The following is a 56,417-nucleotide window of genomic DNA, read 5'->3' as shown; positions in this document are numbered from 1 at the left end:
ATCGAGCCGCGAACGGCGTACGGGTGCCGCAGCGGGTCGGGGGGGGCGTCGGCGAGGCCGACGGGGAGGACGGGCGAGCATGACAGGCGGGTACGGAACCGGCGACGACGTGCCGGGGCAGGGCGGCGAACCGGCAGCCGACCGGCCGGGACCGCTGCCGCCGCGTTTCGCCCCGCCCGCCGGTCCGGCACCGGTGCCGGGATCGTTCCCCGGTGGATCCGAGTGGGCCGGCAGCCCCGGCTACCCGGCGCGGGCCGCCGTCCCGCCGCCCGCCGGTTACCCGGGCCGCCCGGACCAGGCCGGGACGCCGCAGGCGACGCCCTACGCGGCCTCGTCCGGCGTCGCGACCCCGCCCGCCACGACCCCGCCGGGCCAGCCGACCTACGGCACCGCGCCGGCCGAGCCGGGCCGGTCGTCCTACGGCACCGCGCCTGGTCAGCCGCCCTACGGCAGCCCGCCGGCCCAGCCGTCGTCCTTCGGCTCCGTACCGGCGCAGACCTCCCGGTCCGCCGCCCCGGCGTACCCGGGACAGCCGGCCGCGTCACCGTCGTATCCGGGCCGGCCGGTCTCCGCGTCACCGTCCTATCCGGGCGGGCCGGGCTCGTCGTCGTACCCGGACCGGACGCCCGCCGCACCGGCCTACCCGGGCCCGTCCGGCAGCGGCCCGTCGTACCCCGGTCAGCCCGTGTCCGCGCCCGCCTACCCGGGGCAGCCGGTGTCGGCGCCGTCCCAGCCCGGCTCCGCGTACCCCGGTCAGGCGGCCCCCGTCGACGGCCCGGCCGGCTTCGGCGCGCAGCCGGCGCGGCGCAGCCGGGTGGCGGTGGTGGCGCTGGCCCTGGCCGCGGTGCTGGCGGTGGTCACCGGCGTGCAGGCGTACCAGATCTACCGGCTCGACGACCGGCTCGCCGCCGCCGACAAGCGGATGGCCGAGGGGCAGGGCGCGGACGCCGACCGGTTCGACGGTCTGGAGCAGCGCGCCGGCAGCCTGGAGAAGCAGGCCGACGCGGCCTTCAACCCGGAGGCGGTGGCCAGCGCGGTCCTGCCGAGCGTGTTCCGGGTACGGGCCGGGCAGTTCACCGGCACCGCGTTCGCCGTCGGCAAGGCCCCGTCCGGCGGCGGCACCACGCTGCTGACGAACTTCCACGTGGTCGAGTCGGTCTTCACCGCCGGTGAGCGCAAGGTGTTCCTGGAGCGCAAGGACCAGCGGTTCGAGGCGACGATCATCGCCACCGACAAGGACAAGGACCTGGCGCAGTTGCAGACCAGCGCCAAGTTCACCGGGCTGGTCGCGGCCCGCGCCCCGGTGCGGTCCGGCCAGCAGATCATCGTGGTCGGCGCGCCGCTCGGGTTGCAGGACAGCGTCACCACGGGCGTGGTCAGCGCGTTCCGCGAGGACGAGCGCGGCGGCGGCCCGGTGATCCAGTTCGACGCGCCGATCAACCCGGGCAACTCCGGCGGCCCGGTGATCAACGGCTCGAAGGAGGTCGTCGGCATCGCCACGGCCAAGGCCCGCAACGCCGAGGGCATCGGGCTGGCGGTCCCGATCAAGACCGCCTGCGACCGGTTCCGGCTCTGCTGACGGCGGCCACACCGGCCCGGCCGCACCGCATCGACCCCGGCCCATCGGGCCACCCCGCGGGGGACCAGCACATCTGGAGGAACGACATGTCCTACCCACCGGCCGGGGGCGACAACCCGCCCCCGGCGCCGGGGGGCACGGTCTACGGCAACGTGTACGGCAGCCGGCCCGCGCCCCAGCAGTACGACCCGAACCAGCCCGCGCCGACCCTGCACCAGCCCGCCGCGCCCGACGGCGCACCCGGGTACGGCGGATACCAGCCCACCGCGCCGGGACAGCCGGGCTACGCGCCCGGCGCCGCCCCGGTGCCCCCGCCGGCGCAGCCGATGTCGGCACCGCCGGTCTCCGTCCCGCCGGTCTCCGGGCCGGGCTACGCGCAGCCGATGTCGGTCCCGCCGGCGTCCGCACCGCCGGTGTCCGGCCCCGGCTTCGCGCCGCCGCCGATGTCCGGGCCGCCCGGGCCGCCCGGCCCGTACGGCCCGGTGGGCGCCGCGCCGGCCGGCGGCCGGAGGTGGGCGCCGCTGGTGCTCGGCCTGGTGGCCGCGTTGCTGTTCGTCTTCGGCGGCGTGATGACCTTCCTGTACGTCTCGACGAACGGCGACCTGGACGAGTCCCGGCAGACGGTCAGCCAGCGGGACGGCACGATCTCGGCGAACCAGCAGGAGATGGAGAAGCTCAAGGGTGAGCTGAAGGCGGTCCAGGAGCGGCTGTCGGACACCCAGCAGGACCTGACCGGCACCAAGAACGACAGGGACGAGCAGGCCCGGCAGAAGAAGGTCATCGCGAACTGCCTGGACAAACTGACCACGGCCATGGCGGCGGCGTCGCGCGGCGACCGGGCCGCCTTCGAGGCGGCCAGCAAGGGCCTGGACAAGATCTGCGACGAGGCCGAGAACTACCTCTGACCGGTGTCCACCGAAGGCCGTCCCGGTTCGTCCGGGGCGGCCTTTCGCGTGTCCCGGGGCGAGGTGCGGTCAGGCGGCGCCGGCGGAGCGGCGGGTGGGCAGCGCGGTGACACCGGGCGGCGGCAGGCCGGCCGTGGAGGCCAGCAGTGTGCACCAGCCGAGCAGGTGCGGGCCCAGGTCGGCGCGCAGCGGCGTCCACGAGGCACGGATCTCGATGTCACCGGCGGCGGGCGGCCCGGCCAGCTCCCCGAACCGGGTGGAGAGCGTCTGGGTGACGGTGCCGCCGATCGCCCGGTGCCCGGCGCCCTGCGCGTCGAGCGCGTCTGTCAGCCAGGTCCAGCCGACACCTGGTAGCAGCGGGTCGCTGGCCAGGTCGACCTCCAGTTCGGCGGTGACGTACGTGACCAGGCGCAGCGTGCCCTGCCACGCCTCGTGCCCGGCCGGGTCGTGCAGCAGGATCAGCCGGCCGGTGGCCACCTCGTCGTCGTCGCGCATCACGGCGGCGGAGAGCGCGAACGCGTACGGGGCCAGCCGCTGCGGCGCGCCGACCTCCTCCAGGACGATCTCCGGGCGGGGTGTCACCGATCGCAGCCCCGCGACCGCGCGAGCGAACGTTTCCGGGAGCGCGATCGGGGGGGCCATGCGGGCAGCCTATGCCGCGCTCACCGCACGGCGCGCGACGGCACGCCGGGTGATCGACGGTTAAGAAGGGGCCCTTCCGCTACCGGAGGCGTTAAGCGGGGGCCCTTCCTTCTACGTCACAAATGCGGACGGTGAGCGCGGGCGCGCGCCGGGGGCGTGGCACGATGGCCGCGATGACCACCGACACCACGGGCACTGCCGCCCGAGACGGAGAACCCCGCCGCGGCGGGCCGGCCGACTCGCCCTTCGTCCGCGCCTGCCGGCGCGAGCCGGGCCCGCACACCCCGGTCTGGTTCATGCGCCAGGCCGGCCGGTCGCTGCCGGAGTACCGGGAGATCCGGGCCAACGTGCCGATGTTGGAGTCCTGCCGCCGGCCCGAGCTGGTCACCGAGATCACGCTGCAGCCGGTGCGCCGGCACGGCGTGGACGCGGCGATCCTGTTCAGCGACATCGTGGTGCCGGTCGCCGCGGCCGGCGTCGACCTGGACATCGTGCCCGGCACCGGGCCGGTGGTGGCCGAGCCGGTCCGTACCGCCGCCGACGTCGAGCGGATCTCCCCGATCGGCCGCGACGACGTGTCGTACGTGGACGAGGCGGTCCGCCGGCTCGTCGTCGAGCTGGGCGACACCCCGCTGATCGGCTTCGCCGGGGCGCCGTTCACGCTCGCCAGCTACCTGGTCGAGGGCGGCCCGTCGCGGACCCACGCCAAGACCAAGGCGCTCATGTACGGCGACCCGGACCTGTGGCACGCGCTGTGCGCGCGGCTGGCCGAGGTGACGCTGGCGTTCCTCCAGGTGCAGATCGACGCCGGGGTCTCCGCGGTGCAGCTGTTCGACTCGTGGGCCGGCGCGCTCTCCGAGGCCGACTACCGCCGCTTCGTGCTGCCGCACTCGACGTACGTGCTGGGCGGGCTCGCCGACGCGGGCGTGCCCCGGATCCACTTCGGGGTGGGCACCGGCGAGCTGCTCGGCGCGATGGGCGAAGCCGGCGCCGACGTGGTGGGCGTGGACTGGCGGACCCCGCTGGACGTCGCCACCGGCCGGATCGGGCCGGACAAGGCGGTGCAGGGCAACCTCGACCCGACGGTGCTGCTCGCCCCCTGGCCGGCGGTGGAGACCGAGGTGCGGCGCATCGTCGAGCAGGGCCGGGCCGCTCCCGGCCACGTGTTCAACCTCGGTCACGGCGTCCTGCCGGAGACCGACCCCGAGGTGCTGACCCGGGTGGTCGCGCTGGTGCACGAGCTGACCGCGCGACCGGAGCGCTAGGAGGAGCAGTGGTGCGACCGTGGCGGGTGGCGATCGTCGGTGGCGGGATCACCGGGCTGGCCGCCGCCGTCCGGTTGCGCGACCGGGCCGGTGAGGGCACCGAGATCACCGTGTACGAGCAGTCCGGCCGCCTCGGCGGCAAGCTGTTCACCGGTGAGCTCGCAGGCGGGCCGGTCGAGTTCGGCGCGGAGTCGTTCCTGATGCGCGACCCGGCCGGTGGCGAGTCGGCGGCGGTGACGCTGGCCCGGCGCCTCGGCCTGGACGCCTCGATCGTGCACCCCACAGTCGGGCAGGCCGCCCTGCTGGTCGACGGCACGTTGCGCCAGGTGCCCGGCGGGACGCTCGTCGGCGTACCCGGGGATCTGGACAAGGTGGCGACCGTCGCGCCGCCGGCCGCGGACGCCGACCGCGACGCGGGCCACCCGCTGCTGGCCGACGGCGAGGACACCTCGGTCGGTGAGCTGGTCCGCAAGCGCCTCGGTGACGCGGTGGTGGACCGGCTCGTCGACCCGATGCTCGGCGGTGTGTACGCGGGGCGGGCCGACGACCTGTCACTCGTCACCACGATGCCGGCGCTGGCCCGCGCGGCTCGCACCGAGCACACGCTGGTCGGTGCGGTACGCGCCGCGCAGGCCGCCGCGCCGCGCGCGCCCGGCGCACCGGTCTTCGGCACCCTGGCGGGCGGGCTGAGCACGCTGGTCGAGGCGGCGGCGACGGCGAGCGGGGCGACGATCCGCCGGGGCGCCGCGGTACGCGAGCTGCGCCGCACCCCGTCCGGCTGGCGGCTCACCGTCGGGCCGACCCGCGACGCCGAGCACGTCGAGGCCGACGCGGTGCTGCTCGCGGTGCCGGCCCGACCGGCCTCCCGCCTGCTCGCCGCCGCCGCACCCGAGGTGGCCGAGACGGTCGGCGCGCTCGACTACGCCAGCGTCGCCCTGATCACCCTCGCGCTGCCCGGCCCGGCCCTGCCGGAGCTGTCCGGCTTCCTGGTCCCGGCCGGCGAGGGGCTGACGATCAAGGCGTCCACGTTCTTCACCACCAAGTGGGGGCACCTGCGTCGGCCGGACGGGCTGGCGCTGGTGCGCGCCTCGGTGGGCCGGTACGGCGACGAGAGATCGTTGCAGCTCACCGACGACGACCTGGCCGACACGGTGCACCGGGAGCTGTCGGCGGTGCTCGGCGCGCCGCTGCCGGCCCCGGTGGCCCGGCACGTGCAGCGGTGGGGTGGCGCGCTGCCCCAGTACACGCCCGGGCACACCGCCCGGGTGGCGGCGGTCCGGAAGGCGCTGCGCGCCGCCTGCCCGACGCTTGCGGTGGCCGGGGCCGGCTACGACGGCGTCGGCATCCCGGTGTGCGTCCGCTCCGGCGAGACGGCGGCCGAAGAGATCATCACGGCACTGGAAGGATCGGCAGCATGACCGAGCAGACCAACGCGGCGCGGCTGCGCGAGCTCAACGAGACCATCCGCTACACCATGTGGTCGGTGTACCGGGCCACCAGCCCGCTGCCGTCGCTGCGGGAGAACGTCGTCGACGAGGTCGAGTCGCTCTTCACCGAGCTGGCCGGCAAGGACGTCACGGTCCGGGGCACGTACGACGTGGCCGGGCTGCGCGCCGACGCCGACCTGATGATCTGGTGGCACTCGTCGTCCAGCGACGCGCTGCAGGACGCGTACCTGCGGTTCCGCCGCACCACGCTGGGCCGGGCGCTGACCCCGGTCTGGTCGCAGATGGCGCTGCACCGCCCGGCCGAGTTCAACAAGAGCCACATCCCGGCGTTCCTGGCCGACGAGCAGCCGCGCGCCTACCTGTGCGTCTACCCGTTCGTGCGCTCGTACGAGTGGTACCTGCTGCCCGACGCCGAGCGGCGAGAGTTGCTGGCCGAGCACGGCAAGATGGCCCGGGGCTACCCGGACGTGCGGGCCAACACGGTCGCCTCGTTCGCGCTCGGCGACTACGAGTGGATGCTGGCGTTCGAGGCCGACGAGTTGCACCGGATCGTCGACCTGATGCGTGACCTGCGCGCTTCGGGCGCCCGGCGGCACGTACGGGAGGAGATCCCGTTCTACACCGGCCGCCGCCGCCCGGTCGCCGACATCGTCACCTGCCTGGTGTGAAAGGAAGGGCCCCTTCTTAACGCCTGCGGTAGAGGAAGGGGCCCCGCTTAACACCACGACGGTGTCGAGCAGGGCCCCGACCGGGACGGCAGCCGTCAGGCGGTCGTCGTGCAGGACAGGATGCCGGGCACCGGGTTCGTCGCCCCGGCCGAGCCGGTGAAGCCGAACGAGGTGCTCGCACCCGGCGCGAGCGAGCCGTTGTACGCCACATTGCGTGCCGTGACGAGCGTTCCGCTCGTGGTGACGGTGGCGTTCCACGCCGAGTTGACCTGCTGGCCGTTCTGGTAGTTCCAGCTCACCGACCAGCCGCGGATCGGCGAACCGCTGTTGTTCGTCACCTTCACGTCGGCCTGGAAGCCGCCGCCCCACGAACCGGTGATCGCGTACGTCGCGGTGCAGCCACCGGCCGGGTTCGGCGTGGTCGGCGGCGGGCTGGTGGGCGGCGTACTCGTCGGCGGGGTGCTGGTCGGCGGCGTGCTGGTGGGCGGCGTGCTCGTGGGCGGGGTGGTCGGGCCGGACCCGCCGAAGTCCACGTCGCTGCACAGGTAGTAGGACTGGTCCAGGTGGCTGGCCTGCCAGATGGTGTAGACGATGTGCCGGCCGGTGCGGCCGGGCGCGTTCGCCGGGATCTGGATGGACACGCCGTCCACCTCACGCGTCCACTGGCTGGCCGGGGTGTTGCCGATCTGGCCGGCCAGTTCCAGGTCGCTCCAGCGCAGCGGCGAGGTGAGCGCGTTGAAACCCTGCTTGGTCACGTACACCCGGATGTAGTCGGCGCCGTGGCTGGCCTGGTCGAAGAACTTGACCCGGAAGTTGTTGGTGACCGGCACGGTCTTCCAGGCGCCGACCGTGTCGAGCGCGTTGTACCTGCCGCTCTGGGTGCGGCCGCCGCTGCACAGCTGCCCGTCCGGGATGGCGCCCTGGTGGTTGCCGGCCACGCCCTCGCGGAACAGGCCGTTCCAGTTCCACATGGCGTTCGGGTCGGCCTGCCACGCCTGCCAGCACATCGGGTCCTGGGTGGCCATGGCCGGGTTCTGGAAGTCGCCGCCCCAGCGCTGCCAGCAGCTGTAGGCGCGCGAGGCCGGGTCGACCACCGACCCGTGCGCCGAGGCCGGGCCGGAGAACGCGGTGGTGAGCAGCGCCGCGACGACCGCGCAGACGGCGAGGATCGCCGCCGCGAGCGGTAACGGGCGGCGGTACGGAGTGGACATGGGAAGCCTCCGGGATGGGGTGTCGGTGCACGACGCCCGGACTGTCGGGAGTTGCCCTCTCCCGCGTGGCGGCTCCGCCCGCACGCTGCCATAAAAATCGACAAACGTCAATCGGTGGGGTCGCGGCGCATCGGGGTGTGCGGGATGCCGTCCTCGACGTACCCGGGGCCGCTGACCTCGAAGCCGAACCCGGCGTAGAAGCCGACCAGGTGCGTCTGCGCGTCGAGTACGCACGGCCGGTCACCCACCACGGCGAGCGCCTCGGTCATCAGCGCGCCGGCCAGGCCCGCGCCGCGGGCCGCCGGCGCCACCACCACCCGCCCGATCCGTGCCACGCCGCCGGGGTCGGCCAGGATCCGCAGATACGCGACCACGGCGCCGTCGCTGCTCAGCCACAGGTGGCGGGTGCCGGGTTCGACGTCCCGGCCGTCCAGTTCCGGGTACGGGCAGGACTGCTCGACCACGAACACGTCGATGCGCAGCCGGAGCAGGTCGTGGAAGGTGCTGGCGTCCAGGTCGGCGAAGCTTGCCAGGTGGGACTCGACGGGCATCGGCCCAGGGTAGGCGGCGCGTCTCTGCCCGGCCGTGCGTACCCTGGGCGCGCGGCGGTTCGGCGCGCCGGGGCCGGCCCGGTCCGGCGTGCCGGTTCCGCGGGGTCCGGCGTGCCGATTCAGGGCGCCGGCACGCCGGCTCAGCCCTTCGCCGCGCGCAGCCCGGTTGCGGTGGCGGTCACGGCGCGTTCGAACCACGTGCCGGTGCCGGCCGCCGAGCGGGTCCACACCCAGACGCACTGGGTCACCCGGCCCTGCTGGAGGCAGCCGAAACGGTGCGGGAAACGGGTGCCGTCGGACAGGGTCATGGTGGCCGACAGCATCCGGCCCGGCACGCCCAGCCCGGCGGGCAGCTTCCCGGCGGTGTGGCCGGTGGTGACCTGGCCGGCCTCCTCGTCGCGCTCGCACGCCTCCAGCACGCCGAAGATCTGCCGGACCGCGTCCGCGGCGGTCGCCTCGTCCGGGTAGACCACCGTCTCCTGGGCCACCTCGACGAACTCGCCGACCGGTGTTCCCTCCGGCGTGCCGAAGACCCGGGTCGACACGACGAGCCGCCGGTCGAGCAGGGGCAGCGGGCGACCACAGGCGACGCCGTCGGAGTCGAGTTGCTCGCTGGCGTTCTCGGGCTTCTCGGCCAGGCCGGCCAGGTCGCCGGTCGCCGCGTACCGGTCGCGCAGCGCCGCGGCGGCGCCGCCGTCGGTGGGTGAGGGCGCGACGAGGGCCGGGTCGGTGGCGGCGGCGGGCTCGGTGGCGGGAGAGCAGCCGGCGAGGGCGGCGGTCAGAGCCGCCGCGATGATCATCCGTCGGGACACCGGAGGGATGCTAGACGGAGATCGACGCCGGTGGGCGCCCCGGGAGCGCCCGCGTCAGGCGGGGCGGGCGCCGACCGCGTCGCGTACCTCGGCGCCCTGCTCGCCCTCGACGGCGCGGGCGCAGTGGGCGCAGCAGAAGAAGCGGCCGGAGACCTCGACGCCGTGCCCGACGATCTTGATCTGGCAGTGCTCGCAGATCGGCGCCATCTTGTGCACCGCGCACTCGAAGCAGTCGAACGTGTGCCGCGACCCGTCGACGGTGCGCACCTCGAACGCCATCCAGTAGTCGTTACCGCAAACCTCGCAGGTTGCCATGCGAAACCCCCCGAAAACGGACCTGTCATCCGAGAGTCGCGCAGACGACACCATCGAGCAACCGGAACCGGCGAACCTGATCCGGCCCCACGGCGAGTCGCTCCCGGCGTGTCGCGCGTTGACCCCGGTGACCGCCGAACATCCCCGGAGGATTCGTGATCAAGCGCAACAAGCTCTTCGGCAACCAGACCCGGGTGACGTTCTCGCTGCCCCGGGACACCCCGGCCGGCACGGTGAGCGTGGTCGGCTGCTTCAACGGCTGGGAGCCCGGCCGGCACGAGCTGGTGCCGCGCCGCGACGGCACCCGTACCGTGACGGTCCGGCTGAAGCCGGGGGAGTACCGCTTCCGCTACCTCGCCACCGGCGGGGTGTGGCTGGACGACGAGGCCGCCGACCAGGTGGACGAGGCCGGCGGCCTGCTACGGCTGTGACGCCGCCGTCAGCCGGCGCTGGGCTCCAGCCGCACCGAGATCGAGTTGACGCAGTGCCGGGTGTCCTTCGGGGTGAAGCCCTCACCCTCGAAGACGTGCCCGAGGTGGCTGTCGCAGCGCGCGCAGCGGATCTCCACGCGCCGCATGCCGAGCGTGTTGTCCGGGATCTCCTTGACCGCGCCCGGGATGGCGTCGTCGAAGCTCGGCCAGCCGCAGTGCGAGTCGAACTTGTCCTGGCTGCGGAACAGTTCCAGCCCGCAGGCCCGGCAGTGGTAGACGCCGGGGGTCTTGGTGTCGACGTACTCACCGGTCCAGGGCGCCTCGGTGCCGGCCTCGCGGAGCACCCGGAACTCCTCGGGGCTCAGCCGGACGCGCCATTCGTCCTCGGTACGGGGCAGTTCGTTGTCGGAAAGACTCACCCCTCAACGGTACGTCGGGTGTCGGTGGCATCGCATATGGTCGCGTGATGGCGGGCAACGGTGCGGTCGAGGAGATCGAGGTAGCCGGGCACACGGTGCGGCTGAGCAGCCCCGATCGGGTGATCTTCCCGCAGCGGGGCTTCACCAAGGCCGACGTCTTCCGCTACTACCTGGCAGTCGGCGACGGGATCATGCGCGCCCTGCGCGACCGGCCGACGACGCTCCAGCGCTTCCCCGACGGCATCGAGGGGGAGATGTTCTTCCAGAAGCGGGTGCCGCAGCGGGGCGTGCCCCCGTGGGTCAGCACCGCGCAGATCGCGTTCCCGAGCGGGCGCAAGGCCGACGAGCTGTGCCCGGCCGACCTGGCCCACGTGGCCTGGGCGGCGCAGATGGGCACCGTGGTGTTCCACCCGTGGCCGGTGCGCGCCGCCGACACCGACCGCCCCGACGAGCTGCGCGTCGACCTCGACCCGCAGCCCGGCACCGACTTCGCCGACGCGGTGACCGCCGCCGGTGAGCTGCGCGGTCTGCTCGACGAGCTGGGCGTGCCCGGCTGGCCGAAGACCTCCGGCGGCCGGGGCGTGCACGTCTACCTGCGCATCCAGCCGCGCTGGACGTTCGTGGAGGTCCGCCGGGCGACCATCGCGCTGGCCCGGGAGCTGGAACGCCGCCGCCCCGAGCTGGTCACCACCGCCTGGTGGAAGGAGGAGCGCGGCGAGCGCGTCTTCGTCGACTTCAACCAGATGGCGCGGGACCGCACCATCGCCTGCGCGTACTCGCTGCGTGCCAACGCCCACGCCACCGTCTCCACCCCGGTCGACTGGGACGAGCTGCCCGAGGTCGACCCGGACGACTTCCACCTGGGCACGGTGTCGGCCCGGTTCGCCGAGCGCGGCGACCCGCATGCCGGCATCGACGACGCCCCGTGGGACATCACGCCGCTGCTGGAGTGGGCCGAGCGGGACGCCGCCGACGGGCTGGGCGACATGCCTTATCCACCTGAATATCCGAAGATGCCCGGCGAGCCGAAGCGGGTCCAGCCGTCGAAGGACCGCGACCGCCCCCGCCCCTGACGCGGTCCCTGCTCGGTGCCGCCGGTTCAGGCCGGGGCGGTGAGCATGCTCCGCACCGAGGCGACGATGTGCCGGGGGCGGTAGAGGTCGGTGGCGGTGTAGACCCGCATGCGCCAGCCGTGCTCGGCCAGCCAGTTGAGCCGGGAACGGTCGTGGTGCAGCCGGCCGGGGTCGAGGTGGGAGGCGCCGTCGTACTCCAGGCCGATGCGCCGGTCACGATAGCCCAGGTCGAGGCGGTAGATCGGGATCCCGTCCCGGTCGGGAACCCACAGTTGCGGCTCCGGCGGCGGCAGCCCGCCGTCGATCAGCAACAGACGCAGTTGGCTCTCCTGCCGGCACTCCGGGCGCGGGTCGGCGAGCGCGATCAGTTCCCCTGCCTGCCGTACTCCCCGCAGACCGGCGTGCCATGCCACCTCGGTGAGCAGGTCGTCGCGGCGGCAGGCCCCGGCGCGGAGGCAGAGGTCGAGCACCGGCAGCGCGTCCGCCCGCCGGAGCACCCGGGCCAGATCCACGGCGCAGCGGGTGGCGGGTGCGCAGGGGATGCCGGCGATCTCCACCGCGTCCGGCACCGGCAGCACCGTCTGATGCGTCACCACGCCCCGGATGCGCCGGGCGCTCACGCCGGGCGGCACGATCACGTGCACCCGGTCGCCTGGAATCGCCCCGAACCGGTGCAGTCTCGCGCCGGTGTGGAACCCCGCGACGGTTCCCGGCGGCAGTCGCCGGAACAGCGCGCACAACCGGCTCTTCTCGTCGTCGGTGCAGCCGTACACACCCCGGGACAGCCGGCCCAGCCGTCCCGCCCTCACCTGGTGCCGTACCGCCCCGCGGCTCATCCCACCCGCCAGCAACTCCCCGTACCGCCACACCCGCCCACCTTCCCGCCCCATCGTCCTTCCCGTCCGCCCCTGTGGACAGCGCTCGTCCTCGCGCCGGTGGCCGTCGATCTTGGAGTTGTGGTCGTTCCCAAAAGCCGCATAGCGCGCATTCGAGGTGCCACAACTCCAAGATCGACGGGGAGGGGCTGCGGCGGGGGCGGCGGCGGGGTGGGAGAGGGTGCGGGGGGACCGATAACGATCATGTAACGGGCGCGAACCTTTTCCGGGGCGTCACTGCTCTCTCTCGGCATCGGCCCGCCGGGGCCAGGGAGAGGACGTCGGATGAAGCTGGTGTGGAGGCGGGCGACAGAGGCCCGTGGGCTGCTGCTCGCCGCCGCTGTCGCGGCACTCGTCGCGGTCGCGCTTGTCACCGGGCTCTCCGACTACAACCGCCGGGCGGTCGAGGCCGGCGCGCGGGCGGTGCTCGACGCCGCCCCGGCCGAGGAGCGCAGCCTGCTGATCAGCGGCTCCGGTGGCGCCGACGCCGCCGCGTTCGCCGAGCGGGACCGGGCGGTACGGGAACAGTTCGCCGACGGGCTCGGCGGCGCTCCGGTCACCGTGGCCGCGACCCGCTCCGGGACCGGGCGGGAGCTGACCGGTGACGTGGGTGCCGCCCGTACCGACGACGACCCGATGTTCGCCAACCTCGCCACGCTCGACGACCTGCCGGCGCACGCCGAACTGGCCGCCGGGGCGTGGCCGGTGCCCGGCAGCAACCCGTTGCAGGTGACGTTGCCGGAGAAGGTGGCCGCGCAACTGAGCCTGGAGGTCGGGGAGCGGGTGCCGCTGTACGACAGGGGCGCCGAACGCGCCGGCACCGTGGTGGTCGTCGGCACGTGGCGTCCACGGGACGCGTCCGAGGCGTACTGGCGTCTCGCCCCGGGAGTGGGGGAGAGCCAGGGCGACGCGGAGATCACCTCGTACGGGCCGTTCGCGCTCGACCCGGCCGACTTCACGCGTACCTTCCCGGGGGCCACCTCGGCGGCCTGGGTGGTCGACCCCGACCTGGTGGCGGTCGAGCCGGCCCGGCTGCCCGCCGTGACCACGGCGCTGGACGAGATCACCGGGAAGCTGCCCGAGGTCACCGGCCTGGGTTCCTCGTCGCAGCAGGTCAGCTACCTGGACCGGCTCGTCGACCGGCTCAGCCGGGCCGACCTGGTGGGCCGGTCCGCGCTGCTCACCCCGCTGCTGCTGATCGTGGTGCTCGGCGGGTACGCGCTGGTGCTGGTGGCCGCGCTGCTCAACGAGGACCGGCGGGCGCAGACCGCGCTGCTGCGGGCCCGGGGCGCCGCCCGGGGGCAGATCGCCGGGCTGGCCGTACGCGAGGCGACGCTCGTGGTGGCGCCGGCGCTGCTGCTGGCCCCGGCGCTGACCGGGCAGGCGATCCACTACCTGGGCGCGGACCTGGGGCTGGCCGACGGCGACCTGGCCCGGGTGTGGGTGGTGGCGGTCGGCGCGGCGGTGGGCTGCCTGCTCGCCATGGTGCTGCCGGCGATGCGCCGGGCCGGCACGTACGTCGCCGACATGGCGTCCCGGTCCCGGCCCACCCGGGGGGCGGCAGTGCAGCGGGCGAGCGTGGACATCGCGCTGGTGGCCCTCGCCGTGCTCGCCTGGACCCAGTTGCGGCAGTACTCCTCGCCGCTCGCCGGCGCGAACGGCAGCCTCGGCATCGACCCGCTGCTGGCCGCTGCGCCCACCATCGGCGTGCTGGCCGGCGCGGTGATCGCGCTGCGGCTGCTGCCGCCGACCACCCGGCTCGCGGAACGCCTCGTCGACCGGCGCACGTGGAACGCCACCATGTTCGGCATGTGGCAGGCGGGCCGGCGCCCGCACGCCGGGCCGGTGCTGCTGCTCGCGCTCGCCGTCGGCGGCAGCACCCTCGCCTGGTCGCTCGTGGCCTCGTGGGAACGCTCGCAGCGCGACCAGGCGCAGCACACGGTCGGCGCGGACCTGCGGCTGACCGAGCGGGACGGCACCGCCCCGGTGGACCGGGCCGCCCAGCTGGCCGCCGTACCGGGCGTGGACCGGGTGCTGCCCGCCTGGCGCGACGACGTACGGGTGGGTCGTGAGGCGCGGCCGGCCACTGTGGTGGCGCTGGACGCCGCCGCCGCGAAGGGGCTGATCCGGCTCGACGACGCCGGCGGCGACGCGTCCACCGGCGCCCTGCTGGACCGGCTCGCGAACGGCCGGACCGCGCCGGCCGGCGGCGTCCTGCCCGAGGGGGCGAAGACGCTGTCCGGCACCGTGCGCACCCCGGTGGAGAGCATGTTCGGCCGGCCGCGGGTGGCGGTGACCGCGTTGTTCACCACCGACGCCGGGGCCACCTGGCGGGTCCGGCTGGCCGAGGCCGGCGGCGACGGGAAGCCGGTGCGCTTCTCGGTGCCGCTGCCCGACAGCGGCGGCGCCCCGCTGCGCCTGGCCGGCGTCGAGGCCGACGGCGGCGACGCCACCGGCAGTTCCTATCGGCTGCTGCTGGACGAGCTGCGGCTCACCGACGCCGCCGGGGCGGCCCTGCCGGTGCCGGTGGAGGGGGCGTGGCGGGTGATCGACCCGGGCGCCGGGCCCCGCGACACCGCCGAGGCGAGCCCGACCCGGATCGACGGGACGCAGGGCTTCGACGTACCCGCCGGGCTGTTGCAGTTCGCCCGGATCCCCTCGTCCCGGTTCGCGCTGGTGCCGCAGGTGCCGGACCGTCCGGTACCGGTGCTCGTCACCCCCGGCGTGGCCGCCGCGATGAGCGTCAAGACAGGCGACACGGTCAAGCTGTCGGTCGCCGAGGTGACGCTCGAGGTCACAGTGGTCGGCCAGGTCGCCGCCATCCCCGGCACCGAGGGCGACGGGGTGCTGGTGGACCTGCCCACCGCCACCACGCAGCTCCTGGAACGCAGTGGCGGCGTCCGGCCGGTGGCCGAGTGGTGGCTGGGCACCACGCCCGGCGGGCACACCGCCGCCGCTGATGCGCTCGCCCCGACCGGCGGCACGGTGCTGCTGGACCGGCGGGCGGTGGCCGCCGAGGCCGCCGAGGATCCGTACTGGCAGGGTGCGCGCACCGGCCTGCTGGCCGCCGCGCTCGGCTCGGTGCTGCTCGCGCTGGTCGGCCTGGCGGTCGACGTCTGGGCCACCACCCGGCGCCGGCTCACCGAGTTCGCCGTGTTCAACACGCTCGGCGCGAACACCCGGCTGCTGGCCCGCGCGTACCTCGCCGAACAGACGTTCCTGGCCGCGATCGGCGTCGGCGTCGGCATGCTCGTCGGCGCCCTCGTCGCGGCCACCATGGTGCCGCTGGTGATCCTCACCCCGGCCGCCGGCCGGCCGGTGCCCGAGGCGGTCTTCACAGTGCCCTGGCTGCCGATCGGGGCGACGGCCGCCGGGCTGCTGCTCGCCGCGCTCGCCTTCGCCGCCCTCATCACCACAGGCATCCGCCAGCGGGTCGCCGCCGCGCAGCTCCGGATCGGAGGAGAACGATGAGCCTTCCTGGTGCCGCGCGCCGGGTCCGCGCATACGGGGGGCAGTTCCTGCTGCTCGCCGTCCTGACCCTGGTGACCGCCCTGCTGATCACGGGCGTGCCCCGGGTCGCCGACCGGCTGACCGGGCAGGGGCTCACCGAATACGTCGCCGGGCAGCCGGTGGCCCGCCGCGACCTCACGTACAGCACCGCGCCGGACGTCGTGCCGGCCTCGGCCCAGCCCGTCGCCGCCAGCCGGGGAGCCCTGCTCGCGGCGATCGAGGAGAAGATGCCCCCCGAGGTGCGCGACACGATCGGCGAGCGCTGGTTCGCGGCACAGACCATCCCCGGGCGACTGCGCGGTCCGACGCTGAGCGACGACAAAGGGCTGATCGACCTGCACCTGCGCGCCGGCACCGGCATCCGGGAGGCGGCCACCCTTGTCGACGGGCGGTGGCCGGAACGCGGCGTCACCCCGGCCGGCGCGATCGAGGTGACGCTCGCCGAGGCGATCGCCACCACGCTGGGCGTCGTGGCCGGTGACCGGTTCCGCCTCTCACTGCTGGACGCCGACAACAACGTGCTCAACTCCCGCCCGGTCGAGCTGGTCGGCGTGTGGCGGCCGAACGACCCGGCCGGCGGCGTCTGGGACACGCTGCCGTCGATGCTGAAGCTCAGCCCGCCGGAAGGCGACGGCGACCCGTTCGTGGGCGTCGCGTACACGGCCGACGCGGGCCTGAACTCGATCACCGCCCGCGAATGGCCGGTGAGCTTCGGCTGGCGGTACCGGATCGCCCCGGACCGGCTCGAACCGGGCCGCCTCGACGCGTTGATCGCCGGCGTCGACGGGCTGGACCGGGCCATGCCCACCGAGACCGAGATGACCCTCAGCCAGGGCGTGGACATCCCGCTGCGGCGCTTCGCCGACTCGCTGGCCGCCGCGCGTACCCTGCTCGCGGTCATCGCGGCCGGGCTGCTCGCCACGCTGGCCGGGCTGACGCTGCTGGCCGCCCGGCTGGCCGCGCGCCGCCGCCGCGCCGAGTTCCACCTGATCCGGGCCCGCGGCGGCTCGACCGGCGCGGTGCTGCGCCGCGGCCTGGCCGAGTCGCTGCTGGTGCTGCCGGCCGCGGCCGGGATCGGCTGGCTGCTCGGCGGGCTGCTGCCCGGCACCGGCGCGTCGTGGCGCTGGGTGGTGATCGCCGCGCTCCTGGCCACGCTGCTGCCGCCGCTCGCCGCGCTCGCCGTCGGCCGCCGGGCCGGTGGCCGCGCCGACCTGGGCGGCCGGTCGCCCGCCATCCGGCTCACCGTCGAGGTCGTCGTGCTCGGGCTCGCCGTGCTCGGCGCGTTCCTGCTGCGCCGGCGCGGGCTCACCGCCGGTGCGGTGGACCCGCTGCTGGTCTCCGTACCGGTGCTGCTGGCGATCGCGGCGGCGCTGCTGGCGCTGCGCGCGTACCCCTGGCCGTTGCGGCTGGTCAGCCGCGTCGCCGCCCGGGCGCGCGGCAGCGTCGCGTTCCTCGGCACCGCCCGGGCGGGCCGGGCCGCGAGCACCGGGCCGCTGGTCGTGGTGGTGCTCGCCGTCGCCACCGCCGCGTTCTGCGGCGTGGTGGCGACCGGCATCGAGACCGGCCGGGACACCGCCGCCGCCCAGGCCGTGCCCGGTGACCTGCTGGTACGCGGCGAGCGCTTCACGCCCGACACCGCGGAGAAGCTGGCCGGGCTGCCCGGGGTACGCGCCGTCGCGCCGCTGCTCACCGTGCCGGCCGAACGCCCGTACTCCGACCGTGCCGGACGCCCCGCCCCGATCACCGAGCTGCGCGTGGTGCTCGTGGACGGGGAGCGGTTCGCCGACGTGGCACGGCAGGCCGGCGTACCGGTGGACGTGCCCGACCCGGTGCGGGCCCGCACCGACGGGAGCACGCCGCTGCCGGCGCTGGTGTCCCCGGCGGTGGCCGAGGAACTGGCCGACGCCGGGCTCGCCGACGCCCGGGGCGAGCGGCCCGCCTGGCTGGACGTGCAGGGCAACCGCCTGCCGGTGCGGACCGCCGCCACAGTCGACGGGTTCGCGCTCGTCGGCGAGGGCGTACGCCGGTTCGTGGTGCTGCCGTGGCCGGCGTTGCCGGCCGACGCGCCGCACCAGCTCGCACCCACCGGTTTCGTGCTCGCCGGGTCCGGTGTGGACGCGGCCGAGGTGGACCGGGTGGCACGGGACGGGCAGCGGCGCTACCTGCGCATCGGCGGGGTCGACGCCGGGGACAAGGCCCGCGCGCCGGAGGTGACGACCCGTGCGGCCGTGCGCGCCGACCTGGGCGGCACCGGCGTGAACGGCCTGCTGGTGTTCGGCTTCGTGCTCGGCGCCGGAGGCGGCGCCGCGCTGGGGCTGCTGGGGCTCGCGCTCGCGGTGCTCGCCGGGGCCCGCTCGCGCGGGCAGGTGCTGTCCCGGCTGCGCACGATGGGCCTGTCCCGCCGGCAGTGGCGCGGACTGCTGATGGTGGAGCTGACGCCGCTGGTGCTGGTGTCGGTGCTCACCGGAGCGGTGGTCGGCGCGTTGCTGCCGCTGCTGCTCACACCGGTGCTCGGGCTGCCCGCCTTCACCGGGGGCGTGGAGGTGCGCCCGAGTTTCGAACCCGGCCTGGTGGCCGGGGTGTCGGTCCTGGCCATGCTGGCCCTCGGCTTCGCGATCACCGTGGAAGCCGTGAACAACCGCCGGTTGCGCCTCGGCGAGGTGCTGCGGCTCGGAGAGGAGAGCTGACATGACCGCGACCGCTTCCGGCCACCCGGGCCCGGCGCGTCTCACGCCGCGTGACGAACCGTCGTCTGCCGTACCGGATCTGGCGTCGCTGCAACAGCGCGCCGCCCAGCGGGCCGCCGAACGGGCCGGCGGGCGCGACCGGCTGCGCGGGCACATCGTCTGCGACGGCCTGGTGCGCATCTTCAAGACCGAGGGCGTCGAGGTCGTCGCGCTCCAGGGCCTCGACCTGGTCATCGACCGGGGCGAGCTGGTCGCGATCGTCGGCGCGTCCGGCTCCGGCAAGTCGACGCTGCTGAACATCCTGTCCGGGCTGGACACCCCCACCGCGGGCATCGCCCGGGTCGCCGACTACGACCTGCTGTCGCTGTCGAACAAGCGGCGGCTCGCGTACCGGCGCGACGTGGTCGGGTTCATCTGGCAGCAGACCGGCCGCAACCTGCTGCCGTACCTGACCGCGCTGGAGAACGTGGAACTGCCGATGAAGCTGGCCGGGCGGGCCGGCGGGGGCCGCAAGCGGCGGGAACGGGCCCGCGAGCTGCTGGACATGGTGGGCGTCGGCTACTGCGCGGACCGCCGGCCGGGCCAGATGTCCGGCGGCGAGCAGCAGCGCTGCGCGGTCGCCGTGGCGGTCGCCAACGACCCGGAGATCCTCTTCGCCGACGAGCCGACAGGTGAGCTGGACGAGGCGACCGGCGCCGAGGTCTTCGCCGCGCTGCGCACCATCAACGCCGAACTGGGGGTCACCATCGTGGTGGTCACCCACGACCACGCCGTGGCCGGCCAGGTCCGCCGTACCGTCGCGATCCGCGACGGCCGGACCGCCTCCGAGGTACGCCGGACCGCGCGCGCCACCGCCGACGGCGGCACCGAGATGGTCAGCGAGGAGTACGCGGTGCTCGACCGCACCGGCCGGATGCAACTGCCGGCGCAGTTCGTGGAGGCGCTGTCCCTGCGCGACCGGGTCCGGCTCAACCTGGAACCCGACCACGTCGAGGTGCGCCCCGGCGACCGGGCACACGCCGAGGAGAGTGAGTGATGACCGACCAGACAGTGGTGCTGCCGGCGGAGCCGGGGACGGCCGTCGACGACGTGGTCCGGGTCGAGGGGGTGAGCCGCACCTTCGGCAGGGGGGAGCACGCCGTGCACGCCGTACGGGACGTCTCGTTCACCGCGGGACGCGGCGAGCTGGTCGCCGTCCGGGGCCGCTCCGGCGCCGGCAAGACCACGCTGCTGAACCTCGTCGGCGGCCTGGACCGGCCGGACGCCGGGCGGATCCGGGTGGCCGGGCACGACGTCACCGCCGCGGGTGAGCGGGAGCTGCTGTCGCTGCGCCGGGGCACCATCGGGTTCGTGTTCCAGACGTTCGGCCTGGTGCCGATCCTGTCCGCGGCGGAGAACGTCGGGGTGCCGCTGCGGCTGGCGAAGGTGCCGGCGGCCGAGCGGGAGCAGCGGGTCGCGGTGCTGCTGGAACTCGTCGGGCTCGGTGGGCACGCGGCGCAGCGCCCGTACGAGCTGTCCGGCGGGCAGCAGCAGCGGGTGGCGGTGGCCCGGGCGCTGGCGAACGAGCCGGACCTGCTGATCGCCGACGAGCCGACCGGTCAGCTCGACTCCGAGACCGGCCGGTCGATCATGGACCTGCTGCGCGCGGTGGTGCACGCCCGGGGCATGACCGCGCTCGTCGCCACGCACGACCCGGCGCTGATCGAGCTGGCCGACCGTACGCTCACACTGCGCGACGGCCGGCTGGTGTCGGAGGACTGATCCGGGTGCCGGGCCGCGCGCCTGCGGGCGGCGGCCCGGTGCCGGGTTGCGGCGGGTCGCGGCCGGGTCAGAGCGCCAGCTTCATGCCCTCGTGGCTGGCCACGAAGCCCAGGTCGCGGTAGAACCGGTGCGCGTCGGCGCGCTGCTTGTCGGTGGTGAGCTGCACCAGCGCGCAGCCGTGCTCCCGGGCCCGGTCGATCGCCCAGCGCATCATCGTCCGGCCCAGCCCTCGGCCGCGCCGGTCGGAGCGGACGCGCACCGACTCGATCAGGCAGCGTTCGGCGCCGTGCCGGCCCAGCCCCGGGATGTACGTGAGCTGGAAACAGCCCACCAGCTCCCCGCCGTCGTCGGCCACGATCAGATGGTTACGCGGGTCCGCGTCGAGGTCGGTGAAGGCCCGCTCGTACGCCTCGTCCACCTCGGGCAGGTCGCGGGTGCGGCCCAGCACGTCGTCGGCGAGCAGCGCGAGCACGGCGGGCAGGTCGGCGCGAACCGCCTCCCGGAAGATCACCTCGGTCACCGGGCCAGCGTGGCACAGCGCCGCGCGCCGGTGTCGCCCGGGCGGCGTCCCGACGGGTCGCCCGGTCGTGCCGCTCGTCCGGCCGCGTCGCCGGGGCGCGGCGTCCGGTTGCGCCGTCCGTGGTCAGCGGTCGTCCAGCCAGCTCCGCAGCGCCCACCACCAGTGCACGGTCTCCGGCACCGTGCACCGCGCCCCCTCCTCCACCGGCGGCCCGCCGGTCAGCTCCCGCAGCCGCCGCAGCCGGTAGCGCACCGTGTTCGGGTGGACGTGCAGCTCGGTGGCCGTCTGGTCCAGCCGCTGGCCGTGGTGCAGCCAGGCGAGCGCGGTGCCGGCCAGCTCCCGGTGGAACTCGTCGGCCGGATCGAGCGCGCCGAGCAGCGTGCCGCGCAGCAGCTCGGCGAGCAGCGGCTGGGCGGCGAGCGCGGTCTCCCCGGCCAGGTCGGTGACCTGACGCAGCCCGCGTAGCCGCCGGTTCGCCGCCGTGGCGAGTGCCGCCAGGCAGAGCGCGTACATGGCCGGGGCCCGCGCCAGCGGCTGCGCGGGCGCCACCAGCGTCAGCAGGTCGGCCGGTACCGCGTCGGGCGGTCGCGGCAGCAGCCCGGCCAGCCGGTCCCCGACCGTGCCGAGCAGGCCGCCGCGCGCGGTGAGCTGCCGGTGCAGCGCGTACGCCCGGACCGGGTCCGGTGGCGCGGCGACCAGGCAGTGGTAGCGCCCGTCCGGCCGCAGCCCGAACCGGGTCAGCTCGGCCGGGGGCAGGCCCGCCGGGCCGTCGCGCAGCAGCCGCCGCAGCAGGTGGGCCCGGGCCGCCGCGCCGGTACGAGCCAGTTCCCGTTCGGCGCCCCGGTGCCCGTCGACCACCGCCCGCTCCACCGCCGCGGCGTACCGGCCGATGGTGAGCAGCCCCTCCAGCAGCACCTCGTCCGGGATGCCGGCGGCCCGCCCGTGCCGGACCACCAGCTCCACCGCGCGGTCCCGCCCGGCCTGCACCCCGCGCAGCAGACCGGCCACCGAGACGCCCTGCGCGGCCCGGTCCGCGCCCAGCCGGCGCGCCTCGGCGAAGTCACGTCCGGCCGGGTCCTCACGGCGTTCCAGCGCGCCCAGACCGCTTGTCAGCAGCAGCACGACCTGGCGGCGTACCTCGTCGGCCGGCAGCCGGGCCACCTCGGGGGAGTCCGCGCGGGCCGCCCGCGCCACCTCGTCGACGGCGGCCGGATCGGCGGAGAGGTCGCGCAGCAGCGCGCCGAACGTCGGGGCCTGTCCGATCCGGGTCATCGGCGTCCGCCGCCCTCCGGTTGTCGACGCGGCACAACCGGGCCGCGCGGGCGTTGGCGTCGGATCCCTAGCCCGAGCGGGCGGCCGGTTGCTCTCCTGGTTGTTACCGCAAGGTAACACCGCTCGTGCCACTGAGAAACGTCGATGTCGTACCGCTGCCAGGAGGCGTCCATGACACCCGTGCCACAGCACCCGTCCCGTGTCCGCCGCCGTCGCGCCGGCCTTGCCGTGCTGGCCGCGCTCGCCCTGGTCGCGCCGGCGCCGCTGGTGACCGCGCCCGCGCCGGCCGCCGCCGCGGCAGCGCTCCAGGAGGTGATGTTCGTCGGCAACAACTGGGACGGCACCGCCGACGTGATCCGGTCCCGCGGCGACTACGCCAAGCTCGGCCGGATCAACGTGATCCCGGACCGCGCCGCGCGGCTGCGCGAGATCTACCTCAACCCGATCAAGCTGGCGTTCTTCCTCGGCATCCGGCAGGGCCCGGGGGAGGGCCACGACCAGCTCATCGACGACATGTACACCACGCCGGACGGCACCGCGCTCGTGGTGTCCCGGCCCAGCTTCGCCGACGTCGTCTCGATCGACCTGGCCACCGGCGCGCTGCGCTGGCGGTTCCCGGTCTCCGGCTACCGCGCCGACCACATGGCCGTCTCGCCGGACGGCACCCGCGTCGCGGTCTCCGCCTCCACCTCCAACACGGTGCACGTGCTGGACATCCGCTCCGGCGCGCAACTCGGCTCGTTCGGCGCCGGTGACAAGCCGCACGAGAACATCTACACCGACGGCGGCACCCGGCTGTGGAACATGTCCATCGGCGAGGTCAACACCGACCTGGACGCGCCGTGGCTCGACTGGACCAAGGGCGACCGCCGGATCACCGTCGCCGACACCGGCACGTACCAGGTGGTCAAGGTGATCGACATGCGGGACCGGCTGGACGCCGCCGGCCGCCGGGACCTCTCCGACGCGGTCCGTCCCGCCGTGTTCACCCCCGACGGCAGCCGGCTCTACTTCCAGGTGTCCTTCTTCAACGGCGTCGTCGAGTACGACGTGGCCACCGACCGGGTCACCCGCGTCGCCACGCTGCCGAAGAACCCGGCCACCAGCGAGGACCGCACCACCTGGGTCAACGACTCCCGGCACCACGGCCTGTCGATGAGCCCCGACGGCACCCGGATCTGCGTCGCCGGCACCATGGACGACTACGCCACCGTGCTGGACCGGGCCACGCTGCGTGAGGGACCGCTGGTGCCCGCGAGCAAGCCGTACTGGGCCACGGTCAGCGGGGACGGCCGGGACTGCGTGATCTCCGAATCCGGTGCCGACCAGGTCACCGCGATCAACTTCGCGACCGGGCAGAAGGTCGCGAGCGTCCCGGTCGGCGACCACCCCCAGCGGGTACGCATCGGGCACATCGCGGAGGGCTGGACGCCTCCGGCCGCCGGCTGACGCCCGGCCGCACCGTCACCGGGCGGGGCAGCGCAGCCCCTCCCGGGGGACGGTGAGCGAGATCAGGTACGCGTCGACGGCAGACGTGACGCACGACGTCTGCGGGTACGCGGTGTGCCCCTCGCCCTCCCAGGTCAGCACCCGTCCCACGCCGAGCATCGACGCGAGCGCCGGTGTCTGCTCGTACGGCGTGGCCGGGTCGCCGGTGGTGCCGACCACAAGGATCGGCGGGGCACCGTTCGCCCGGCCGGTCGGGTACGGATCCCGTTCGCCGGGCCACTCCACGCAGCCGAGCATCCCCACCGCCAGGGCGGGACCGAACAGCGGGTACTTCTGCCGCCACTGCGACTGCAACGAGCGGACCTGCTCACGGGACGGCTTCTCGGTCTCGTCGGCGCAGTTGACAGCCAGGTTGGCGTCGAACAGGTTGGAGTAGTGGCCGTCCGGCTCGCGGCCCGCGTACGAGTCGGCCAGCTTGAACACGCCGTCGGGGTCGCCGCCCTGCAGGTCGTCGATCGACCGGGCCAGCTCCTGCCAGCCCTGCTCGGTGTAGAGCGAGGAGATCACCGCGTAGAAGACCCAGCCGGCGGTGGCCTTGCGGCCGTCCTGCGCGCGGACCGGGGAGACCTTCGCCTTGGCGATCGCGTCGGTGACCGCGCCCCGGGCGTCCGGGGCGATCGGGCAGCGGCCGGCGTTCGCCGCGCACCAGTCGGCGAAGTTGTCGAACGCCCGCTCGAAGCCCTTCGCCTGGCTCTCCGACCCGGCGATCAGCTTCTGCTGCGGGTCGACCGCGCCGTCGAGCACCAGGGCGCGCACGCGTTGCGGGTAGAGCTGCGCGTAGGTGGCGCCGAGCAGCGTGCCGTACGAGTAGCCGAGATAGGTCAGCTTGTCGTCACCGACCGCCGCGCGGACCGCGTCCATGTCCCGCGCGGCCTGCTCGGTGCCGTAGAGCGGGAGCTGGTCGCCGTACTTCGCGCCGCACCGCTCGCCGATGCGCCGGTTGAGGCCGACGAACCCGTCGAACGACGACTGGCTCTCCGGGTCGGGGTCGTAGCCGAAGCTGGCGTCCAGGTCGGCGTCGGAGATGCACTTGACCGGGCTGGACCGGGCCACGCCGCGCGGGTCGAAGCCGACGATGTCGAACCGGTCGGTGATCGCCGTCGGCAGGCCGCCGAACGCCGGGCCGAAGGACAGGTAGACGGCGGTGTCGACACCTGACGCGCCGGGACCGCCCGGGTTGATGACAAGCGAGCCGATCCGGTCGCGCTGCTTGGTCGAGCGGGCCCGGATCAGCGCGATCTCGAACGTCTCGCCGGCGCCCGGACCGGCGGTCGCGCCGGTGGTGGCCCCGGTGCCCCAGTTGCGCGGCACCGCGATCCGGGCGCAGTCGTAGCGCATGTCCGCCGCGCCCCGGCCGACCAGCTCGTCGGGCACCTCCGGGCAGGCCCGCCACTCCGGAGCGGTACCAGGCGGCGCTGCCTCGCCCTCGCTCTCGGCGCGCGGGGCGAACGCCGGCAGCGTGCAGCCGGCGGTGAGCACCACCGCCGCGACGAACGCGGCCAGGACGGGCCGGAACCGGCGGGTACGGTCGGGGAAGCGGGTCACGTGGGCGCCCTCCATGATCGTGTCGACCGTCAGGCTACGCCCGGCCGCGGGTGTCACCGACCGTCGCCGCCGGATCGCCGCGCAGCACCTCGTCGACGTCGTAACGGATCGGGCGGTCGAGCTGGCCGTAGTCGCAGGAGCGGGGATCACGGTCGGGACGCCAGCGCACGAACCGGGCGGTGTGCCGTAGCCGGTCGCCCTCCATCGCGTCGTACGCCACCTCGACCACCAGCGCCGGGCGCAGCGGCTCCCACTCCAGGTTCTTGCCGCCGGTCCACCGGCTCACCCCGCCCGGGATGCGCTGACCCCGCTCGTGGTCGCCGTGCACCCACGGGTGCTCGCCGCCGACGTCGCGGTACGGCTCCAGCTCGTCGAGCAGCTCCTTGCGGCGGGCCATCGTGAACGAGGAGCTGACGCCGATGTGGTGCAGCACGCCGTCGTCGTCGTAGAGGCCGAGCAGCAGCGAGCCGACCACCGGACCGGACTTGTGCCAGCGGAAACCGGCCACCACCGCGTCCATGGTGCGGGCGTGCTTGACCTTGGACATGAGCCGCTTGCCCGGCTCGTACGGCAGGTCGGCCGGCTTGACGATCAGCCCGTCCAGCCCGGCGCCCTCGAACACGTCGAACCAGCGGCGGGCCGTCTCCGGGTCGGTGGTCACCTGGGTCACGTGCACCGGCGGGCGAACCCCGGACAACGCCTGCTCCAGCCGCTTCCGCCGCTGGGGATAGGGCTGGTCGATGAGCAACTCGTCGTCGATCGCCAGCAGGTCGAACGCGACGAAGTCGGCCGGGGTGGTCTCGGCCAGCAGCTTCACCCGGGAGGCGGCCGGATGGATGCGCTGGGCCAGCAACTCGAAGTCGAGCCGGGGCTGCCCACCCGGGCCGTCCCGCCGGATCACGATCAGCTCGCCGTCGACCGCGCACCGGGCCGGGAGCTGCCGGCGGGCCTGCTCGACCACCTCGGGGAAGTAACGCGTCATCGACTTGCCGCCCCGGCTGGCCAGCTCGACCTCGTCGCCGTCGCGGAACACGATGCAGCGGAAGCCGTCCCACTTCGGCTCGTAGGTCAGTCCGGCATCGGTGGGCAACTCGGCCACGCTCTTGGCGAGCATCGGTTCGACCGGAGGGTTGATCGGCAGGTCCACGGCGACCAGTCAACCAGACCCCACCGACAGTGGTGGCGCAGATCACCGCCGGTGGCCGGGCGGCGTGTCCCGTACCGGCCGCGTTCGTCACCGCCGCCCGAATGGTGAAGCCGCAGGTCAGAGCTACCGTCGCGGCGTGCCGGAGTGGAGTTGCGGATGCTGCGGGCGCTGGCGGGTCAGCGTCGAGTTGATCCGTGGCCGCTACCGCTACCGGCTGGCGCACCGCTACCCGCCGGAGCGCGGCGGCGGCGTGAACGTCCTCGGCGAGGTCGGCTCGGTCACCGAGCTGGAACGCCTGCTGAGGCGGTACGCCCCGGTCACCCTGGCCGACCTCCACGAAGCCGCCTGACCCCCGCGCGTCTCGACTCCCCGCTCCCCGCCACCCGTCGCCACCCCGCCGATCTTGGAGTTGTGGCGCCTCGCAAAGGTGGCGAGCGGGACATCCTGGGCGCCACAACTCCAAGATCGCGGGCGACGGGCGACGGGCGACGGGCGACGGGCGGCGGGCGGCGGGCGGCGGGCGACGGGTGACGGGTGACGGGTGACGGGCGACGGGCGGCGGGCGGCGGGCGGCGGCGGGGTGGGACTCGGGCATAGGCTGAGTGGACCGTCCACGGGGGAGGGAAGAAGCCCATGCGGTTCACCGAGTCCGTCGACATCGCCGCCGACGTCGACCGGGTCTGGGAGGTGCAGAGCGACGTCGAGCGCTGGCCCGAGTGGACGCCGTCGGTCACCGCCGCCCGTCGGCTGGAGCCCGGTCCGCTGCTCCTCGGCTCGACGGCCCGGCTGGAGCAGCCCCGGCTGCGCCCGGCCGTGTGGCGGGTTGTGGAGATCTATCCGCCGTACTCGTTCGCCTGGGAGTCGGCGAGCCCCGGCGTGCGCACCCGGGGTGAGCACCGGCTGATCCCGCTGGAGGACGGGCGCACCCGGGCCGAGCTGATCCTGGTGCAGACCGGTCCGCTGGCCTGGCTGGTCGGACTGCTCGGCGGCTCCACCATGCGCCGCTACCTGCGGCAGGAGGCGGACGGGCTCAGGCGCCGCTGCGAGCGGGACTGACCGTCTTCTCCAGCACGGCCAGGCGGTTGCCGTTCTCGTCCGGCCGGTGCGCCACCACCCGGTACCCGCGGCCCGCGTACAGGGACAGGTTCGCCGCGCTGTCCGCGCCGGTGAACAGCGCGAACCGGGTCACCCGGCCGGCACACGCCCGTTCGACGGCGTCCAGCAGCCGCCCGCCGACACCCCGGCCCTGCTGGTCGGGGGCGACCGAGAGGCGGCCCACGTGTGCGGTGCCGCGGTCGACGCGGGCGCGGACCGAGCCGACCAGGCGGGTGCCGCGCCGGGCGGCGAGCACCACGTCCGGCCCGGTCAGGGCGGCCCGTACCTCGTCCAGCGTCTCGGTCAGCGGCGGCAGGAACACGTCGCGGTAGCGCTGCGCCTCCACCAGGTACGCGGCACGCTGCACGGTGAGGATCTCCCCGGCGTCGTCGAGGCCGGCGGGGGCGATGGTCACGTCGGTCACCGGCTCAGCTCACCACAGCGCTCCCGGGCGGCCGTACGCTGGCGGGGGTGTTCCCATGAGCGTGGAGGTGACAGGCGTGCCGGAGCTGACGTACCCGGAGGTGGGCGCGACCCGCGACGGCGCCCTGCCGGCCGGTTACCACCACCTGCGCCACCGGGTCCGGCTGCCGGACGGCGGTTTCCCGCTGGCGGCGGACGCGGTGCTGGGCTGGCGGCTGCACCGTGCCGCAGGCGTCGTGATGCGCGCGGACGCGCCGCGCGCCGCCCCCGGGGTACGGGTCACGCCGGGGCTCGGTGTCGGCCCGGTGCGGTTGTGGGGCCCGACCGAGGTGGTGTGGGCGGTGGACGAGCCGGACCGGGCCGGGTTCGGCTACGGCACGCTGCCCGGGCACCCGGAGGTCGGTGAGGAGGCGTTCCTGGTGACCCGGGGCGCCGACGGCGTCTGGTTCGAGGTGACCGCGTTCAGCCGCCCGGCCCAGTGGTACGTGCGGGCCGGCGGGCCGGTCGTGACGGGTTTCCAGCGGGCGTACGCCTGGTGGCTGGGGCGGACGCTGCGGCGGCTGTGCCGGCGGCGCTGAGCGGTCAGTAGCGGGCGAAGGAGCGGATCGGGGCGCGCGGGCCGTACTTCGGCGCCTGGATACCGGCCGCCTCCAGCAGCACGCACACCCGGCCGCGGTGCCCCCGGAACGGCTCCAGCAGCGCCAGCATCCGGGCGTCGTCGCCGCGCGGCTCCCCGGCCAGCGCCCACGCCACGGTGTTCGGCACGTGGTAGTCGCCGACGCTCACCGCGTCCGGATCCCCGTACGCGATGCGCACCACCTCGGCGGCGGTCCACGGCCCGATGCCGGGGATCGCGGTGAGCCGCCGGGTGGCCTCGGCCGAGTCGGCGCAGCGTTCCAGCCGGTCCGCGACGGCCGCCGCGCGGCGCAGCGTGTCGGCGCGCCGCTGCTCGACCCCGAACGGGTGGAACACCCAGTACGGCGTGGCCGCCACCGCGGCGGGCTCCGGCGGCAGCAGCAGGGGTTGCAGCGGGCCGGGGGCGGGTTCGCGGAAGTGCCGCACTGTGGCGGCGTACGCCCGGTACGCCTCCTTGCCGGTGACCTTCTGCTCGAAGACGGCCCGCAGCAGCCGGGGAAAGATCTGGCCGGTGGCCGGCATCCGCAGCCCGTGGTGCGTGTGCGCGAGGCGGGCCACCAGCGGATGCGCGGCGGCCAGCGCGGCGAACCCGGTCAGGTCGTCGCACAGTCCGGCGATCCGGTCGGCCCGCTCGACCACCCAGCCGGCGCCCGGGCCGTACCCCTCGGCGGTCAGCTCTCCCGCCTCCGGGCGCAGCGCCAGCGTGGCCGGGCCGTCCGGGGTGCGGGTGGCCCACCAGAACGTGCCGGCGGCGATCCGCGCGCACGGGTCGTACGGGCTGAACGTGAGCGCCCGCACCGACGGGGCCAGGCGGTAGCCGGCCGGCGGGCGCAGCGTACGGCGGGCGTCGGGCGAGGTCACCAGGCCACTCTGCCACGCGGCCTGGCCGTGACGCCGGGCACGCCTGGCCGGGAGGCGGGCCGATGCCGGTGCGGCCCGCCTCCCGGGGTTCGCGACGGTGACCGGCCGCGCCCTCCCCGGCGGCGACCGGTCACCGTGTCCTGGTGCGTCAGTACGAGTAGTCCGAGCCGCCACCGGAGGAGCTGCCGGCCGCGGGCGGCGCGACCGCCTTGGGCGTGCCGGTCGGCAGGCAGGTCAGGTTCTTCTTGCCGTTCGGGTCGACCACGAACCAGGTGCCGCCGACGCCCTGGCCCTTCCACTGGCCGGGCTTCTTGTCGCCGATGTAGCGGTAGACCGGCCAGCCGCCGATGGTGAGCTGCCGGGTGCCGTCCTGGCGGGTGATGGTGCCGACCTTGTCGTCGGAGACGCCCTGCAGCTTCGGGTTGCCGTCGGTGAGCGACGGCGGCCAGACCTCGGCGCACTTGTCCACGCAGTTGGACTGCGGCGGATCGTCGGAGTCCTTGTCGAACCGGTACAGCACCCAGCCGTCCTGGTCGGTGACGACGCGGCCCATCCGGGGCAGCTTCTTGCCGACCAGCTCGTCGGTGATCTTCACGTTGGCCGGCGGTGCCTTGTCCGCGACCGGCTCCTCCTCGGGAGCCGCCGACACCTCCGGTTCGGCCGCCGCGGTGGGTTCGGCCGCGGCGACGGCGACCGGCTCGGCCGCGCCCGAGTTCGCCCCGTTGTAGCCTGCGGGGGCGCAGGCCGTAAGTGCGACCATCGCGCTCGCGACGATGACGGTCGTCCGCTTGTGGTGTGCCACGTGCCCTCCTCGTTCTTGGCAGTTCGCCGAGTAGTACGGGCGCGGCACTGTCAAGGTTGAACCGACAACGGTGGCACATTTCACAGTGGACCGTTTGAACCGATGGGCGTCCCGCTGCGTGCGTCAGCACGAGGGGGTCCGTCGGCCGGGCACGACACGACGGCGCCGGGTGGCCGAGCCACCCGGCGCCGTCGGCACCACCGATCAGATGTCGTCCACCGTCACCAGCGTGCTGGCCACCCCGTTCGCGTCGACCGACTGCACCTGAAGCTTGTCGATGTCGCGCACCGGGGCCGAGGTGGACGCGCTCAGCTCCAGCGGAAGCTGGTTCTGGTTCGTCCCGTAGCCGCCGACCGGCACCGACCAGGTGGAGATCACCTCGCTGGTGGCGTTCTTGCGGACCACCACCAGCCGGCACGTGCGCGGCCCCGGCAGGCGGCTGAGCTGCACCGCGATCTGCGTGCCGTACTCCTTGCGGGCCAGCCACATCGTGGTCTGCACGCCGGTACCCGGATCGGTCGCGTTGTGCTGGTCGCCCTCGATGTCCTCTTTCCCGCCGACGCCCGGGTCGTTCGGGTTGCCCGGCTCGCCGCTCGGCGCGACGCTCGGCGCGGCAGGCGTCGGCACCGCCTGCGGCGGCGCCGGATCGTCGCCGAGCATCCCGGCCGCCGCCGCGCTCGCGCCGCCGAACACCACCACAGCGGCCGCTGTGGCCAGCAACTGCCGCACCCGGGTACGACGGCGGTCCCGCCGTACCGCCATCAGCGTCCGGTCCAGCAGCGCCGGATCGGTGTGCGTCTGCTCCAGCGCGGCCATCGCCTCGCCGTCGATGCCGGAGAGCAGCCCCACCACCGGGACCATCGTCTCCAGTTCCGCAGCGCAGGCCCAGCAGGTGGCCAGATGCTCCTCGAACCGCTCCGCGTCCTGCGCGTCGAGCACGCCGAGCGCGTACGCGGCGACGTCCATGTGATCGGCCCGGCTCATTCGGTCACCCCCCTCTCCTGCAGAGCCGTGCGCAGCGCGCGCAGCGCGTAGTAGACCCGCGACTTGGCGGTACCCAGCGGAAGCCCCAGCTCCTCGGCCGCCTCCGGCACGGTGCGTCCCCGGAAGTACGTCGCCACCAGGATCTCCCGGTGCGACTGGCTCAGCGTACGCAGCGCGTCCGCGACGGTCATCGTGCGCAGCACCCGGTCGGTGCTGTCCGACTCGGCGAACATGGTCAGATCCCGGTCGTACGTCTCGGGCGGGCGGGCCTGCTCGCTGCGGTGCTCGTCGATGGCGATCCGCCGGGCCACGGTGACCAGCCACGGGCGCAGCGAGCCCTGGCCCTGCACGCCGAGCCGGTGCGCGTTGCGCCAGGCCCGCAGCAGCGTCTCCTGCACGATGTCCTCGGCGCGCTGCCGGTCCCCGCCGGTCAGGCGCATCACGAACATCAGCAGCGGGCCGGCGTGCTCGGCGTACAGCAGGCGGATCAGCTGGTCGGAGTGGCTGGCCTCGGCGGAGGTCGCCTGGTGGCGTCCGGGAGCGGGTCGCGGCGGCACCGGGTCATTCTGGCGATCGGCGGACCGGGCGTCGACCCCCCGGCCCGAACGCGAGGCGCGCGAGTGTGGTTGTGCCCGGGCGAACATCCACTCGGGCCGCGCCACTTCGCCGTGCCAGCCGGCCGCCACCGCATGCATGCAGACCTCCGCTGTCCAATGACATCAGCCGGCCCCCCACGGGCATGGCCGCCCGGTGATACGCAGCGATCAGCCGATCGGATCAACGTTTGACGGAAAATATTCCCGGCGGCGGGGGAGTGGAGTCGACGGCGTCCGCGTCGCGGACCACCGCCGCGCCGCCGGTGAACCGGTCCAGCTCGGCACCGGCCAGGACCCGGCCGGGGAACCAGTCGCCCGCCGCCCGCCGGGTCAGCTCCGGCACCGGCGGCTCCACCCGGGACGCCACCAGCACCAGGTTGCCGTAGCGACGGCCGCGCAGCACCGCCGCGTCGCCGACCAGGCAGGCCTGGGGCAGCACGGTCCGCACCGTCGCGACCTGGGCGCGGGCGTGGCGCAGCGGCGGGCCGTCGGCCACGTTCGCCAGGTAGCTGCCGCCGGGCGCGAGCACCCGGGCCACCTCGGCCGCGTACTCCACCGAGGTCAGGTGCGCGGGGGTACGGGCGCCGGCGAACACGTCGGCCACGATCACGTCGTACGCGCCGTTGCGGCTCGACGTCAGCGTCGCCCGCGCGTCGGCCACCCGTACCTTCAGGCGCGGATCCGACGGCCAGGGCAGCTCGCGGCGGACCAGATCCACCAGCGCACCGTCCACCTCGGACACCCGCTGCGTCGAACCGGGCCGGGTGACCTGCACGTAGCGGGGCAGGGTCAGCGCGCCGCCACCCAGGTGCAGCACCCGCAGCGGCGTCCCGGCCGGCGCCACCAGGTCCAGCGCGGCTGCCAGCCGCCGGACGTACTCGAACTCCAGGTGCGACGGGTCGTCGAGGTCCACATGCGACTGCGGCGCACCGTCGAGCAGCAGCGTCCAGGAGCCCGCACGGTCGGCGTCGGGCACCAGCTCGGCCCGGCCGGTGTCGACGTCGGCCACCACCCGGTCGGAGTCGCGTCGCCGGCCCATCAGCGCCGCATCCCGCGCGCCGCGGCGGTGAGCACCCGGTGCAGCAGCCGCGCGTCGCCGAGCATGCCGCGCAGCCGGCGTTCCAGCCCGGCGATCGGCACCAGGTTCTGCGGGGCGCGCGGATCCTTGTACGGGGTGGAGGCGAACCGGGGCAGCGTCACCAGCGACAGGTCGGCAAGCGCGATCGCCTCCGGCACGGTCAGGTCGGCCGAGCACTCCACCCGCACGATGCCCGCCCACGGCGCGCCCGCGCGCACCGGCAGCCGCAGATACCACGACCAGCCGCCCCACGCCGTGCCCAGCCGGAACACCGGGCAGCGCTCGCCCGGCGCCAGCCCGGTCACCACAGCCGTCAGCCGGGCGTCCAGGTATTGGCTGTGCTGCGTCTTGATGTACCCGAGCGTGCGCGGCAGGTTGCGCCGGCTGCGCAGCGGACCGTCCACCACCAGCAGGTCGCCGTCGGTGCGTACCGCGTCGGAGACGGCCACCTCCAGCGCGGTCAGCGGCGCCTGCACCGCCGCGGGCAGCTTGCTCAGCTCACCGGTGCCGCTGACCCGGTGCACCGGATAACGGACCGTCCCGGCGATCACGTCCTGCGCCGACGGGCTCGCCGTGAACAGCCCCCGGCCCACCCGGGCGCCGGCCATCTCGGCGGCGCCCCGGTCCAGGTCGCAGCGCACCACACCGGCCGCGTACGAGGCGGCGATGCCGGGGAACGAGCCGCCGTCCTCCTCGGCCGTCCAGACGCTGGCGTCGATCCGGCGTACCCCGTCGACGAGCAGCACCACGTCCGGTGACCGCACGTCCGCGCGGGGGCCGATCGCCCGCCAGTCGGTGGCCGGCAGCTCGACGTCGGCGTCGACCTGGGCGCTGCTCGGCGCGGCCGGCCCGGACCCGCCGGCCGCCTCGAACGACGCGCCGTACGCCGGATCCCACGCGTCGACGAAGAACGCCGGCGACTGTGACGTCACAGGCCGGTCCGTTCCACGCGGGCCGTCCGCGCGTCCTTGCGGACCTCGAACCGGACCGGGATGCGCTCGGCCAGCGCCGGCACGTGGGTGACCACGCCGACCATCCGGTCGCCCCGGGCGGCCAGGTTCTCCAGCGTCGCCGCGACCGTGTCCAGCGTCGCCGCGTCGAGCGTGCCGAAACCCTCGTCCAGGACGATCGACTCCAGGCTGGCGGCGGTGGTGGACATGCCGGCGAGCTGCTCGGACAGCGCCAGCGCCAGCGCCAGCGACGCCTGGAACGTCTCCCCGCCGGACAGCGTCCGCACCCCGCGCCGCAGCCCCGCGTCGTGGTGGTCGACCACGAAGAACTCACCCTTGTCGTGCACCAGGTCGTACTGCCCGCCGGACAGCTCCCGCAGGATCCGCGACGCGCCGTCGACGAGCAGGTCCAACGCCTCGGTGAGCAGCCAGCGCTCGAAGTTGTTCGCCCGCAGGTGCGAGGCGAGCGCCCGCGCCACCCGCGCCTCGTGCTCGTGCCCGGCCCGCTGTTCCCGCAGCTCGGCGGCCTGCTCGCGGCGCTCGTCGAGCCGGCGCAACTCCGCCTCGGCCCGCTCCACCGCCACCGCCACGTCGCGCGGCGCGTCCTGCGGCGCGTCCAGCCCGGCGGCGGTGAACAACGCGGCGATCCCGTCGGCGACCTCGGTCGCGGCCCGCTGCGCCGCCTCCACCGAGTCGGCCAGCCCGTCGCGGTCCGCGCGCCGCGCCTGCGCCTGCTCACCCGCCCAGCCGGCCAACGCCGCCCACGCCGCCGCCACGTCGTCCCGGTCGGCGGCCGGCGGACCGAACCGGGCCAGCCCGTCGCGTACCGCGTCGAAGTCACGCCAGGCCCGGCGCAGCCGCTCCTGCGCGGCGTCGAGCGAGCCCCGCGCCCGCCGGGCCGCCTCCCGGCCGGCCCGCACCGCGCCGGCCGCCTCCTCCAGCGCGGTCCGCAGCCGCGCGTGCTCGGCCAGCGACTCGCGCAGCCGCTCCGGCGCCGGCGCGTCCGCGAGCTGCTCGTCCAGCTCGGCCAGGCGCGCACCGAGCTGGTCGTGCTGGGTCCGGGCACGCAGCAGCACCCGGTCGGAGTCACGGGCCGCGGTGTCGCGTTCCTGCACCACCCGCTTGGCCGCCTCGCTCGCCGCCCGCGCCGCCTTGCCCGCCTCGATCGCCCGGCTCACCGCCGAACCCTTCGGCACCGCCGGCACCGTGGTGACCGTCTGCTCGCACACCGGGCAGGGCGTGCCGCCGACCAGGTGCGCCCGCAGCGCCACCGCCTGGTCGGCGGCCTTCGCGTCCTCGTGCGCGCGGAACGCCGACTCCAGCTCCGTCTCGGCCCGCTGCGCGTCCGCCCGCGCCGCCGCCAGCGCCGCCACCGCCGCGTCGTGCTCGGTCCGTGCCGCGTCCACCGCCGCGCGCACAGTCGCCGCCTCCGTGGTCAGCCGGTCCCGGTCCGCGTACGCCTTCAGGTGCAACCGCAGCGCGCTCTCGTCACCGGCGGCGGCCAGCTCCCCGCGCAGCTTCTCCTCGCGCTCCTCGGCCAGCCCGACCGCGCCCGCCGCCTCGTCCGCGGCCACCCGGGCCGCCGCCACCGCCCGCGCCAGCTCGGCGGTGCCGTCCGGCGGCCGCACCCCGGCCAGCACACCCAACTCGGCGTCGAGGGCGGCAAGCGCTGCGGCCCGCTCACCCGCCGTCGCACGGGCCCGCTCCCATTCGGGTACGGCGGCAGCGACCGCTGCGGCCAGTTCCCGCATCGCGTCCACCCGCTCCCGGGCGGCGGTCAGACGCTCGTCGTCGACGTCGGCGAGCCCGCCGAGCATCTTGTCGACGGTCTCCAGCTTCGCCTCGGCCTGCCCGGCCCGCTCGACCGCCTTCTTCTGCACCGACTCGTAGACGCCCAGCCCGAGCAGGTTCACCAGGATCTGCTGGCGGGTGGCCGGCTTGGCGTGCAGGAAGTCGGCGAACTGGCCCTGCGGCAGCACCACGCAGGAGGTGAACTGCTCGTACGGCAGCCCCACCGCGTCCAGCACCGCCTGTTCCATCTCGGCCGGGGTGCCCGCCACCACCTCGCCCAGATCCTCCGGGCTGAGCCCCGTGTCGAGCTTGGTGACGTCGAAGCCCGGCGGCATGAGCTGCAGCCCGGCGTTCGCCGTCTTTACCGTGCCCCGCCCGTCGCGGCGGACCACCCGGGTCGCCACGTACCGGTCCCCGGCGGACTCGAAGACCAGCCGGACCCGCGCCTCGGTCGCCGACGGCGCCAGCGCGTTCGCCAGCCCTCGCGTGCCGCCCCAGCGCGGCACCGTGCCGTAGAGCGCGAAGCAGATCGCGTCGAGCACCGTCGACTTGCCCGAGCCGGTCGGCCCGACGAGCGCGAAGAAGTCGGCGTCCGTGAAGTCGACTGTCGTCTCGTCGCGGAACACCGTGAACCCGGCCATGTCCAGTCGCATCGGCCGCATCAGTGCTCCACCTCCTCGAGCAGCTCGTCGAAGAGTTCCCGGACACCCTCGTCGGCGTGCCCGCGGCTGTCCAGGTAGTCGCCGAACAACTCGCCCGGCGACCGGCCGGCCCGCTGGGCAGTCCGTGTCCCGCTGCCCGGAGCGGGCACCAGCTCCGGGTCGATCCGGATCTCCAGCGCCCGGGGCAGCAGCTCCTGCACCTCCTCGCGCAGCCCGGCCCGGGGCTGCTCCCGGACGTAGACGCGCAGCCAGCCCTCCGGCGCCTCGATCTCGGCGAGCTGCGCGAGCGTGCCGCGTACCGTGCGCAGCGGCACCGCGCCCGGCACCGGCACCTCCCGGACGCGGGCGGCGGTGGTGGCTGTCACCTCCACGATCGTCACCGAGCAGACGTTCTCCTGCTCGCCGAAGTCGACGGCGAGCGGGCTGCCGCTGTAGCGGATCGGGCACGGGCCGATGACCCGCTGCGAGCGGTGCAGGTGACCCAGCGCCACGTAGTGCGCGTTGCCCGGGAAGACGGTGGCCGGCACCGCGTATCCGAGCACCGTGTGCGCGTCCCGCTCACCGCCGCCGGTGCTCGCCCCGACCACAGTCAGGTGCGCCGTGACCAGGTGCACCCGGTCCGGCTCGGTGAACCCCTCGGCGAGGCGGTCCAGCACCCGGCCCAGGTGGTCGGCGTACGTCTGGTTCGCCTCGGCCGGGGTGAGCGTGTACATCTCCACCGCGCGCACCGCGTACCGCTGGGACAGGAACGGCAGCGCGGCCAGCCGCCAGCGTTCCCCACCGGCGGTGACCCCGTCGACGACGTGCTCGTCCGGGTTCTCCCGGACGCTGCCGCGCAGCGTGATCCCGGCCGCCTCGGCCCACGGGCGCAGCGCGTCCAGCGCCGCGCCGTTGTCGTGGTTGCCGCCGATCGCCACCACGTCGGCCCCGGTACGCCGCAGCGCGGTGAGCGCCCGGGTGACCAGCCGCGTCGCCTCCGGGGTCGGCGCGGCGGTGTCGTACAGGTCACCGGCGACGATCACCAGGTCGGGCCGCTCACGCTGGGCGATCTCGATGACCTGGGCGAGGACCTGCTTGTGCTCCTCGGCCCGGGACTGCCCCTTGAGGACCTTGCCGACGTGCCAGTCGGAGGTGTGCAGGATCTTCATCTGGTGCCGCCTAGAACGGGATGTCGTCGTCGGAGGAGCCGGAGCCGACCACCGCGAACGGATCGGCGGCCTGCGTGATCGACCGTAGCGTCTCCGAGGGCGCGCGGCCCGCCTCCGAGACCCGGGTGGCCCACGCCGGGAACGGGAACTCCAGGCAGAGCGGCACCGGGATGTCCGGCTGGTTGACGAACATCGTGCCCGGCTTGGCCAGCAGCGCCCGCTGCCGCTGGGCGGGCGGAAGGAAGCCGTACTCCGGGCGGGACGCCTCGGCCGGATCGAGCCGGCCCACCACCCGGATCGCCGAGTTGGTGACGATCCGCCGTTCCACCTCGCTCGCGGTCTGCTGCGCGCCGACCAGGATCACGCCCAGCGAGCGGCCCCGCTCGGCGATGTCGAGCAGCACCTCCTTGATCGGCGACGAGCCCTCCCGCGGCGCGTACTTGTTCAGCTCGTCGAGCACGACGAACAGCAGCGGCTTGGCGGTGCCCGCCTTCTCCTTGCGCTCGAACTCGCTCTTGAGCGTCACACCGACCACGAACCGCTGCGCGCGGTCCGGCAGGTTGTGCAGGTCGACCACGGTCACCTGGGCGCTCTCCGCCGTGTTGATCGAGTGCGGGCGGCGGGTCGCCAGGTCACCACGGATCAACCGGCCCAGGTCCTTCTTGCTGCCGATCAGCCGCCGGGCGAACGCGTTGACGGTGCCCAGCCCGACCGCGCTGCCGGCCCACTCGCCGCGCGTCTCGTCGTCGTTGAGCTGCTCGACCACGTGGTCGACCAGATCGGCGTACGAGCCGAGCCGTACCCCGTCGATGCTCACCCCGCCGTCGGCCGGCTGGGCGTAGCGGGCCAGGTGCGCGGCCACCGAGTGGACCACCATCGTGTACTGCTGGCGCTCGTCGTCGGCGTCGGCGAACACGTACGGCAGCAGGCGGTCGGCGCAGAACTCGGACAGCGTCCAGTAGAAGCTGTCCACCCCGGTGAGCCGGCTGCTCACATCCGGCGTGCCGGAGGAGTCGCCGACCCGCGGCGGGGCGTACACCCGCACGTCCGGGAACGCCCCGGCGTCCAGGCCCAGCTTCGCGTACGCCGCCCGGGTCGGGTCGTCGAGCCGGCTGTTCGGGTGGTCGAGGAAGAGCAGATCCTCGCCCTTCACGTTGAAGATCAGCGCCTTGGCGTTCACCGCGTCGCCGCCCAGCACGCCGGAGCGGAACACCGAGTAGAGCAGGAACGTGGCGAAGCTCGTCTTGGTGGCGACACCGGAGATGCCGGAGATCGACACGTGTGCGCCCCGGGTGCCGTCGAGGAAGTCGGCGTTGAGATAGACCGGCACGCCGTCGCGGCCCATCCCCATCGGGATCCGCCGCTCCATCCGGTCGAAGTGCAGCGCCCGCGCCCGCGCGTCACCCTCGGCCCGGTGCACCACCGCGCCCGGCGTGGGCGGCACGTAGAACTCCGGGTCGACCCGCGTGGTGGTCACCTCGGCCGCCTCCTGCACCTGCGCCGGCAGGGTGCCGTCGGCGATGGCGAAGACGTCGGAGTCGAACTGCGCCCCCTCGTGCCGGGCACGCACCTGGGTCACCACCCCGGCGATCGTCACCGGCTCACGGTCGGGCAGGTCGCGGCGGGTCACCACCACGTCGTCGAGTTGCAGGTAGCTGCCCGGCGCGACGGCGGTCCAGAACGTGAGCGGGGTGGCGTCGGCGGTGCCGAGCACCCGGCCGACACCCTCGCCGGGCCCGTCGAGCTGATCGTCGGTCATCGGCGGTCTCCGGTCGGCTGGTCGTACCGTTGGCGGTGCACGTCGTGCATCCTGCCCGAGGGATGCGACAGGTTGCCACGCGACGCGGCGGACGCCACGCCACCCGTGCGCCGAACGGTAGCGGCCCGAATCCGCCCGACCACGATGCGTGCGTTTCCTCCACGTTCACCCCTCCACCGCCGTGGCGTGGTGCTGTCCGGCCCGGCCGCTCGGTGGAACACCATGGGTGTCTCCGCGGGCCTATGACACCCATGGAGTTCCACCCGTCGCCGTGCCCACCCCGAACTCGCCGCTTCCGGTCCGCCGTGTCCCGGTCCGCGGGAGTCGTGTCCCGCGTGTCAGGACAATGCAGAGATCTTGGTACGAAAGGGCCCCTCTAGGGGCCGTTTGATACCAAGATCTCGCGTGCCGCGTGCCGCGTGCCGCGTGCCGCGTGCCGGTCAGGCGGCGGGGGCGGCGCCGGCGGGTGGTGTCTCGGCGGGGTCGCGGGCGTAGCGCAGCATCAGCACGCCGTCGCCCGCGGCCAGCACGTGCCGCAGCGGCAGGTGACGCGGGAGGCTGGCGTCCCCGGCGGTGATCCGGCCCGGACCGGCACCGGCGAGCAGCGGCGCCACGGTCAGGCACAGCTCGTCGACCAGGTCGGCTGCGGTGAGCGCGCCGAACAGGTGCGGGCCGCCCTCGCAGAGCAGTTGGTCGAGCCCACGCCGGCGCAACTCGGCCAGGCCGGCGACGAGATCGACCCGCCCGGCACCGCGAATCCGCCCGACGCCGCCAGTCCGCCCGGCGCCGTCGGCCTGCGCAGGGTCGTCGGCCGTGTCGGTGCCGCAGCGGACCACGTCTGCCACGTCGGTGAGCCCGGGCGGCGGTGCGGCGTCGGCGTGGGTGAGCACGATCGGCCGGACCGGGGCGTCGGCGAACGCGGCCTGCGCCGGGTCGAGGTCGAGCGACCCGGAGACGACCACCAGCGTCGGGTACTCGGCGAGCCCGTGCTCGCGCCGCCAGGCCCGGCGTTCCGGGCTCAGCCGGACCGCCCGGTAGCCCTCGTGCCGCAGCGTGCCGGCGGCCACCACGAGAGCGTCGCAGAGCATCCGCAGCAGCCCGAAGACCCGCTTGTCCGGCTCGCCGGACAGCCCGGCCGAGTATCCGTCCAGTGTGACCGCCCCGTCGGCGCTGGCGACGAAGTTGACCCGCAGGTGCGGACGGGCCGCGCGGCCGTAGAGCGCGGTGAGCTGCGGATCGGTCAGCGCACCGGTGACGGGTGCGGGCCAGATCCGTTCGATCGGGGTTCCGACGGTCATTCGCCGGCCGGACCGGTGACCGGAGGGGTGGGTTCGGGGGTACGGTGCTGGCAGTCGCACCACTTCCGGCCAGGACAGTCGTCGTGCCGCCGTTCCCGGCAGGCTCGGCAGATCATGCAGGCAGCCTATGCCCAGGAAGGATGGGACGTCGTGTCGCGTCAGATCTTCCAGCTCATGGTGTCGCTGGCCGGCGTCCGGCCACCGGTGTGGCGGCGGGTGCTGGTGCCCGGCGGCTACACGCTGGACCGGCTGCACCGGGTGATCCAGCACGCGATGGGCTGGCGCGACTGCCACCTGCACTCGTTCGACGTCGACGGCCGGCAGTACGGCGAGCCCGACCCGGACGGCGAACTGGCGCTGCGCGACGAGCTGGACGTCCGGCTGGACGCGCTGGTGGGCAAGGGCGACCGCTTCCGCTACACGTACGACTTCGGTGACTGGTGGGAGCACGACCTGGTGGTGGAGGACTACTGCGCCGCCGACCCGGACGAGCGCTACCCGCTCTGCCTGGACGGGGAGCGGGCCTGCCCGCCGGAGGACGTGGGCGGCCCGGGCGGGTACGCGGTCCTGCTGGCCGCGCTCGCCGACCCGTCCCATCCGGAGCACCGGACCATGCGCGAGTGGGCCGGCCCGGCGTTCGATCCGGGCGTGTTCGACCCGGACCGCGCCACCGTCCTGCTGCGCCGCTGCTGCTGACCTGAGCCCCGCGGCGCCGCCGCACCGCTGACCGCGCGGTCCCCGCGCAGGGGCCGCGCGCCCACGCGGTAACGAAATGGGAACGCTCCCAACGGTCTATTGACACCCCTGTCACCTCCCGGCAACCTCATGGGAGCGCTCCCGAGAGTGGTGCGGATCTCCCTCCTGCCCGCTCCGGCCCGCGCGAAACGCACCCCCCACCACACAGCAGATATCGCCTCACCACCGAAAGAGGGGTCTCGGATGAGCGTCCCAATCCGTCGTCGGCGGTTCGCGGCCATCGCGCTCGCGTCCGTCGTCGTGCTCGGCACCACCGCCGCCTGCGGCGACGACTCGGACAGCGGCGACAGCGGCAGCGGCGGCGGCCCGGTCACGCTGGTCGTCGACGTCTTCGGCGACCAGGGCTTCGGCTACGAAGAGCTGTACAAGCAGTACGAAGCGGAGCACCCGAACGTCAAGATCCAGGAGCGGGGCAAGGGCCTCGGCCTCGGTGACTACAACACCCGCCTCACCCAGCAGATCACCGCTGGCTCGGGCGCCGGCGACGTGGTGGCCCTGGAAGAGGGCACGATCGTCCAGTTCTACGCCCAGGCCGACAAGTTCGTGAACCTGGCCGACCACGGCGCGAACGACCTCAAGGGCAACTTCCTGCCGTGGAAGTGGGAGCAGGGCACCACCCCCGACGGCAAGGTGCTGGGCCTCGGCACCGACGTCGGCTCGATGGCGCTGTGCTACCGCAGCGACCTGTTCAAGGCCGCCGGGCTGCCCACCGACCGCGAGCAGGTCGGCGCGCTCTGGCCGACCTGGGACGAGTTCATCGCCACCGGCCAGAAGTTCGCCGCCGCCGACAAGAAGCACAAGTTCGTCGACTCGGCGACCAACTTCTACAACGTCGTGCTGATGCAGATCGCGGGCCAGGGCACCGGCTACACCTACTACGACAAGAGCAACAAGCTGGTCATCGACCAGAACCCGGACGTGCAGGCCGCGTACCAGCTCACCACCAAGATGATCGCCGCCGGGCTGTCCAACAACCTCCAGTCCTTCTCCAACGAGTGGAACGCCGGCTTCAAGAACGGCACCTTCGCCACCATCGCCTGCCCCGCCTGGATGACCGGTGTCATCAAGGGCCAGGCCGGTGACGCGGCGGCCGGCAAGTGGGACATCGCCAAGGCGCCGGGCGCCGGTGGCAACTGGGGCGGCTCCTTCCTCGGCGTGCCGAAGTCGAGCAAGCACCAGAAGGAGGCCGCGGAGCTGGCCAAGTTCCTGACCAGCGCCAAGGGCCAGATCGGCGCGTACAAGGCGGTCGGCAACCTGCCCTCGAACCCGCAGGCGCTCACCGACCCGGCCGTGGCCGACTCGACCAACGAGTACTTCAGCAAGGCCCCGGTCGGCAAGATCTTCGCCGCCGGCGCCACCGACCTGAAGCCGGTCTACCTCGGCCCGAAGAACAACGCGGTCCGCACCGCCGTGGAGAACACGCTGCGCGCCGTGGAGCAGGGCAAGTCGGCCGACGAGCAGTGGCAGGCGGCCCTGAAGAACGGTGCGGCCGCCGGTAAGTGACCGGTTGAGCCGCCCGCGGGTGGCGTCGGCAGCCCCGGCTGCCGGCGCCACCCGCGGTGCCCGCAGAGTCCGGCGTCGCCCGTGTGGCGGGTGACGCCGGCCGAGGAGAAGGACTCCCCATGAGCCTCGACCTGCACGCCGCGGCGCCGCCCGAGCCCGGCGCGCCGCGCGCCGCCCGGCACACACGCCGCCGCGCCGCCTCGATGACCCGGCTGGACCTGAAGTACTCGCCGTACCTGTACGTCCTGCCGTTCTTCGTGATCTTCGCCGTGTTCGGCGTGTACCCGATCGCGTACACGGTCTGGATCGCGCTGACCGACCGGTCGCCGCTGAACTCGACGATCTCGTTCGTCGGGATGGACAACTTCGTCGAACTGATCACCGAGGACCCGCAGTTCTGGAACGCGGTGGTCAACACGTTCGGCATGTTCCTGCTCTCCACGGTGCCCCAGCTGCTGCTGGCACTGATGCTCGCGAACGCGCTGAACCGGAAGCTGCGCGCGCAGACGTTCTTCCGGATGGCCATCGCGATGCCGATCATCACCTCGACCGCTGTGGTCGCGCTGATCTTCTCGATGATCTACGCCAAGGACTTCGGCCTGGTCAACTGGCTGCTCGACAGCGTCGGCCTGGACCCGATCGACTGGCGGGCGAACCGCTTCGCCTCCTGGTTCGCCATCTCCACCATGGTCGACTGGCGCTGGGTCGGCTACAACGCGCTGATCTACCTGGCCGCCATGCAGTCGATCAGCAAGGACATGTACGAGGCCGCGGCGCTGGACGGCGCCTCCCGGCGGCGCCAGTTCTGGTCCATCACGGTCCCGCAGCTGCGCCCCACGATCATCTTCACGCTGATCATCTCCACCATCGGCGGCCTCCAGCTGTTCACCGAGCCCCTGCTGTTCACCAGCGGCTCGGGCGGTCTCTCCGGTGGTTCGGAGGGCCAGTTCCAGACCATCACGATGTACCTGCTCGACGTGATGAACCAGCGCTTCCGGTGGGGCTACGCCGGAGCGGTCGCGCTCGTGCTCTTCGTGCTCATCGCGTTGATGTCGGCGATCAACTACCTGCTCGCCCGCCGCATCAGCTCCGACAAGTGAGGTGACGAGATGACGACCACCGCCGTCCGCCCGCCCACCCGGCAGAGTCCGCCGGTCAAGACCGCCCACCGGGCCGAGCGGCTCTGGAAGGCCAGCCCGCTCACCATGATCGGCCTGATCTTCGGCGTGCTGCTGTCCCTGTTCCCGTTCTACTGGATGATCGTGATCGCCAGCCGGACGAACGACGCGGCCAACTCGTGGCCGCCGCCGTTCCTGCCCGGCGGCAAGCTCGGCGAGAACATCGAGCGGGTGCTCGCCAACAGCGACGCCAACATCGTCAAGGGCCTGATGAACTCGTTCCTGGTCTCCGGGACGATCACCGTCGCGACGGTGTTCTTCGGCTCGCTGGCCGGCTTCGCGTTCGCCAAGCTCCGTTTCCGGGGCAAGAACGCGCTGCTGCTGATCATCCTCACCTCGATGATGGTGCCGATCCAGCTCGGCGTGCTGCCGCTGTACATCCTGATGGCGAAGCTCGACTGGCTGAACACCATGCCGTCGGTGACCGTTCCGTTCCTGATCGGCGGCTTCGGCATCTTCATGATGCGCCAGTACGCCGAGCAGGCGGTACCGAACGAGTTGATCGAGGCCGCCCGGGTGGACGGCTGCTCCACCTGGCGGGTGTACTGGCACGTGGTGGCGCCCGCGCTGCGTCCGGCCGCCGCGGTGCTGGGCCTGCTGACCTTCATGGAGCAGTGGAACCAGTTCTTCTGGCCGTTCGTGGTGCTGGCGGACCCGTCCAACCCGACCGTCCAGATCTCGCTGCGCAGCCTCAACACCGCCTACTTCGCCGACAACTCGCAGATCTTCGCCGGTACGTTGATCGCGACCCTGCCCCTGTTCGTCGTGTTCGTTCTGTTCGGCCGCCAGATCATCGGCGGCATCATGGAAGGCGCCGTCAAGTCGTGAGCAACCCAGCAAGCCCGCCCGCCGTCGGCGTCCTCGACGCCGGTCCGGCCCTCACCTTCCCGCCCGACTTCCTCTGGGGTGCGGCGACCGCCGCGTACCAGATCGAGGGCGCGGCGACGGAGGGCGGCCGTACCCCGTCGATCTGGGACACCTTCAGCCACACGGAGGGCCGGACGGTGGCCGGGCACACCGGCGACGTGGCGTGCGACCACTACCACCGGATGCCTGACGACGTGCGGCTGATGGCCGACCTGGGCCTGCGGTCGTACCGCTTCTCGGTGAGCTGGCCGCGGGTGCAGCCGGGCGGCACCGGCGGGGTCAACCAGGAGGGCATGGACTTCTACCGCCGGCTGGTCGACGAGCTGCTCGGCCACGGCATCGAGCCGTGGCTGACGCTCTACCACTGGGACATGCCGCAGCCGCTGGAGGACGCGGGCGGCTGGCCGGCCCGCGACACCGCGGCCCGCTTCGCCGAGTACGCCCACCTGGTCGCCGAGGCGCTGGGTGACCGGGTGAAGTACTTCACCACGCTGAACGAGCCGTGGTGCTCGGCGTTCCTCGGTTACGGCTCCGGCGTGCACGCGCCGGGCCGCTCCGACGGCGCGGACGCGGTCCGGGCCGGGCACCACCTGATGCTCGGTCACGGCCTGGCCGTGCAGGCGGTCCGCGCGGTCCGCCCGGAGGCGCAGCTCGGCATCACCGTCAACCTGTACCCGGTGACCCCGGCGAGCGGGTCGGCGGCGGACGCCGACGCGGCCCGCCGGATCGACGCGCTGGCGAACCGGTTCTTCCTGGACCCGGTGCTGCGCGGGTCGTACCCGGCGGACCTCGTCGCGGACCTGCGTCAGATCACCGACATGGGGCACGTGCGCGACGGTGACCTGGCGACCATCTCTACGCCGCTGGACATGGTCGGGGTCAACTACTACAGCCGGCACGTGGTGGCCGCCCCGGTCGAGGGCGCGGAGCCGGAGCCCTACTGGCGGGCGCCGTCCTGCTGGCCGGGCAGCGAGGACGTCCGGTTCGTCACCCGGGGTGTCCCGGTGACGGACATGGACTGGGAGATCGACGCGCCGGGCCTGGTGGAGACGCTGGAGCGGGTCCACCGGGAGTACACCGACCTGCCGCTCTACGTCACCGAGAACGGCTCGGCGTTCGTCGACGAGCTGGTCGACGGCCGGGTGGACGACCCGGACCGGCTGGCCTACTTCTCCGCGCACCTGCGCGCGGCGCACGCCGCGATCGAGGCCGGTGTGCCGCTCAAGGGCTACTTCGCCTGGTCGCTCCTGGACAACTTCGAGTGGGCCTGGGGCTACACGAAGCGGTTCGGCATGGTCTATGTCGACTACGACAGCCAGGCCCGGATCGCGAAGTCCAGCGCCAGGTGGTACGCCGACGTGATCCGACGCAACGGACTGCCCGCACAATAAGCTGGGCCAGCCAGTAACGGGCGGCCCGGCGCCGACGCCTCAATCGGTGCCGGGCCCGCCCGACCGTCGGAGGAGCACAACGATGACAACGCAGCGCACCCGCTCGCTCGGGCGTCCGACCCTCGACGCGGTCGCGGCCCGCGCCGGCGTCGGGCGCGGCACGGTCTCCCGCGTGGTCAACGGCTCGCCGCAGGTCAGCCCGGAGGCCCGGGCCGCCGTCCAGCAGGCCATCGCCGAACTGGGGTACGTGCCGAATCGCGCCGCCCGTGCGCTGGTCACCCAGCGGACCGACTCGGTCGCACTGGTCGTGTCCGAGTCGGGGGAGCGGGTCTTCACCGAGCCGTTCTTCGCGGCCATCGTCCGGGGCGTCAGCTCCGGGCTGGTGGAGACGCCGATGCAGCTCTGGCTGGCCATGGTGCAGTCGCCGATCGAGCGGGAACGGGTCGAGCACCACCTGACCAACCAGCACGTGGACGGCGTACTCCTGCTGTCGCTGCACGACGCCGACCCGCTGCCCACGCTGCTGGAGGAGCGCGGCCTGCCGACGGTGCTCGGCGGCCGTCCGGCGCGGATGCTGCACCCGAACGCGCAGCCGGCGTGGTTCGTCGACATGGACAACGTCGGCGGCGCGCGGCAGGCGGTGGAGCACCTGTTCCGCCAGGGCCGCCGGCGGGTCGCGACCATCGCCGGCCCGCAGGACATGGGCGCCGGTCTGGCCCGGCTCTCCGGCTACCAGGAGGCCGTGCGTGCGTCCGGCAGCCGGGTCGATCCGGGCCTGATCGCGTACGGGGACTTCAGCGAGGGCAGCGGCACCGCCGCGATGCGCCGGCTGCTCGACGTCTGCCCGGAGCTGGACGCGGTGTTCGTCGCCTCCGACCTGATGGCGTTCGGCGCGCTGCGCGCGTTGCGCGAGGCCGGCCGCCGGGTGCCCGAGGACGTGGCGGTGATCGGCTTCGACGACGCCCCGATCGCGCGTCAGGCCGAGCCGCCGCTGACCACCGTGTTCCAGCCGGTGGAGGAGATGGGCCGGCAGATGGCCCGGCTGCTGGTGTCCCGCATCCGGGGCGAGGAGGTCCCCTCCCCGCACGTGCTGCTGGACACCGAGCTGATCCACCGGGCCTCCGCCTGACCCGGCCGGGCGGCGGGGGCCCGGTCAGGACCAGCGGCGCAGCTCCCGGCGGGCCAGCGACGCGCGGTGGACCTCGTCGGGGCCGTCGGCCAGGCGCAGCGTGCGGGCCGCCGCCCACAGCTCGGCCAGCGGGGTGTCCTGGCTGACCCCGGCCCCGCCGTACGCCTGGATGGCCTTGTCGATCACCCACTCGGCCATCAGCGGGGTAGCGATCTTGATGGCCTGGATCTCGGTGTGCGCGCCCTTGTTGCCGACGGTGTCCATCAGCCACGCGGTCTTGAGCACGAGCAGGCGGGCCTGCTCGATCCGGACCCGCGACTCGGCGATCCACTCGCGGACCACGCCCTGCTCGGCGAGCGGGCGGCCGAACGCGACCCGGTCGAGCACGCGTCGGCAGAGCAGTTCCAGGGCCCGCTCGGCCATGCCGACCAGGCGCATGCAGTGGTGGATCCGGCCGGGGCCGAGCCGGGCCTGGGCGATGGCGAACCCGGTGCCCTCCTCGCCGACCAGGTTGTCCACCGGCACCCGCACGTCGGAGAAGTCGATCTCGGCGTGCCCGCCGTGCGGGGCGTCGCTGTAGCCGAAGACCCGCATCCCGCGCCGTACCGTCACGCCGGGGGTGTCCCGGGGGACCAGGATCATGCTCTGCTGGCGGTGCCGGTCGGCGTCCGGGTCGGTCTTGCCCATCACGATGAAGATCTCGCAGCGCGGGTCCATCGCCCCGGACGACCACCACTTGCGGCCGTTGATGACGTAGTGGTCGCCGTCGCGGGTGATCCGGGTGGCGATGTTCGTCGCGTCCGAGGACGCCACCTCCGGCTCGGTCATGCAGAACGCGGACCGGATCTCACCGGCGAGCAGCGGCATGAGCCACTGCTTGCGCTGCTCCTCGGAGCCGAACTCGGCGAGCAGTTCCATGTTGCCGGTGTCCGGCGCGGCGCAGTTGAGCGCCTCCGGGGCCAGGTGCGGGCTGCGGCCGGTCAGCTCGGCCAGCGGCGCGTACTGGAGGTTGGTCAGCCCGGCGCCGTAGCGGGCGTCGGGCAGGAACAGGTTCCACAGCCCGCGCTCCCGCGCCTGCGCCTTCAGCTCCTCCATCACCGGCGGGCGCGCCCACGGGTCGCCGGCGGCAGCCACCTGCTCGTGGTGCACCGGCTCGGCCGGGTACACGCACTCGGTGAGGAACGCCTCCAGCCGCTGCCGCAGCTCGACCGTCCGGTCGTCGTACGCGAACTCCATCTAGCTCTCCCTCACCGCGTGCAGCCCGTGCGCCACGAGCGGCGCCACCATGTCGCCGATCCGGTCGAAGCCCTCGCCCAGCGTCTGCCCGAGCGTGTGCCGGTAGTGGATGCCCTCGCAGATCACCGCGAGCTTGAAACAGCCGAGCGCCACGTGCCAGTGCAGCGGGCCGACGTCGACGTCGCTGCGCCCGGCGTACCGCTCGATCAGTTCGGCGCCGGTGGGGAAGCCGGCGCGCGGCCCGATGCCGTCGGCCACCGGGTTGCCCGCGCCGTGGTCGCTGTCGCCGAGCACGTCCCAGTACGTCAGCAGCAGCCCGAGATCGGCCAGCGGGTCGCCGAGCGTGGCCATCTCCCAGTCGAGCACCGCGCGCACCGCCACCGGGTCGACGGTGGCGAGCAGGTTGTCCAGCCGGTAGTCGCCGTGCACGATCCGGCCCGCGTTCGCGCCCTCGGGCACGCTGGCGGCCAGCGCGTCGCGCAGCTCGTCGATGCCGGGCAGCGGCCGGCTGCGGGACCGGTCGAGCTGGCCGGCCCAGCGGCGTACCTGCCGGGCCAGGTAGCCCTCCGGGCGGCCGAAGTCGGCCAGCCCCACCTCGGCCGGCTCGACCCGGTGCAGCGTGGCGAGCGTGTCCATCATCGCCATGGCGAGGTCGCGCCGCTGCGCGGCGGTGAGCGCGTCGGTCTGCTCCCGCCGCCGGTAGACCTCGCCGTCGACCTTCGCCATCAGGTAGAACGGCGCGCCGATGACGCTCTCGTCGGCGCACAGCAGCAGCGCCTCCGGCACCGGTACGCCGGTCGGCGCGAGCGCCGAGATCACCCGGTGCTCGCGGGCCATGTCGTGCGCGGTGGCGAGCACGTGCCCGAGGGGCGGCCGGCGCAGCACCACCTCGCGGTCACCGGTGCGCAGCAGGTAGGTGAGGTTGGACTTGCCGCCGGCGATCAGCCGCGCCGACAGCGGCCCGCTCAGGTCCGGCCGGTGGACGGCCAGGTGGGCGGCGAGCCGGTCGAGGTCGAGCCCGCGCGGGGCGGAACCGGTCGGGGGCGCGGCGACATCGGCGGCCGGATCGGTCATCCGATTAGTTGATGGCAGCTCAGCTTTGTTGTCAAGGTCGGGTTTTCCCGGCGGGACATGCCCCTGCAACAGGGGCGAAATGGTCAACCGGCAGGCTGGGGCCCAGCCTGCCGGCCGCTCGGCCGGCCCGCCGAGCGGAGGGGATCAGACATGCTGCTGAGAGTTCGGGTGACCCTGCCGGACCGTCCGGGCACGCTCGGCCAGGTGGCCCGGACACTCGGCGTCTCCGGCGCGGACATCGTGCAGGTGGTGGTGCTGGAACGGCTCGGTGGCCGGGCGGTGGACGACTTCACCGTGGTCTGGCCGGGTGCGGCGCGGGTGGAGCGGATGCTCGCCGGGCTGGCGGCGATCCCCGGCGTCCGGGTGGACGGGGTGTGGCGGGCGATCGGCGCGCCCACCACCACCGGGCAGGACGCCGAACTGCTCGCCCAGGTGGCGGCGAACCCGGTCGACGGGGTGGCCACGCTCGTCGACGCGGTGCCGGGGCTGCTCGCCGCGGACTGGGCGGTGGTCGCCGTCGTACCCCTGGACTGGGCCTCGCGCAGCGGCGAGGCCGGAGTCGCCGCGATCGGCCACGCGAGCTGGCGGGCGCCGGTGCCGCCGCGGCTGCCGGAGGTGACCCCGCTGCGGGCGCGCGCCATGACCAGTCCGGACGGGCACCACTACGCGGTGGCGCCGTTCGGCCGGGCCGGGCTGGTGCTCGTGGTCGCCCGCGACCACAGCGAGCCGCTCGCCGCCGCCGGGTTCCACTCCACCGAGGTGGACCGGCTCGCGCAGCTCGTCCGCGCCAGCGCGGTGATCCTCGGCGACCGGCTGGACCTGGTCGGCACGCCGCCGGTGACCACCGTCACCTGACCGGACGGCCCGCGTCACCCCGGGGCAACGGGCCCGCAACAGGCGCACGGCATGGTCGGTGCCGAGGAAGGGAGACAACCATGGCGCTGTGGCGGATCCGAGCCACCGTGGACGACCGGCCGGGCTACCTGTCGGTGCTCACGGCGAGCCTCGCGTTGCGCGGGGTCAACATCCTCAGCGTGCAGGTGCACACCACCGAGGCCGGCGCGGTCGACGACTTCCTGGTCGACGCGCCCGAGCAGGTGACCGAGGCGGAGCTGCGGGCCGCGGTGGAGCGGGGCCGGGGCCGGGACTGCTGGATCGCGCGCAGCGGGGCGCGCGGGCTGGCCGACGAGCCGACCCGGCTGCTCGGGCTCGCCGGGCGGCTGGTGCGTGACCCGGAGGCGACCGGCGAGGTGCTGCGGACGCTGCTCGGCGCCGACACGGTGACCTGGCGTCCGACGCCCGCCGCCGCGCCGGGCGGGGTGGGCGGCACGACGATGGTGCTCGCCGACCCGGCCGGCGGCGCGCACGAGCTGCACCGCCGGGAGCCCAGCTTCACCCCGGCCGAGTACGCCCGCGCGCAGGCCCTCGTCGAGCTGGCGGCGACGCTGGCCCGCCGGGACGCCGACCGGATCACCCTGGTGCTGCCGGACGGCGGCGAGGTGTCGGTGCGGGCCGCGACCACCGAGGACGTCCCCGGCGTACGCGACCTGCACGCCGCCTGCTCGGCGCGCAGCCGGCAGCGGCGCTACCTGAGCGGGGCGGCGGACCCGTCGCCGGCCCGGCTGCGCCGGCTGCTGGAACCGGCGCGGGGCGTGACGCTGCTCGCCACGGCGGGCTCCGGCGGGGCGGCGGAGCCGGTCGTGGCGATGGCGAACCTGCTCGGCGAGGGCGACGAGGCCGAGGCGGCGTTGCTGGTCCGCGACGACTGGCAGCGGCGGGGTCTCGGCTCGGCGTTGCTGCGCCGCCTGGTCGGCCACGCCGACCGGGCCGGCTACGCCGCCGTGCTGCTGCACGTGCAGTCCGAGAACACGCCGATGCTGCGGACGCTGCGCCGGCTGGACCGGCCGGTGGCGATGGAACGCGACGGCAGCGTGCTGACCGCGACGCTGCCGCTGGCCCCACGGCCGCCGGTCGAGCCCGCCGCGCGGGCCGGGGTGACGGTGCCGGCACAGCGGTCGAGTTGAGCTGACGGCCGCCGGCCGGATCCCGGAGGTGCGCCGCAACGGCGCGGCCCACCCGAGGGGTACGGCCCGGACGGCCGGAACCGGCGCGGTCACGCGCCACAGGGGCCGACCTCCGATACGGAGGACGGTGACACGGCGGGGCTCCCGATGCGGGGGCCCCGCCCGTCTGTGCGCGATCAGGTGGCCGGGTAGCTGCTGTAGTCGGGGAAGTTGCCGTAGAGCCGGCCGTCGCCGCCCACAGTGACCGCCTGCACGAGCAGGTCGCCGCCGACGAACGCGCCCTTCCAGGACGCGCCCCGGCCGCCGAACGGCTCGTCCCGGTCGCCCCGGGAGCGCGGCTTGTTGATGCCCACCTTGAACGCCTGCAGGTCCACCGCCAGCTTGCCGGCGAGTTCCTCGTCGTCGCAGGCGAGCGACGCGACGAGCGCGCCGTTCGAGGCGTTCATCTGGGCCAGCAGCTCGTCGGTGGTGTCCACCACGACGATGGTGTCGACCGGGCCGAACGGCTCGGCGTGCATGAGGCGGGACCGGCCGGGCGGGGCCAGCAGCACGGCCGGTGCGACGTACGCGGACGTGTCCTGCCCGTCCAGGAACGGTGCGCCGTCCAGCTTGCCGCGGTGCAGCGGCACGGCGCCGCCGCGTACCGCCTCGTCGACTTTGCGCCGCAGCTCGTCGGCCTTCGCCCCGCTGATCAGCGGCCCGAAGTCCAGTTCGGGCAGCGGGTCGCCGGCCGCCCAGTCGTCGCCGACGGCGAGCGGGTGCCCGAACCGGATCGAGCGCACCACCGGCAGGTACATGTCGAGGAACTCGTCGACCAGGTCGCGCTGGACCACGAACCGGGGGTACGCGGTGCAGCGCTGCTTGCCGTACTCGAAGCCCTTGCGCAGGTGGGCGGCGAGGGAGTCCCACTGGGAGAAGTTCCAGATGCCCCAGGCGTTGAGGCCCTCCTGCTCGATGAAGTGCCGCTTGTCGCAGTCGAGCAGCGCGGCGGCGACCTTGCCGCCGTTGGAGCGCCCGCCGACGAACGCCACGGCGCCGATCTCCGGCGCGCGGACGAGCACCTCGGACAGTTCCTCGCCGCTGCCGGACAGCAGCGTGGCGGGCAGGCCGGCGCGGCGCATCAGCGCGTGCGCGACGGTGAGGCAGACCGCGCCGCCCTGCGACGGCGTCTTGGCGATGACCGCGTTGCCGGCGAGCAACTGCACCAGCTCGGCGTGCACGAGCACGCTCATCGGGTAGTTCCAGGAGGCGATGTTGCTGACCGGGCCGGGCAGCGGCTCCCGCCCGCCGGCGAGCATCCGCTCGATCTCCTGTACGTACCAGCGCACGCCGTCCAGCGCGCGGTCCACGTCGGCGCAGGCCAGCCGCCACGGCTTGCCGATCTCCCAGACCAGCAGCAGGGCGAGCAGGTCGCGGTGTGCGGTGAGCGCGTCGAGCGCGTCGGTGACCCGGGCGACGCGCTCGGCCAACGGGGTCCGTGCCCACTCCCGGTGCGCGTCGGCGGCGTGGGCGACGGCGGCGCGGGCCGTGTCGGCGTCGAGCCGGGCGAGGTTCACCAGCACGGTGTTGTCCACCGGGGTCCGTACGGCGGTGGGCGTGCCGAGCGCGCGCCAGTCGCCCCGGACGAGGTTGTGCAGCGTCGTGGTGCCGTCGGGGCCGGTGCCGAACGCCTCGGGCGTGGCGGCCACCGCCCGGGCGAGGGTGTCGGACCAGGAGGTGCCCTCGGCGAGTCGTAGAGCCATCGCGATCTCCTCAGTGTCGTCCGGGGAGCGGCGGCGTCGATGGCACCGCAGGTGAGGCGTACTGTCCCGCGGGCCGGAGCGGGCGGGCAACCGTACGCTCGTATGCCAGGACGGCCGCGCTGCCGTCGGCGCTCTCGCGGGTGCGCTCACCACCGTGACGATGCCGCTGAGCTGGGACCGAGCACGCTCTATATCGACAGAAGTCGATAGTGTGATCCAGCTCCCGATGGTTACCCGTGAGTACGCCCGGGTCTCCCGGACCAGCGCGCTCTTCCCCTGTGATGAACGGCGCATTACATTGTCGGTTGTCCATGGGAGCGCTCCCGAAGCTCTCGCGGACACCCCACCACCACCGCCACGCGGCAGCCGGAGCCCCGCGAGACCGTCCCCGCTCCGGCTGCCGCCCGGCGCCAGCCACAGGAGCTCGCCATGCCCCGTCCGATTCCGCCGCCGGGAGGCCGGTCCCGGCTCCGCCGGCTGTTCGCCGCCGGCGCCGCGCTGGCCGTCGGCCTGGCCACGGCCGTCGCCGCCCCGCCACCCGCGTCCGCCGCCGCCGCACAGGCCGCGCCAGCGTTCAACTACGCCGAGGCGTTGCAGAAGTCGCTGTTCTTCTACGAGGCGCAGCAGTCGGGCCGCAAGCCCTCCTGGAACCGGGTCTCCTGGCGCGGCGACTCGGCGCTCACCGACGGCGCCGACGTCGGCGTCGACCTCACCGGCGGCTGGTACGACGCCGGCGACCACGTGAAGTTCGGCTTCCCGATGGCGTTCAGCGCCACCATGCTGGCGTGGGGCGCGGTCGAGTACCGCGACGGGTACGTCGCCTCCGGCCAGCTCACCCACCTGCTGAACAACCTGCGCTTCGTCAACGACTACTTCGTCAAGGCGCACCCCGCCCCGAACGTCCTCTACGGACAGGTCGGCAAGGGCGACGACGACCACAAGTGGTGGGGCCCGGCCGAGGTGATGCCGATGGCGCGGCCGGCGTACAAGATCGATGCGAGCTGTGGCGGCGCGGACCTGGCGGGGGAGACGGCGGCCGCGATGGCCGCCTCCTCGATGGTGTTCCGGCCCACCGACGCGGCCTACGCGGACAAGCTGCTCGGCCACGCCAAGCAGCTCTACACGTTCGCCGACACGGTGCGGAAGAGCTACCACGAGTGCATCACCGACGCGACGAGCTTCTACAAGTCGTGGAGCGGCTACCAGGACGAACTGGTGTGGGGCGCGATCTGGCTGTACCGGGCCACCGGCGACGCCACCTACCTGGCCAAGGCCGAGAGCGAGTACGACAGGCTCGGCACCGAGCCGCAGTCCACCACCCGCTCCTACAAGTGGACCATCGCCTGGGACAACAAGCAGTTCGGCGCGTACGTGCTGCTGGCGAACCTCACCGGCAAGCAGAAGTACGTCGACGACGCCAACCGGTGGCTGGACTACTGGACGGTGGGCGTCAACGGGCAGCGGGTGCCGTACTCGCCCGGCGGGATGGCGGTGCTCGACTCCTGGGGCGCGCTGCGGTACGCCTCGAACACCGCGTTCGCCGCGCTCGTCTACAGCGACAAGACCACGGACACCACGCGTAAGGCGCGCTACCACGACTTCGCCGTCCGGCAGATCGACTACGCGCTCGGCGACAACCCGCGCAACTCCAGCTACCAGATCGGCTTCGGCGCCAACTCGCCGCGCAACCCGCACCACCGCACCGCGCACGGCTCCTGGTGGGACAGCCAGACCGTACCCACCGAGACCCGGCACGTGCTCTACGGCGCGCTGGTCGGCGGCCCGTCGGCGGCGAACGACGCGTACACCGACAGCCGGTCGGACTACGTGATGAACGAGGTCGCCACCGACTACAACGCCGGCTTCACCTCCGCGCTGGCCCGGCTGACGAACGAGTACGGCGGCAGCCCACGCGCCGGTTTCCCGTCCGCCGAGACGCCCGACATGGACGAGATGACTGTGGAGACCACAGTGATGCAGGCCGAGCCGCGCGCCACCGGGCTCAAGGCGATCATCTACAACAAGTCGGCGTTCCCGGCCCGGGCGCTGACGACCGGTAAGTTCCGGTACTTCTTCCGGCCCGACGGCACCGGACCGGTCACCGTCACGCCCGGCTACACCCAGGGCTGCCCGTCCCCGTCCACGGCGAAGCAGTTCTCCGGCGACATCTGGTACGTCGAGGTCGACTGCACCGGCTACACCATCGCGCCGGCCGGGCAGTCGCAGCACCGGATGGAGGTCCAGTTCAAGATCGGGGTGCCGGAGGGCGGCACCTGGGATCCGACGAACGACCCGTCGTACCAGGCCACCGCCGGGCCGAACCGCAAGGTGCCGCTCTACTCCGGCGGCGTCCGCGTCTGGGGCGAGGAGCCCGGCCCCGTCACCCCGGACACCACCGCGCCCTCGGTGCCCGGCACGCCCGTCGCGTCCGCCGTCACGTCGAGCGGGCTCACGCTGACCTGGGCCGCGTCCACCGACACCGGCGGCAGCGGCCTGGCCGGATACGAGATCACCCAGTCCCAGACCGGCAGCGACGCGCTGGTGCTGCGTACCGCCACCACGAACACCCTGGTCGTGACCGGGCTGCTGCCGGAGCGGACGTACCAGTTCACCGTGCGGGCGCTCGACGGCGCCGGCAACCGCTCCGCGTCGTCGGCCGCCGTCAGCGTCTCCACGCCGGCCGGCCCGGCGCCGGACACCACACCGCCGACCGCGCCCGGTACGCCCACCGCCTCCGCGGTCGGCCCGACCGGCCTGACGCTGACCTGGGGCCCGTCCAGCGACGCGGTCGGCGTCACCGGGTACCGCGTCTACCGCGGCGGGAACGTCCTGGTCGGTACCGCCACCGGCACCACGCTGGCGGTGACCGGGCTGACCGCCTCCACCACGTACACGTTCACAGTGGTGGCGGTGGACGCGGCCGGCAACGTCTCGCCCGCGTCGCCCGGCGTCACGGTGACCACCACGGCCCCGCCCACCGGCGGCGCCTGCGCGGTGACCTGGACGGCGAACTCCTGGGACACCGGGTTCACCGCGAACGTCACCGTCGCCAACACCGGCACCACGCCGATCAACGGCTGGACGCTGGCGTTCACCTTCGGCAACGCCGGGCAGAAGGTCGGGCAGGCGTGGTCGGCGAACGTGACCCAGACCGGTACGGCGGTGACCGCGTCGAACCTGTCCTACAACGGGACGCTGGCGCCGGGGGCGTCGACCAGCTTCGGCTTCAACGGCACCCACACCGGCGCCAACCCGAAGCCCGCCGCGTTCACGCTGAACGGCTCCGCCT

49 protein-coding genes are annotated in these 56,417 nt (G+C 74.1%); 24 read left to right on the top strand and 25 right to left on the bottom strand.

Annotated elements, in window-relative coordinates:
• Positions 1-79 precede the first annotated feature (79 nt).
• Positions 80-1,579 carry a S1C family serine protease gene (locus tag ACPCK6_RS09920; protein ID WP_423480931.1) on the top strand — a complete coding sequence of 500 codons (1,500 nt, stop codon included), beginning with the start codon at positions 80-82 and terminating at the stop codon, positions 1,577-1,579.
• Between the two features lie 86 nt (positions 1,580-1,665).
• Positions 1,666-2,484: a hypothetical protein gene (locus tag ACPCK6_RS09915; RefSeq protein WP_423480930.1), complete on the top strand. Its 819-nt coding sequence runs from the start codon at positions 1,666-1,668 to the stop codon at positions 2,482-2,484.
• Between the two features lie 69 nt (positions 2,485-2,553).
• On the opposite strand, the gene ACPCK6_RS09910 is transcribed toward ACPCK6_RS09915, so the two are convergent.
• Positions 2,554-3,126, bottom strand: a complete 573-nt coding sequence (locus tag ACPCK6_RS09910; protein WP_269696365.1) for a DUF3000 domain-containing protein — start codon at positions 3,124-3,126, stop codon at positions 2,554-2,556.
• A gap of 164 nt (positions 3,127-3,290) precedes the next feature.
• On the opposite strand from ACPCK6_RS09910, the gene hemE reads away from it, so the two are divergent.
• The 3 genes from hemE to hemQ are packed head-to-tail and all read left to right on the top strand — an operon-like array spanning position 3,291 to position 6,507.
• Entirely contained in the window at positions 3,291-4,391 is a 1,101-nt protein-coding gene (gene hemE, locus ACPCK6_RS09905; protein WP_423480929.1) for a uroporphyrinogen decarboxylase, read from the top strand.
• A gap of 8 nt (positions 4,392-4,399) precedes the next feature.
• A complete protein-coding gene (gene hemG / locus ACPCK6_RS09900; protein WP_423480928.1) occupies positions 4,400-5,809 on the top strand; it encodes a protoporphyrinogen oxidase in 1,410 nt (469 codons plus the stop codon).
• Positions 5,806-6,507, top strand: coding sequence for a hydrogen peroxide-dependent heme synthase (hemQ, locus tag ACPCK6_RS09895; protein ID WP_396883898.1), 702 nt, complete (start codon positions 5,806-5,808; stop codon positions 6,505-6,507). Before hemG ends, hemQ begins: the two co-directional genes overlap by 4 nt.
• Positions 6,508-6,602: 95 nt before the next feature.
• On the opposite strand, the gene ACPCK6_RS09890 is transcribed toward hemQ, so the two are convergent.
• The 4 genes from ACPCK6_RS09890 to ACPCK6_RS09875 form a co-directional block, all read right to left on the bottom strand.
• Positions 6,603-7,718: a lytic polysaccharide monooxygenase auxiliary activity family 9 protein gene (locus ACPCK6_RS09890; protein ID WP_318333074.1), complete on the bottom strand. Its 1,116-nt coding sequence runs from the start codon at positions 7,716-7,718 to the stop codon at positions 6,603-6,605.
• Positions 7,719-7,825: 107 nt separating this feature from the next.
• On the bottom strand, positions 7,826-8,269 hold the full coding sequence (locus ACPCK6_RS09885) for a GNAT family N-acetyltransferase (RefSeq protein ID WP_423480927.1): 444 nt from the start codon (positions 8,267-8,269) through the stop codon (positions 7,826-7,828).
• Positions 8,270-8,409: 140 nt separating this feature from the next.
• Positions 8,410-9,081, bottom strand: a complete 672-nt coding sequence (locus ACPCK6_RS09880; RefSeq protein WP_396883895.1) for a hypothetical protein — start codon at positions 9,079-9,081, stop codon at positions 8,410-8,412.
• Between the two features lie 54 nt (positions 9,082-9,135).
• Positions 9,136-9,396: a metallothionein gene (locus tag ACPCK6_RS09875; RefSeq protein ID WP_030503017.1), complete on the bottom strand. Its 261-nt coding sequence runs from the start codon at positions 9,394-9,396 to the stop codon at positions 9,136-9,138.
• A 155-nt stretch (positions 9,397-9,551) separates the two neighbouring features.
• Here ACPCK6_RS09875 and ACPCK6_RS09870 point away from each other — a divergent pair, with 155 nt between their 5' ends.
• The gene (locus ACPCK6_RS09870; RefSeq protein WP_013284827.1) at positions 9,552-9,827 is read left to right on the top strand and encodes an isoamylase early set domain-containing protein; all 276 of its coding nucleotides are present in this window, start codon (positions 9,552-9,554) and stop codon (positions 9,825-9,827) included.
• Positions 9,828-9,835: 8 nt separating this feature from the next.
• Here ACPCK6_RS09870 and msrB read toward each other — a convergent pair whose 3' ends face one another.
• Entirely contained in the window at positions 9,836-10,246 is a 411-nt protein-coding gene (msrB, locus tag ACPCK6_RS09865) for a peptide-methionine (R)-S-oxide reductase MsrB (protein ID WP_013284828.1), read from the bottom strand.
• A 47-nt stretch (positions 10,247-10,293) separates the two neighbouring features.
• Here msrB and ligD point away from each other — a divergent pair, with 47 nt between their 5' ends.
• Complete coding sequence (ligD, locus tag ACPCK6_RS09860) at positions 10,294-11,319, top strand: non-homologous end-joining DNA ligase (RefSeq protein ID WP_423480926.1); 1,026 nt, start codon at positions 10,294-10,296, stop codon at positions 11,317-11,319.
• Positions 11,320-11,345: 26 nt separating this feature from the next.
• On the opposite strand, the gene ACPCK6_RS09855 is transcribed toward ligD, so the two are convergent.
• Positions 11,346-12,188: a type IV toxin-antitoxin system AbiEi family antitoxin gene (locus ACPCK6_RS09855; RefSeq protein WP_423480925.1), complete on the bottom strand. Its 843-nt coding sequence runs from the start codon at positions 12,186-12,188 to the stop codon at positions 11,346-11,348.
• A 291-nt stretch (positions 12,189-12,479) separates the two neighbouring features.
• On the opposite strand from ACPCK6_RS09855, the gene ACPCK6_RS09850 reads away from it, so the two are divergent.
• From ACPCK6_RS09850 to ACPCK6_RS09835, 4 genes are read left to right on the top strand one after another with little or no spacing between them, the layout of a single operon-like run.
• Positions 12,480-15,665 (top strand): FtsX-like permease family protein, encoded by a 3,186-nt coding sequence (locus tag ACPCK6_RS09850; RefSeq protein ID WP_423480924.1) that lies wholly within the window; start codon positions 12,480-12,482, stop codon positions 15,663-15,665.
• Positions 15,662-18,391 (top strand): FtsX-like permease family protein, encoded by a 2,730-nt coding sequence (locus tag ACPCK6_RS09845; RefSeq protein WP_423480923.1) that lies wholly within the window; start codon positions 15,662-15,664, stop codon positions 18,389-18,391. The genes ACPCK6_RS09850 and ACPCK6_RS09845 overlap by 4 nt, the downstream gene beginning before the upstream one ends.
• Before the next feature lies 1 nt (position 18,392).
• Complete coding sequence (locus ACPCK6_RS09840; RefSeq protein WP_423480922.1) at positions 18,393-19,427, top strand: ABC transporter ATP-binding protein; 1,035 nt, start codon at positions 18,393-18,395, stop codon at positions 19,425-19,427.
• A complete protein-coding gene (locus ACPCK6_RS09835) occupies positions 19,427-20,152 on the top strand; it encodes an ABC transporter ATP-binding protein (RefSeq protein ID WP_423480921.1) in 726 nt (241 codons plus the stop codon). Before ACPCK6_RS09840 ends, ACPCK6_RS09835 begins: the two co-directional genes overlap by 1 nt.
• Positions 20,153-20,219: 67 nt before the next feature.
• Here ACPCK6_RS09835 and ACPCK6_RS09830 read toward each other — a convergent pair whose 3' ends face one another.
• Both ACPCK6_RS09830 and ACPCK6_RS09825 read right to left on the bottom strand, forming a co-directional pair.
• Positions 20,220-20,672: a GNAT family N-acetyltransferase gene (locus tag ACPCK6_RS09830; RefSeq protein WP_396883887.1), complete on the bottom strand. Its 453-nt coding sequence runs from the start codon at positions 20,670-20,672 to the stop codon at positions 20,220-20,222.
• 123 nt (positions 20,673-20,795) lie between these two features.
• Positions 20,796-21,944 carry an RsbRD N-terminal domain-containing protein gene (locus tag ACPCK6_RS09825; RefSeq protein WP_423480920.1) on the bottom strand — a complete coding sequence of 383 codons (1,149 nt, stop codon included), beginning with the start codon at positions 21,942-21,944 and terminating at the stop codon, positions 20,796-20,798.
• 171 nt (positions 21,945-22,115) lie between these two features.
• On the opposite strand from ACPCK6_RS09825, the gene ACPCK6_RS09820 reads away from it, so the two are divergent.
• Positions 22,116-23,393: a YncE family protein gene (locus tag ACPCK6_RS09820; RefSeq protein WP_423480919.1), complete on the top strand. Its 1,278-nt coding sequence runs from the start codon at positions 22,116-22,118 to the stop codon at positions 23,391-23,393.
• A 15-nt stretch (positions 23,394-23,408) separates the two neighbouring features.
• On the opposite strand, the gene ACPCK6_RS09815 is transcribed toward ACPCK6_RS09820, so the two are convergent.
• Both ACPCK6_RS09815 and ACPCK6_RS09810 read right to left on the bottom strand, forming a co-directional pair.
• Entirely contained in the window at positions 23,409-25,013 is a 1,605-nt protein-coding gene (locus tag ACPCK6_RS09815) for an alpha/beta hydrolase (protein ID WP_262013500.1), read from the bottom strand.
• Between the two features lie 19 nt (positions 25,014-25,032).
• Complete coding sequence (locus tag ACPCK6_RS09810; RefSeq protein ID WP_396883884.1) at positions 25,033-26,145, bottom strand: ATP-dependent DNA ligase; 1,113 nt, start codon at positions 26,143-26,145, stop codon at positions 25,033-25,035.
• 136 nt (positions 26,146-26,281) lie between these two features.
• Here ACPCK6_RS09810 and ACPCK6_RS09805 point away from each other — a divergent pair, with 136 nt between their 5' ends.
• Both ACPCK6_RS09805 and ACPCK6_RS09800 read left to right on the top strand, forming a co-directional pair.
• Complete coding sequence (locus tag ACPCK6_RS09805; protein WP_423480918.1) at positions 26,282-26,494, top strand: hypothetical protein; 213 nt, start codon at positions 26,282-26,284, stop codon at positions 26,492-26,494.
• Positions 26,495-26,778: 284 nt separating this feature from the next.
• Positions 26,779-27,201 (top strand): SRPBCC family protein, encoded by a 423-nt coding sequence (locus ACPCK6_RS09800; protein WP_396883882.1) that lies wholly within the window; start codon positions 26,779-26,781, stop codon positions 27,199-27,201.
• Here the strand turns inward: ACPCK6_RS09800 and ACPCK6_RS09795 are convergent.
• On the bottom strand, positions 27,176-27,664 hold the full coding sequence (locus tag ACPCK6_RS09795; protein ID WP_423480917.1) for a GNAT family N-acetyltransferase: 489 nt from the start codon (positions 27,662-27,664) through the stop codon (positions 27,176-27,178). The genes ACPCK6_RS09800 and ACPCK6_RS09795 overlap by 26 nt on opposite strands.
• Before the next feature lie 55 nt (positions 27,665-27,719).
• On the opposite strand from ACPCK6_RS09795, the gene ACPCK6_RS09790 reads away from it, so the two are divergent.
• Positions 27,720-28,241, top strand: coding sequence for a DUF1990 domain-containing protein (locus ACPCK6_RS09790; RefSeq protein ID WP_423480916.1), 522 nt, complete (start codon positions 27,720-27,722; stop codon positions 28,239-28,241).
• 4 nt (positions 28,242-28,245) lie between these two features.
• Here ACPCK6_RS09790 and ACPCK6_RS09785 read toward each other — a convergent pair whose 3' ends face one another.
• From ACPCK6_RS09785 to ACPCK6_RS09740, 10 genes are all read right to left on the bottom strand, one after another.
• A complete protein-coding gene (locus ACPCK6_RS09785) occupies positions 28,246-29,160 on the bottom strand; it encodes a DNA-3-methyladenine glycosylase family protein (RefSeq protein ID WP_423480915.1) in 915 nt (304 codons plus the stop codon).
• Positions 29,161-29,308: 148 nt separating this feature from the next.
• Positions 29,309-29,962, bottom strand: a complete 654-nt coding sequence (locus ACPCK6_RS09780; protein ID WP_396883879.1) for a COG4315 family predicted lipoprotein — start codon at positions 29,960-29,962, stop codon at positions 29,309-29,311.
• A gap of 204 nt (positions 29,963-30,166) precedes the next feature.
• Positions 30,167-30,946, bottom strand: a complete 780-nt coding sequence (locus tag ACPCK6_RS09775; protein WP_396883878.1) for an anti-sigma factor family protein — start codon at positions 30,944-30,946, stop codon at positions 30,167-30,169.
• Entirely contained in the window at positions 30,943-31,641 is a 699-nt protein-coding gene (locus tag ACPCK6_RS09770; RefSeq protein WP_047893132.1) for a sigma-70 family RNA polymerase sigma factor, read from the bottom strand. The genes ACPCK6_RS09775 and ACPCK6_RS09770 overlap by 4 nt, the downstream gene beginning before the upstream one ends.
• Before the next feature lie 82 nt (positions 31,642-31,723).
• Complete coding sequence (locus ACPCK6_RS09765) at positions 31,724-32,581, bottom strand: spermidine synthase (RefSeq protein WP_423480914.1); 858 nt, start codon at positions 32,579-32,581, stop codon at positions 31,724-31,726.
• Complete coding sequence (locus ACPCK6_RS09760; protein ID WP_396883876.1) at positions 32,581-33,552, bottom strand: hypothetical protein; 972 nt, start codon at positions 33,550-33,552, stop codon at positions 32,581-32,583. The genes ACPCK6_RS09765 and ACPCK6_RS09760 overlap by 1 nt, the downstream gene beginning before the upstream one ends.
• The gene (locus ACPCK6_RS09755) at positions 33,549-36,023 is read right to left on the bottom strand and encodes an AAA family ATPase (protein ID WP_423480913.1); all 2,475 of its coding nucleotides are present in this window, start codon (positions 36,021-36,023) and stop codon (positions 33,549-33,551) included. The genes ACPCK6_RS09760 and ACPCK6_RS09755 overlap by 4 nt, the downstream gene beginning before the upstream one ends.
• Positions 36,023-37,171: an exonuclease SbcCD subunit D gene (locus ACPCK6_RS09750; protein WP_396883874.1), complete on the bottom strand. Its 1,149-nt coding sequence runs from the start codon at positions 37,169-37,171 to the stop codon at positions 36,023-36,025. The genes ACPCK6_RS09755 and ACPCK6_RS09750 overlap by 1 nt, the downstream gene beginning before the upstream one ends.
• 10 nt (positions 37,172-37,181) lie before the next feature.
• On the bottom strand, positions 37,182-38,930 hold the full coding sequence (locus ACPCK6_RS09745; RefSeq protein WP_043325613.1) for an ATP-binding protein: 1,749 nt from the start codon (positions 38,928-38,930) through the stop codon (positions 37,182-37,184).
• Between the two features lie 440 nt (positions 38,931-39,370).
• Positions 39,371-40,228 carry a pyrimidine reductase family protein gene (locus ACPCK6_RS09740; RefSeq protein WP_423480912.1) on the bottom strand — a complete coding sequence of 286 codons (858 nt, stop codon included), beginning with the start codon at positions 40,226-40,228 and terminating at the stop codon, positions 39,371-39,373.
• Between the two features lie 150 nt (positions 40,229-40,378).
• On the opposite strand from ACPCK6_RS09740, the gene ACPCK6_RS09735 reads away from it, so the two are divergent.
• From ACPCK6_RS09735 to ACPCK6_RS09710, 6 genes are all read left to right on the top strand, one after another.
• Positions 40,379-40,924, top strand: a complete 546-nt coding sequence (locus tag ACPCK6_RS09735; RefSeq protein WP_423480911.1) for a plasmid pRiA4b ORF-3 family protein — start codon at positions 40,379-40,381, stop codon at positions 40,922-40,924.
• 243 nt (positions 40,925-41,167) lie between these two features.
• Positions 41,168-42,487, top strand: coding sequence for an ABC transporter substrate-binding protein (locus ACPCK6_RS09730; RefSeq protein ID WP_318333100.1), 1,320 nt, complete (start codon positions 41,168-41,170; stop codon positions 42,485-42,487).
• Positions 42,488-42,606: 119 nt separating this feature from the next.
• On the top strand, positions 42,607-43,587 hold the full coding sequence (locus ACPCK6_RS09725; protein WP_013284856.1) for a carbohydrate ABC transporter permease: 981 nt from the start codon (positions 42,607-42,609) through the stop codon (positions 43,585-43,587).
• A gap of 105 nt (positions 43,588-43,692) precedes the next feature.
• Positions 43,693-44,493, top strand: coding sequence for a carbohydrate ABC transporter permease (locus ACPCK6_RS09720; protein ID WP_030274682.1), 801 nt, complete (start codon positions 43,693-43,695; stop codon positions 44,491-44,493).
• Positions 44,490-45,923, top strand: coding sequence for a GH1 family beta-glucosidase (locus ACPCK6_RS09715; RefSeq protein WP_396883871.1), 1,434 nt, complete (start codon positions 44,490-44,492; stop codon positions 45,921-45,923). Before ACPCK6_RS09720 ends, ACPCK6_RS09715 begins: the two co-directional genes overlap by 4 nt.
• Before the next feature lie 82 nt (positions 45,924-46,005).
• Positions 46,006-47,052, top strand: a complete 1,047-nt coding sequence (locus ACPCK6_RS09710; protein WP_135238999.1) for a LacI family DNA-binding transcriptional regulator — start codon at positions 46,006-46,008, stop codon at positions 47,050-47,052.
• A 24-nt stretch (positions 47,053-47,076) separates the two neighbouring features.
• Here ACPCK6_RS09710 and ACPCK6_RS09705 read toward each other — a convergent pair whose 3' ends face one another.
• On the bottom strand, positions 47,077-48,288 hold the full coding sequence (locus ACPCK6_RS09705) for an acyl-CoA dehydrogenase family protein (protein ID WP_396883870.1): 1,212 nt from the start codon (positions 48,286-48,288) through the stop codon (positions 47,077-47,079).
• Positions 48,289-49,362, bottom strand: a complete 1,074-nt coding sequence (locus ACPCK6_RS09700) for a phosphotransferase family protein (RefSeq protein WP_423480910.1) — start codon at positions 49,360-49,362, stop codon at positions 48,289-48,291.
• 150 nt (positions 49,363-49,512) lie between these two features.
• Here ACPCK6_RS09700 and ACPCK6_RS09695 point away from each other — a divergent pair, with 150 nt between their 5' ends.
• Positions 49,513-50,217, top strand: a complete 705-nt coding sequence (locus ACPCK6_RS09695; protein ID WP_194803257.1) for an ACT domain-containing protein — start codon at positions 49,513-49,515, stop codon at positions 50,215-50,217.
• A gap of 80 nt (positions 50,218-50,297) precedes the next feature.
• Entirely contained in the window at positions 50,298-51,386 is a 1,089-nt protein-coding gene (locus ACPCK6_RS09690) for a GNAT family N-acetyltransferase (RefSeq protein ID WP_423480909.1), read from the top strand.
• A gap of 176 nt (positions 51,387-51,562) precedes the next feature.
• Here the strand turns inward: ACPCK6_RS09690 and ACPCK6_RS09685 are convergent, their stop codons facing one another.
• Positions 51,563-53,128 (bottom strand): aldehyde dehydrogenase family protein, encoded by a 1,566-nt coding sequence (locus ACPCK6_RS09685; protein ID WP_423480908.1) that lies wholly within the window; start codon positions 53,126-53,128, stop codon positions 51,563-51,565.
• Between the two features lie 429 nt (positions 53,129-53,557).
• Between ACPCK6_RS09685 and ACPCK6_RS09680 the strand changes: the two genes are divergently transcribed.
• On the top strand, positions 53,558-56,417 hold a 2,860-nt coding region (locus tag ACPCK6_RS09680; protein ID WP_423480907.1), incomplete at its 3' end, for a glycoside hydrolase family 9 protein.

The sequence above is a fragment of the Micromonospora sp. AB353 genome, from assembly GCF_049538395.1.
GTDB classification, from domain to species: domain Bacteria; phylum Actinomycetota; class Actinomycetes; order Mycobacteriales; family Micromonosporaceae; genus Micromonospora; species Micromonospora aurantiaca.
This window is presented reverse-complemented; position numbering and strand designations above follow the sequence as displayed.

Bases quoted from the DNA above. Each gene is read 5' to 3' on its own strand.
- ACPCK6_RS09710 (WP_135238999.1), top strand. From the start codon at position 46,006: ATGACAACGCAGCGCACCCGCTCGCTCGGGCGTCCGACCCTCGACGCG.
- ACPCK6_RS09775 (WP_396883878.1), bottom strand. From the start codon at position 30,946: ATGAGCCGGGCCGATCACATGGACGTCGCCGCGTACGCGCTCGGCGTG.
- ACPCK6_RS09915 (WP_423480930.1), top strand. From the start codon at position 1,666: ATGTCCTACCCACCGGCCGGGGGCGACAACCCGCCCCCGGCGCCGGGG.
- ACPCK6_RS09885 (WP_423480927.1), bottom strand. From the start codon at position 8,269: ATGCCCGTCGAGTCCCACCTGGCAAGCTTCGCCGACCTGGACGCCAGC.
- hemQ (WP_396883898.1), top strand. From the start codon at position 5,806: ATGACCGAGCAGACCAACGCGGCGCGGCTGCGCGAGCTCAACGAGACC.
- ACPCK6_RS09705 (WP_396883870.1), bottom strand. From the start codon at position 48,288: ATGGAGTTCGCGTACGACGACCGGACGGTCGAGCTGCGGCAGCGGCTG.
- ACPCK6_RS09700 (WP_423480910.1), bottom strand. From the start codon at position 49,362: ATGACCGATCCGGCCGCCGATGTCGCCGCGCCCCCGACCGGTTCCGCC.
- ACPCK6_RS09910 (WP_269696365.1), bottom strand. From the start codon at position 3,126: ATGGCCCCCCCGATCGCGCTCCCGGAAACGTTCGCTCGCGCGGTCGCG.
- ACPCK6_RS09875 (WP_030503017.1), bottom strand. From the start codon at position 9,396: ATGGCAACCTGCGAGGTTTGCGGTAACGACTACTGGATGGCGTTCGAG.
- ACPCK6_RS09770 (WP_047893132.1), bottom strand. From the start codon at position 31,641: ATGCATGCGGTGGCGGCCGGCTGGCACGGCGAAGTGGCGCGGCCCGAG.
- ACPCK6_RS09840 (WP_423480922.1), top strand. From the start codon at position 18,393: ATGACCGCGACCGCTTCCGGCCACCCGGGCCCGGCGCGTCTCACGCCG.
- ACPCK6_RS09850 (WP_423480924.1), top strand. From the start codon at position 12,480: ATGAAGCTGGTGTGGAGGCGGGCGACAGAGGCCCGTGGGCTGCTGCTC.
- ACPCK6_RS09685 (WP_423480908.1), bottom strand. From the start codon at position 53,128: ATGGCTCTACGACTCGCCGAGGGCACCTCCTGGTCCGACACCCTCGCC.
- ACPCK6_RS09745 (WP_043325613.1), bottom strand. From the start codon at position 38,930: ATGACCGACGATCAGCTCGACGGGCCCGGCGAGGGTGTCGGCCGGGTG.
- ACPCK6_RS09695 (WP_194803257.1), top strand. From the start codon at position 49,513: ATGCTGCTGAGAGTTCGGGTGACCCTGCCGGACCGTCCGGGCACGCTC.
- ligD (WP_423480926.1), top strand. From the start codon at position 10,294: ATGGCGGGCAACGGTGCGGTCGAGGAGATCGAGGTAGCCGGGCACACG.
- ACPCK6_RS09815 (WP_262013500.1), bottom strand. From the start codon at position 25,013: ATGGAGGGCGCCCACGTGACCCGCTTCCCCGACCGTACCCGCCGGTTC.
- ACPCK6_RS09765 (WP_423480914.1), bottom strand. From the start codon at position 32,581: ATGGGCCGGCGACGCGACTCCGACCGGGTGGTGGCCGACGTCGACACC.
- ACPCK6_RS09730 (WP_318333100.1), top strand. From the start codon at position 41,168: ATGAGCGTCCCAATCCGTCGTCGGCGGTTCGCGGCCATCGCGCTCGCG.
- ACPCK6_RS09720 (WP_030274682.1), top strand. From the start codon at position 43,693: ATGATCGGCCTGATCTTCGGCGTGCTGCTGTCCCTGTTCCCGTTCTAC.
- ACPCK6_RS09755 (WP_423480913.1), bottom strand. From the start codon at position 36,023: ATGCGGCCGATGCGACTGGACATGGCCGGGTTCACGGTGTTCCGCGAC.
- ACPCK6_RS09825 (WP_423480920.1), bottom strand. From the start codon at position 21,944: ATGACCCGGATCGGACAGGCCCCGACGTTCGGCGCGCTGCTGCGCGAC.
- hemE (WP_423480929.1), top strand. From the start codon at position 3,291: ATGGCCGCGATGACCACCGACACCACGGGCACTGCCGCCCGAGACGGA.
- ACPCK6_RS09835 (WP_423480921.1), top strand. From the start codon at position 19,427: ATGACCGACCAGACAGTGGTGCTGCCGGCGGAGCCGGGGACGGCCGTC.
- ACPCK6_RS09690 (WP_423480909.1), top strand. From the start codon at position 50,298: ATGGCGCTGTGGCGGATCCGAGCCACCGTGGACGACCGGCCGGGCTAC.
- ACPCK6_RS09740 (WP_423480912.1), bottom strand. From the start codon at position 40,228: ATGACCGTCGGAACCCCGATCGAACGGATCTGGCCCGCACCCGTCACC.
- ACPCK6_RS09750 (WP_396883874.1), bottom strand. From the start codon at position 37,171: ATGAAGATCCTGCACACCTCCGACTGGCACGTCGGCAAGGTCCTCAAG.
- ACPCK6_RS09845 (WP_423480923.1), top strand. From the start codon at position 15,662: ATGAGCCTTCCTGGTGCCGCGCGCCGGGTCCGCGCATACGGGGGGCAG.
- ACPCK6_RS09920 (WP_423480931.1), top strand. From the start codon at position 80: ATGACAGGCGGGTACGGAACCGGCGACGACGTGCCGGGGCAGGGCGGC.
- ACPCK6_RS09790 (WP_423480916.1), top strand. From the start codon at position 27,720: ATGAGCGTGGAGGTGACAGGCGTGCCGGAGCTGACGTACCCGGAGGTG.
- ACPCK6_RS09725 (WP_013284856.1), top strand. From the start codon at position 42,607: ATGAGCCTCGACCTGCACGCCGCGGCGCCGCCCGAGCCCGGCGCGCCG.
- ACPCK6_RS09800 (WP_396883882.1), top strand. From the start codon at position 26,779: ATGCGGTTCACCGAGTCCGTCGACATCGCCGCCGACGTCGACCGGGTC.
- ACPCK6_RS09890 (WP_318333074.1), bottom strand. From the start codon at position 7,718: ATGTCCACTCCGTACCGCCGCCCGTTACCGCTCGCGGCGGCGATCCTC.
- ACPCK6_RS09820 (WP_423480919.1), top strand. From the start codon at position 22,116: ATGACACCCGTGCCACAGCACCCGTCCCGTGTCCGCCGCCGTCGCGCC.